Origin of the sequence: Comamonas kerstersii, assembly GCF_008801935.1 — a bacterium.
Lineage (GTDB): Bacteria > Pseudomonadota > Gammaproteobacteria > Burkholderiales > Burkholderiaceae_C > Comamonas > Comamonas kerstersii.
In genome coordinates this window covers 392,216-447,798 of the sequence record NZ_VZOT01000001.1, presented here as the reverse complement: position 1 = coordinate 447,798, position 55,583 = coordinate 392,216, and the positions used below count along the sequence as shown (strand labels likewise).

Annotated in this window: 54 protein-coding genes and 2 tRNA genes (2 of these 56 running past the window's edge); 34 read left to right on the top strand and 22 right to left on the bottom strand. The window is 59.5% G+C overall.

Annotated features, from left to right (window positions below; translation table 11 throughout):
• From F7P80_RS02115 to tatC, 4 genes are all read left to right on the top strand, one after another.
• Positions 1-355: the 3' portion of a histidine triad nucleotide-binding protein gene (locus F7P80_RS02115; RefSeq protein WP_054067358.1), read on the top strand. It extends 23 nt beyond the left edge of the window; only the last 355 of its 378 coding nucleotides appear in the window; its start codon lies beyond the left edge, outside the window; the stop codon is at positions 353-355.
• Positions 356-456: 101 nt separating this feature from the next.
• On the top strand, positions 457-693 hold the full coding sequence (gene tatA, locus F7P80_RS02110) for a Sec-independent protein translocase subunit TatA (RefSeq protein ID WP_151042389.1): 237 nt from the start codon (positions 457-459) through the stop codon (positions 691-693).
• Positions 694-733: 40 nt separating this feature from the next.
• Positions 734-1,237 carry a Sec-independent protein translocase protein TatB gene (gene tatB, locus F7P80_RS02105; protein WP_054067360.1) on the top strand — a complete coding sequence of 168 codons (504 nt, stop codon included), beginning with the start codon at positions 734-736 and terminating at the stop codon, positions 1,235-1,237.
• Positions 1,238-1,337: 100 nt separating this feature from the next.
• Positions 1,338-2,126: a twin-arginine translocase subunit TatC gene (gene tatC / locus F7P80_RS02100; RefSeq protein ID WP_054067361.1), complete on the top strand. Its 789-nt coding sequence runs from the start codon at positions 1,338-1,340 to the stop codon at positions 2,124-2,126.
• 181 nt (positions 2,127-2,307) lie between these two features.
• Here the strand turns inward: tatC and F7P80_RS02095 are convergent, their stop codons facing one another.
• Positions 2,308-3,462 (bottom strand): S1C family serine protease, encoded by a 1,155-nt coding sequence (locus tag F7P80_RS02095; protein WP_151042387.1) that lies wholly within the window; start codon positions 3,460-3,462, stop codon positions 2,308-2,310.
• A 379-nt stretch (positions 3,463-3,841) separates the two neighbouring features.
• On the opposite strand from F7P80_RS02095, the gene F7P80_RS02090 reads away from it, so the two are divergent.
• From F7P80_RS02090 to pdxA, 3 genes are all read left to right on the top strand, one after another.
• Positions 3,842-5,170 (top strand): MFS transporter, encoded by a 1,329-nt coding sequence (locus tag F7P80_RS02090; protein ID WP_054067417.1) that lies wholly within the window; start codon positions 3,842-3,844, stop codon positions 5,168-5,170.
• 99 nt (positions 5,171-5,269) lie between these two features.
• On the top strand, positions 5,270-6,019 hold the full coding sequence (locus F7P80_RS02085; RefSeq protein ID WP_151042385.1) for a Nif3-like dinuclear metal center hexameric protein: 750 nt from the start codon (positions 5,270-5,272) through the stop codon (positions 6,017-6,019).
• 48 nt (positions 6,020-6,067) lie between these two features.
• Positions 6,068-7,123: a 4-hydroxythreonine-4-phosphate dehydrogenase PdxA gene (pdxA, locus tag F7P80_RS02080; protein WP_151042383.1), complete on the top strand. Its 1,056-nt coding sequence runs from the start codon at positions 6,068-6,070 to the stop codon at positions 7,121-7,123.
• 25 nt (positions 7,124-7,148) lie between these two features.
• Here pdxA and mscL read toward each other — a convergent pair whose 3' ends face one another.
• Positions 7,149-7,577 (bottom strand): large conductance mechanosensitive channel protein MscL, encoded by a 429-nt coding sequence (gene mscL, locus F7P80_RS02075; RefSeq protein WP_151042381.1) that lies wholly within the window; start codon positions 7,575-7,577, stop codon positions 7,149-7,151.
• Positions 7,578-7,722: 145 nt separating this feature from the next.
• Between mscL and petA the strand changes: the two genes are divergently transcribed.
• The 7 genes from petA (at position 7,723) to F7P80_RS02040 (ending at position 12,091) form a co-directional block, all read left to right on the top strand.
• Entirely contained in the window at positions 7,723-8,319 is a 597-nt protein-coding gene (gene petA, locus F7P80_RS02070; protein ID WP_054067366.1) for a ubiquinol-cytochrome c reductase iron-sulfur subunit, read from the top strand.
• Between the two features lie 15 nt (positions 8,320-8,334).
• Entirely contained in the window at positions 8,335-9,753 is a 1,419-nt protein-coding gene (locus F7P80_RS02065; RefSeq protein ID WP_151042379.1) for a cytochrome b, read from the top strand.
• Between the two features lie 17 nt (positions 9,754-9,770).
• Positions 9,771-10,529, top strand: coding sequence for a cytochrome c1 (locus F7P80_RS02060; RefSeq protein WP_151042377.1), 759 nt, complete (start codon positions 9,771-9,773; stop codon positions 10,527-10,529).
• A 106-nt stretch (positions 10,530-10,635) separates the two neighbouring features.
• A complete protein-coding gene (locus F7P80_RS02055) occupies positions 10,636-11,247 on the top strand; it encodes a glutathione S-transferase N-terminal domain-containing protein (protein ID WP_054067369.1) in 612 nt (203 codons plus the stop codon).
• A gap of 52 nt (positions 11,248-11,299) precedes the next feature.
• Positions 11,300-11,830, top strand: coding sequence for a ClpXP protease specificity-enhancing factor (locus tag F7P80_RS02050; RefSeq protein ID WP_151042375.1), 531 nt, complete (start codon positions 11,300-11,302; stop codon positions 11,828-11,830).
• Positions 11,831-11,881: 51 nt separating this feature from the next.
• Positions 11,882-11,957: transfer RNA gene (locus F7P80_RS02045), tRNA-Thr, on the top strand.
• A gap of 58 nt (positions 11,958-12,015) precedes the next feature.
• Positions 12,016-12,091, top strand: a tRNA-Thr gene (locus tag F7P80_RS02040).
• 55 nt (positions 12,092-12,146) lie between these two features.
• Here F7P80_RS02040 and F7P80_RS02035 read toward each other — a convergent pair.
• The gene (locus tag F7P80_RS02035; RefSeq protein ID WP_054067370.1) at positions 12,147-12,473 is read right to left on the bottom strand and encodes a DciA family protein; all 327 of its coding nucleotides are present in this window, start codon (positions 12,471-12,473) and stop codon (positions 12,147-12,149) included.
• A gap of 236 nt (positions 12,474-12,709) precedes the next feature.
• Between F7P80_RS02035 and secA the strand changes: the two genes are divergently transcribed.
• The 4 genes from secA (at position 12,710) to F7P80_RS02015 (ending at position 18,483) form a co-directional block, all read left to right on the top strand.
• Positions 12,710-15,433, top strand: coding sequence for a preprotein translocase subunit SecA (gene secA / locus F7P80_RS02030; RefSeq protein WP_054067371.1), 2,724 nt, complete (start codon positions 12,710-12,712; stop codon positions 15,431-15,433).
• A 127-nt stretch (positions 15,434-15,560) separates the two neighbouring features.
• Positions 15,561-16,790, top strand: coding sequence for a bifunctional glutamate N-acetyltransferase/amino-acid acetyltransferase ArgJ (gene argJ / locus F7P80_RS02025; protein ID WP_151042373.1), 1,230 nt, complete (start codon positions 15,561-15,563; stop codon positions 16,788-16,790).
• Between the two features lie 283 nt (positions 16,791-17,073).
• Complete coding sequence (locus tag F7P80_RS02020) at positions 17,074-18,006, top strand: ATP-binding protein (RefSeq protein WP_151042671.1); 933 nt, start codon at positions 17,074-17,076, stop codon at positions 18,004-18,006.
• Between the two features lie 12 nt (positions 18,007-18,018).
• Entirely contained in the window at positions 18,019-18,483 is a 465-nt protein-coding gene (locus F7P80_RS02015) for an NUDIX domain-containing protein (protein ID WP_151042371.1), read from the top strand.
• A gap of 85 nt (positions 18,484-18,568) precedes the next feature.
• On the opposite strand, the gene F7P80_RS02010 is transcribed toward F7P80_RS02015, so the two are convergent.
• From F7P80_RS02010 to F7P80_RS01980, 7 genes are all read right to left on the bottom strand, one after another.
• Positions 18,569-18,772 (bottom strand): DNA gyrase inhibitor YacG, encoded by a 204-nt coding sequence (locus F7P80_RS02010; RefSeq protein WP_054067375.1) that lies wholly within the window; start codon positions 18,770-18,772, stop codon positions 18,569-18,571.
• Between the two features lie 27 nt (positions 18,773-18,799).
• The gene (gene zapD / locus F7P80_RS02005) at positions 18,800-19,555 is read right to left on the bottom strand and encodes a cell division protein ZapD (RefSeq protein ID WP_151042369.1); all 756 of its coding nucleotides are present in this window, start codon (positions 19,553-19,555) and stop codon (positions 18,800-18,802) included.
• An 82-nt stretch (positions 19,556-19,637) separates the two neighbouring features.
• Positions 19,638-20,246: a dephospho-CoA kinase gene (gene coaE, locus F7P80_RS02000; protein WP_058880035.1), complete on the bottom strand. Its 609-nt coding sequence runs from the start codon at positions 20,244-20,246 to the stop codon at positions 19,638-19,640.
• Between the two features lie 2 nt (positions 20,247-20,248).
• Entirely contained in the window at positions 20,249-21,118 is an 870-nt protein-coding gene (locus tag F7P80_RS01995; RefSeq protein WP_151042367.1) for a prepilin peptidase, read from the bottom strand.
• Positions 21,118-22,341: a type II secretion system F family protein gene (locus F7P80_RS01990; protein WP_054067379.1), complete on the bottom strand. Its 1,224-nt coding sequence runs from the start codon at positions 22,339-22,341 to the stop codon at positions 21,118-21,120. The genes F7P80_RS01995 and F7P80_RS01990 overlap by 1 nt, the downstream gene beginning before the upstream one ends.
• An 81-nt stretch (positions 22,342-22,422) precedes the next feature.
• Positions 22,423-24,165: a type IV-A pilus assembly ATPase PilB gene (pilB, locus tag F7P80_RS01985; RefSeq protein ID WP_151042365.1), complete on the bottom strand. Its 1,743-nt coding sequence runs from the start codon at positions 24,163-24,165 to the stop codon at positions 22,423-22,425.
• Positions 24,166-24,314: 149 nt separating this feature from the next.
• A complete protein-coding gene (locus F7P80_RS01980; protein ID WP_054067381.1) occupies positions 24,315-25,244 on the bottom strand; it encodes a polyprenyl synthetase family protein in 930 nt (309 codons plus the stop codon).
• Between the two features lie 211 nt (positions 25,245-25,455).
• On the opposite strand from F7P80_RS01980, the gene rplU reads away from it, so the two are divergent.
• The 4 genes from rplU (at position 25,456) to proB (ending at position 28,497) form a co-directional block, all read left to right on the top strand.
• Positions 25,456-25,767, top strand: a complete 312-nt coding sequence (gene rplU / locus F7P80_RS01975; RefSeq protein WP_054067382.1) for a 50S ribosomal protein L21 — start codon at positions 25,456-25,458, stop codon at positions 25,765-25,767.
• An 18-nt stretch (positions 25,768-25,785) separates the two neighbouring features.
• Positions 25,786-26,046, top strand: coding sequence for a 50S ribosomal protein L27 (rpmA, locus tag F7P80_RS01970; RefSeq protein WP_151042363.1), 261 nt, complete (start codon positions 25,786-25,788; stop codon positions 26,044-26,046).
• Positions 26,047-26,205: 159 nt separating this feature from the next.
• A complete protein-coding gene (cgtA, locus tag F7P80_RS01965) occupies positions 26,206-27,279 on the top strand; it encodes an Obg family GTPase CgtA (RefSeq protein ID WP_151042361.1) in 1,074 nt (357 codons plus the stop codon).
• Between the two features lie 81 nt (positions 27,280-27,360).
• On the top strand, positions 27,361-28,497 hold the full coding sequence (proB, locus tag F7P80_RS01960; RefSeq protein ID WP_054067385.1) for a glutamate 5-kinase: 1,137 nt from the start codon (positions 27,361-27,363) through the stop codon (positions 28,495-28,497).
• Between the two features lie 54 nt (positions 28,498-28,551).
• Here the strand turns inward: proB and F7P80_RS01955 are convergent, their stop codons facing one another.
• Positions 28,552-29,214, bottom strand: a complete 663-nt coding sequence (locus tag F7P80_RS01955) for an RNA pyrophosphohydrolase (protein ID WP_151042359.1) — start codon at positions 29,212-29,214, stop codon at positions 28,552-28,554.
• 94 nt (positions 29,215-29,308) lie between these two features.
• On the opposite strand from F7P80_RS01955, the gene F7P80_RS01950 reads away from it, so the two are divergent.
• Together F7P80_RS01950 and F7P80_RS01945 are read left to right on the top strand one after the other, a co-directional pair.
• On the top strand, positions 29,309-31,051 hold the full coding sequence (locus F7P80_RS01950) for a proline--tRNA ligase (RefSeq protein WP_054067387.1): 1,743 nt from the start codon (positions 29,309-29,311) through the stop codon (positions 31,049-31,051).
• 68 nt (positions 31,052-31,119) lie between these two features.
• Positions 31,120-31,773, top strand: coding sequence for a transglycosylase SLT domain-containing protein (locus tag F7P80_RS01945; RefSeq protein ID WP_151042357.1), 654 nt, complete (start codon positions 31,120-31,122; stop codon positions 31,771-31,773).
• Between the two features lie 137 nt (positions 31,774-31,910).
• Here the strand turns inward: F7P80_RS01945 and paeA are convergent, their stop codons facing one another.
• The 5 genes from paeA to hemA form a co-directional block, all read right to left on the bottom strand.
• Positions 31,911-33,365: a polyamine export protein PaeA gene (gene paeA / locus F7P80_RS01940; protein WP_151042355.1), complete on the bottom strand. Its 1,455-nt coding sequence runs from the start codon at positions 33,363-33,365 to the stop codon at positions 31,911-31,913.
• 203 nt (positions 33,366-33,568) lie between these two features.
• The gene (gene grxD, locus F7P80_RS01935; RefSeq protein WP_054067389.1) at positions 33,569-33,892 is read right to left on the bottom strand and encodes a Grx4 family monothiol glutaredoxin; all 324 of its coding nucleotides are present in this window, start codon (positions 33,890-33,892) and stop codon (positions 33,569-33,571) included.
• A gap of 57 nt (positions 33,893-33,949) precedes the next feature.
• Entirely contained in the window at positions 33,950-34,804 is an 855-nt protein-coding gene (prmC, locus tag F7P80_RS01930) for a peptide chain release factor N(5)-glutamine methyltransferase (protein ID WP_151042353.1), read from the bottom strand.
• Positions 34,805-34,865: 61 nt separating this feature from the next.
• Positions 34,866-35,948 (bottom strand): peptide chain release factor 1, encoded by a 1,083-nt coding sequence (gene prfA, locus F7P80_RS01925; protein WP_054067391.1) that lies wholly within the window; start codon positions 35,946-35,948, stop codon positions 34,866-34,868.
• A gap of 103 nt (positions 35,949-36,051) precedes the next feature.
• On the bottom strand, positions 36,052-37,347 hold the full coding sequence (gene hemA, locus F7P80_RS01920) for a glutamyl-tRNA reductase (RefSeq protein ID WP_151042351.1): 1,296 nt from the start codon (positions 37,345-37,347) through the stop codon (positions 36,052-36,054).
• Between the two features lie 71 nt (positions 37,348-37,418).
• On the opposite strand from hemA, the gene F7P80_RS01915 reads away from it, so the two are divergent.
• Complete coding sequence (locus F7P80_RS01915) at positions 37,419-37,703, top strand: hypothetical protein (RefSeq protein WP_054067393.1); 285 nt, start codon at positions 37,419-37,421, stop codon at positions 37,701-37,703.
• 21 nt (positions 37,704-37,724) lie between these two features.
• Here F7P80_RS01915 and F7P80_RS01910 read toward each other — a convergent pair whose 3' ends face one another.
• Complete coding sequence (locus F7P80_RS01910; protein ID WP_151042349.1) at positions 37,725-38,633, bottom strand: LysR substrate-binding domain-containing protein; 909 nt, start codon at positions 38,631-38,633, stop codon at positions 37,725-37,727.
• A 119-nt stretch (positions 38,634-38,752) separates the two neighbouring features.
• On the opposite strand from F7P80_RS01910, the gene F7P80_RS01905 reads away from it, so the two are divergent.
• Both F7P80_RS01905 and F7P80_RS01900 read left to right on the top strand, forming a co-directional pair.
• A complete protein-coding gene (locus F7P80_RS01905) occupies positions 38,753-39,736 on the top strand; it encodes a tripartite tricarboxylate transporter substrate binding protein BugE (protein ID WP_054067395.1) in 984 nt (327 codons plus the stop codon).
• A complete protein-coding gene (locus tag F7P80_RS01900) occupies positions 39,736-40,638 on the top strand; it encodes an N-formylglutamate amidohydrolase (protein WP_151042347.1) in 903 nt (300 codons plus the stop codon). Before F7P80_RS01905 ends, F7P80_RS01900 begins: the two co-directional genes overlap by 1 nt.
• Before the next feature lie 141 nt (positions 40,639-40,779).
• Here the strand turns inward: F7P80_RS01900 and ugpQ are convergent, their stop codons facing one another.
• The 5 genes from ugpQ to ugpB all read right to left on the bottom strand — a co-directional run bounded on the left by ugpQ (position 40,780) and on the right by ugpB (position 46,083).
• A complete protein-coding gene (ugpQ, locus tag F7P80_RS01895) occupies positions 40,780-41,556 on the bottom strand; it encodes a glycerophosphodiester phosphodiesterase (RefSeq protein WP_151042345.1) in 777 nt (258 codons plus the stop codon).
• Between the two features lie 185 nt (positions 41,557-41,741).
• Entirely contained in the window at positions 41,742-42,749 is a 1,008-nt protein-coding gene (locus F7P80_RS01890; protein ID WP_151042343.1) for a sn-glycerol-3-phosphate import ATP-binding protein UgpC, read from the bottom strand.
• A 59-nt stretch (positions 42,750-42,808) separates the two neighbouring features.
• Complete coding sequence (ugpE, locus tag F7P80_RS01885; protein WP_054067399.1) at positions 42,809-43,657, bottom strand: sn-glycerol-3-phosphate ABC transporter permease UgpE; 849 nt, start codon at positions 43,655-43,657, stop codon at positions 42,809-42,811.
• A 2-nt stretch (positions 43,658-43,659) separates the two neighbouring features.
• Entirely contained in the window at positions 43,660-44,541 is an 882-nt protein-coding gene (gene ugpA / locus F7P80_RS01880; protein ID WP_054067400.1) for a sn-glycerol-3-phosphate ABC transporter permease UgpA, read from the bottom strand.
• A gap of 222 nt (positions 44,542-44,763) precedes the next feature.
• A complete protein-coding gene (ugpB, locus tag F7P80_RS01875; RefSeq protein WP_054067401.1) occupies positions 44,764-46,083 on the bottom strand; it encodes a sn-glycerol-3-phosphate ABC transporter substrate-binding protein UgpB in 1,320 nt (439 codons plus the stop codon).
• Positions 46,084-46,487: 404 nt separating this feature from the next.
• On the opposite strand from ugpB, the gene F7P80_RS01870 reads away from it, so the two are divergent.
• The 7 genes from F7P80_RS01870 to ubiB all read left to right on the top strand — a co-directional run.
• Entirely contained in the window at positions 46,488-50,387 is a 3,900-nt protein-coding gene (locus F7P80_RS01870; RefSeq protein ID WP_151042341.1) for a DUF3683 domain-containing protein, read from the top strand.
• On the top strand, positions 50,387-50,830 hold the full coding sequence (locus F7P80_RS01865) for an HIT family protein (RefSeq protein ID WP_151042339.1): 444 nt from the start codon (positions 50,387-50,389) through the stop codon (positions 50,828-50,830). The genes F7P80_RS01870 and F7P80_RS01865 overlap by 1 nt, the downstream gene beginning before the upstream one ends.
• A 107-nt stretch (positions 50,831-50,937) precedes the next feature.
• A complete protein-coding gene (locus F7P80_RS01860) occupies positions 50,938-51,384 on the top strand; it encodes a gamma-butyrobetaine hydroxylase family protein (protein ID WP_054067404.1) in 447 nt (148 codons plus the stop codon).
• 253 nt (positions 51,385-51,637) lie between these two features.
• Complete coding sequence (ubiE, locus tag F7P80_RS01855; RefSeq protein WP_054067405.1) at positions 51,638-52,369, top strand: bifunctional demethylmenaquinone methyltransferase/2-methoxy-6-polyprenyl-1,4-benzoquinol methylase UbiE; 732 nt, start codon at positions 51,638-51,640, stop codon at positions 52,367-52,369.
• Between the two features lie 83 nt (positions 52,370-52,452).
• Positions 52,453-53,442, top strand: coding sequence for a Tim44 domain-containing protein (locus F7P80_RS01850; protein WP_058880042.1), 990 nt, complete (start codon positions 52,453-52,455; stop codon positions 53,440-53,442).
• Positions 53,443-53,475: 33 nt separating this feature from the next.
• Positions 53,476-54,027 carry a ubiquinone biosynthesis accessory factor UbiJ gene (locus tag F7P80_RS01845; protein ID WP_054067407.1) on the top strand — a complete coding sequence of 184 codons (552 nt, stop codon included), beginning with the start codon at positions 53,476-53,478 and terminating at the stop codon, positions 54,025-54,027.
• Positions 54,024-55,583 carry the 5' portion of a ubiquinone biosynthesis regulatory protein kinase UbiB gene (ubiB, locus tag F7P80_RS01840; protein ID WP_054067408.1) on the top strand. Its footprint extends 6 nt past the window's final position, so 1,560 of the gene's 1,566 nt are visible here — the first part of the coding sequence; its start codon is at positions 54,024-54,026; its stop codon lies off the right edge, out of view. The genes F7P80_RS01845 and ubiB overlap by 4 nt, the downstream gene beginning before the upstream one ends.

Below are 55,583 nucleotides of genomic sequence, written 5' to 3'. Positions count from 1 at the left end.
GCACGACCCCAACTGCATTTTCTGCAAGATCATTGCGGGCCAGATTCCCAGCCGCAAGCTGTATGAGGACGAAGACGTCTTCGCCTTTCACGACATCAACCCCGCAGCGCCCGTGCACTTCATGATCGTGCCCAAGAAGCACATTGCTTCCATGGCCCATGTGACCGAGGCCGATCAGGCACTGCTGGGCAAGATCATGCTGCTTGCGCCCAAGCTGGCCATGCAGCAGGGCTGCAACCCTTATCCTGCCGGAGGCTTTCGCATCATGGTCAATACTGGTGAGGAAGGTGGGCAGGAAGTGCACCACCTGCACGTGCACGTCATGGGCGGCCCCCGCCCCTGGAAGCGCGGCTGACAATGGATGGGGACGTGAAAGGCTGTGCAAGTTAAGGCCATCTGAGGCGCTATGGCGCGGCGTCACGTCTAAAATGACTCGTATTCGTTAGGAGAAATCTCATGGGATCGTTTTCTGTTTGGCACTGGCTGATTGTTCTGCTCATCGTGGTGCTGGTGTTCGGCACCAAGAAGCTCAAGAACCTGGGTAGCGACCTGGGTGGCGCCGTCAAGGGTTTCAAGGACGGCATGAAGGACGGCAGCACGGCTGAAGCCGCTGCGGAAAAGACCGCAGTGACCGATCAGAGCAAGGCTGACGACAAGACCACGATCGACGTTGACGCCAAGCAAAAGAGCTGATGTATCAGCATGGCAGCAAGCACCTGCATAGGGCGTTGGCATGATTGATATCGGTATCTCCAAGCTGGCACTGATCGGCGCTGTGGCCCTGGTGGTCATTGGTCCCGAGAAGCTGCCGCGCGTGGCCCGCACGGTCGGCACGCTGCTGGGCAAGGCCCAGCGCTATGTGGCGGACGTGAAGGCGGAAGTCAATCGCTCCATGGAGCTCGACGAGCTCAAGAAGATGAAGGAGTCGATGGAGTCCGCTGCCCGTGATGTGGAGCAGTCGGTGCAAAGCACCACGAGCAGTCTGGAAAAGGACTGGCGTGATGCCACCGATTTCGAGTCGGCATACAGCAGCAGCGATTCCAGCACTTCAGCCAGCGACTACAGCAGCTACGAAAGCAGTAGCCGCAGCGCAGTGACGCCGGCCTACAAGCATCCGGGCAAGAACTTCCGCCTCAAGCGCACGGCCGTGCCACGCTGGTACAAGGCGCGCTCCGGGCTGCGCACCCATGTGCAGTCAGGTGCTGCGCGAGTGGCGCGCTTCAGACCGAAGCGCTGAGGCTGATCTCCCACAGCACGGCGCCTGCAGCGAGCGGCCCGTGCTGGTGCTTTTCTCTTGATCTGCAGGGCCTGATGATGGCCCGGTTCTTTTTTCGACCATGTCCAACAAATCCACCCAAGACGACGAGCTGGCCGGCACCGAGCAGCCCTTTGTGCAGCACCTGATGGAGCTGCGCGACCGCCTGCTGTACTGCATCTACGGCATTGCGCTGGCGGTGGCTGTGCTGGCCATCTGGCCTGGCCCCAATGGCTTGATCGACTTTATTGCCCAGCCCATCAAGGCACACATGCCGCCTGATGCCAAGCTGATTGCGGTGGGCGTGTTCTCGCCCTTCTTCGTGCCGCTGAAGGTGCTGATGATGGTGGGCATGCTGGCCGTGCTGCCATGGATCATGTACCAGCTGTGGGCTTTTGTGGCACCTGGTCTGTACAGCCATGAAAAGCGCTTTGCACTGCCGCTGATCACCTTTGGCAGCCTGCTGGCCTATGTGGGCATTGCCTTTGTGCAGTTCTTTGTGCTGGACAAGATGTTCGGCTTCATCCAGGGCTTTACGCCCGAGAGCGTGGCTGCGACGCCTGATATTGCCTCTTATGTGGAAGCGATTTTGTCGCTGTACCTGGCGTTTGGCCTGGCCTTCCAGGTGCCCATCGTGGTGATGCTGCTGGTGCGCTTTGGCATTGTGGAAATTGACAAGCTCAAGAGCTTCCGTGGCTACTTCATCGTGCTGGCCTTTGTGATTGCCGCCGTGGTGACGCCGCCCGATGTGATTTCGCAGCTGGCGCTGGCCGTGCCCATGTGCCTGCTGTATGAGGTGGGCATCATCGGGGCAGGCTGGTTTGCCAAGGTTGCCCGCAAGCCAGAGGATGAGGAAGCCGATCAGGCCTGATGCGCACATCCTGGCCAGAACCAAAAAATCCCGCAGCCCTTTAAAAGGCAGCGGGATTTTTTTGTTGGTGGGTGATGGCTTTGAAAAAGAGAGCGGCTAGCGCTTGTCAATCAAGGTTTTCAATATGTTTTGTATTTGAAATCATTGATTTGCAAGCGCTGATAGCTCTCTTTTTTGATGCTTAACGGAGCTGGCGCATGCGTCGGGGGGCAGGGCGCTCGCTGGGCACGATGTTCAGCGTCATGCTCTGGCCGTTGCGCAAAATCTCAAAGTCCGCACGCTGGCCGGGCTGCAGAGAGGCAACCGCCGTCATCATCTCAGCCACATTGCGCACGCGCTGCTCATCCACCTGCACGATCACATCGCCCGGCAGCATGCCAGCACGTGCCGCAGGGCCACCCTGCAGTACGCCCGTGATGATGACGCCGGCATTTGCACCGGCTACGCCAAAGGTTTCGGCCAGTTCGGGCGAAAGCTCATTGGGCTCCACGCCAATCCAGCCGCGCGTGACCTTGCCATCCTTGACCAGGCCGTCCATGACGATCTTGGCTGTGGACACGGGAATGGCAAAGCCAATGCCCATGCTGCCGCCAGAGCGCGAGTAGATGGCGGTGTTGATGCCCAGCAGATTGCCTTCCACATCCACCAGCGCGCCGCCGGAGTTGCCGGGGTTGATGGCGGCATCGGTCTGGATGAAGTTTTCAAAGGTGTTGATGCCCAGCTCGCTGCGGCCCAGCGCACTGATGATGCCGCTGGTCACCGTCTGCCCCACGCCAAAGGGGTTGCCAATGGCCAGCACGGTGTCGCCCACCACGGCATGGTCGGAGTTGCCCAGCACGATGACGGGCAGCTTGTCCAGTTCGATCTTGAGCACGGCCAGGTCGGTTTCTGGGTCGGTGCCCACGATGCGTGCTTCTGCAATGCGGCTGTCGGCCAGGGTGACGGTGATCTGATCCGCGCCTTCGACCACGTGGTTGTTGGTCAGGATATAGCCGTCCGGGCTCACGATCACGCCGCTACCCAGTCCGGTCTGCTGCTGGGTGCCGATCTGGTCACCAAAGAAGAAATGGAACCAGGGGTCGTTCAGGTGCGGGCTGCGCACCTCCTTGCTGGTGTTGATGCTGACCACGGCAGGCATGGCCTTCTGGGCGGCAGCCGCCAGGCTGCCGGGGACAAACTCTGTACGGGGTTCAGACGGCGCTTCCAGCAAGGCAATGCCGGCACGGCTCATGGTGGAGCCATGGCGCAGCCAGGCTGGCTGCAGCGTGGCAACAATGAAATAGGCCGCCAGCAGCACGGTGACGGCCTGTGAAAACAACAGCCAGTAACGCTTCATAGAAATGAGAAAAAGAGGGGGGACAAAGGGGGAGGCAAGCAAAGGCTGACAGCGTAAGCCGAAATGTATTTCCTGTCAGAAATGCAGGCAGTCTGTGTCTTGGCAAGACATCGTAAAAAGAGATGGATAAAGAGTTTCTGGAGATGGCTCGTCGTTAAAAACGATGTTTGCCAGGAAGGGTATTGGTGCAAACCCTAGAATGCTTGCATTGACTGCGCCACACGGTGTTCGTTCTTGGGCTGGCACACCCGCCAGATTCGAGAAAAACAAAGGCTTCATCACCGTGAAGTCCTGAAGAACAGTCCAGTCTGCCCTGAAGCACTTATCCGTTGCCGCGGCTCTCGCGCTGTCTGACCTTTTGAACTGGAAAGACAACCCCATGAGTAAGCATCCCAACGCCCAAGCCCATCAAGTGGCTGGCGGCGCCCACCATCGTCCCTTGAACCGTGACGATTACAAGACCTTGAGCCTGTCCGCACTGGGCGGCACGCTGGAGTTCTACGACTTCGTCGTTTTCGTTTTCTTTGCCAACGTCATTGGCGCGCTGTTTTTCCCGGCTGACATGCCGGAATGGATGCGCCAGCTGCAGACGCTGGGCATTTTCGCGGCTGGCTATCTGGCACGCCCCCTGGGCGGCATCATCATTGCGCACTATGGCGACAAGATTGGCCGCAAGAAGATGTTCTCGCTGTCCATCTTTCTGATGGCGGTGCCCACACTGGTCATTGGCCTGCTGCCTACCTATGAAACCATTGGCCTGGCCGCGCCCTTGCTGCTGCTGCTGATGCGCGTGCTGCAAGGCGCTGCGATTGGCGGTGAAATGCCTGGTGCCTGGGTGTTCGTTGCCGAGCACTCGCCTGCCAAGCACTATGGCCTGGCCATTGGTACGCTGACTTCCGGCATTACTGGCGGCATTTTCCTGGGCTCCATCTTTGGTGTGTGGCTCAACAGCACCTACAGCCAGGCAGAAATCCATGACTGGGCATGGCGCATTCCTTTTATTCTGGGTGGTGTGTTTGGCCTGGTGTCGGTGTATCTGCGCCGCTTCCTGCATGAAACGCCTCTGTTCCAGGATATGCAAAAGCGCAAGGCTGCGGATGCAGAACTGCCCTTGAAAACCATCTTGCGTGACCACAAGGAAGCCAGCTGGCTGGTGGCGCTGATGACCTGGGTGCTCTCGACAGGCGTGGTGGTGGTGGTGCTGATGGCGCCTGCCTACCTGCAGAAGGTGTTCCATATCGCTCCCGCCGAAGCCATGATGGCCAACGCAGTGGCGACCGTGACTCTGACCATTGGCTGCATCTTCTGGGGCTGGCTGTCTGACAAGATCGGCACCAAGCTGACCATGCTGTTCGGCTGGGGTGGCATGACGGTGACCGCCTATATCTTCTATCTGAACCTGCCTGGTGAATCGACCCTGGTGCTGCGCTATGCGCTGGTGGGCTTCTTTGTGGGTTCCATCTCGCTGCTGCCTGTAGTGGGTGTGCGTGCCTTCCCTGTGGCGGTGCGCTTTACCGGCCTGTCTTTCGCCTACAACATGGCCTACGCCGTCTTCGGTGGCCTGACCCCCTTGCTGGTGGCCAGCTGGCAGCAGGTGGACATCATGGCCCCTGCCCACTACGTGGCAGCCATGGGTATCCTGGGTGCTGCCATCGGCCTGTTCTGGCCTATCGCTTCCAAGGGCTGGCAGCCCAAGGTCAAGGCCTGATAGCGCCTTCGCTTGCGATGCAGATCAGGGCAGCTTCGGCTGCCCTTTTTTATGGCCTGCTGCACTCGTGCTTCCTGAACGCTTGGCACAATCGACGCCATGATCCAGCGACAAGACCTTCTCTCCCATTTCGATGCCTTGCTCCAGCCCGAGCGCTTCAAGGACTACGGCCCCAACGGCCTGCAGGTCGAAGGCAAGGCCGAGATTCGCCATATCGTCAGCGGCGTGACGGCCAGCCGTGCCCTGATTGAAGCCGCCATTGCCGACAAGGCCGATGCCATCTTTGTGCACCACGGCCTGTTCTGGAAAGGCATGGATGGCCGCATCACGGGCTGGATGAAGGAACGCATCCGTCTGCTGCTGGCGCATGACATCAATCTGTTCGCCTACCACCTGCCGCTCGATGCCCACCCCGAGCTGGGCAACAACGCGCAGCTGGGCGCCAAGCTCGGCGTACAGTGGGGCAGCACCTTTGGCGAGCAGGCGCTGGGCATGGTGGGTGATGCCAGTTTTGCCAGTCCTGCTGCCCTGGCAGACCATGTGCAGCAGGTGCTGGGCCGTGCCGTGACCTGCGTCAGCGGTGCGCAGGACAAGCCCATACGCCGTCTGGCCTGGTGCACGGGTGGCGCGCAGGGCTTCTTTGAAAGCGCGCTGGCCGCAGGGGCTGATGCCTATATCACGGGTGAAATCTCCGAGCCCCAGGCCCATCTGGCACGTGAGACCGGCACCACCTTTATTGCCGCGGGCCACCATGCCACCGAGCGCTATGGCGCGCCTGCCGTGGCTGCCCATGTGGCGCAGCAACTGGGGCTGAGCCACCGGTTTATCGAGATCGATAATCCAGCATAAATTTCATAGCTTTCAGCGCTTGCTGCATCAGCGTTATAGGTCAATTTCATGCATAAAAACAAAGCCATTGCCATCACGCAAGGAGATTCTGCGGGCATTGGCCCGGAAATCATTGCCAAGGTGTTTCGTGAACAGCCTGCGCTGCTGCATGGCTGTTTTGTCGTGGGGGATGTGGCCACCATGCGCCGTGGTGCGCAGGCCATTGCCGTGGCTGGCGAAACCTCGCTGCCTGTGGCTGTGATTGCCAGCCCGGATGAGGCATGGCAGGTGCCGCCGCGCTGCATCCCCGTGCTGGAGCTGCCGGACATGCCGCCTCCTGCACCCTGGGGGCAGATCACGGACAGCGCAGGTGCCGCCGCCGCAGCCTGCGTGCAATGGGCGGCGCGTGCCGCCCTGCGTGGTGAGATTGCCGCTCTGGTGACCGCGCCGCTGCACAAGGAAGCACTGCATGCCGGTGGTGTGACCTACCCTGGCCATACCGAACTGCTGCAGGCAGAAGCTGCGCAGCATGCAGGCGTCGCCATGAGCGAGATGCCGGTGCGCATGATGCTGGCCAATGATGAGCTGTGCACCGTGCTGGTGAGCATCCATGTCTCGCTGCGCAAGGCGCTGGAAGCCGTGACCTTGGACAACATCCTGCAGACCCTGCAGATCACCCATGCCGCACTGCAGCGCATGCTGGGCCGTGCGCCACGCATTGGTGTGGCGGGGCTCAACCCCCATGCGGGTGAGGGCGGCCTGTTTGGCTCGGAAGAGATAGACATCATTGCGCCTGCCATCGCTGCTGCCCGCGCGCAGGGCATTGATGCACAGGGGCCGTTTGCGCCCGACACCGTATTCATGCGGGCCCGCAATGTGCCCGGTCACCCCGGCGAGTTTGATGTGGTGTTGGCCATGTACCACGACCAGGGCTTGATACCCATCAAATATCTGGGCGTGGAAAGTGGCGTAAATGTGACACTTGGCCTGCCTCTGGTGCGCACCAGCCCGGACCACGGCACGGCCTTTGACATCGCGGGGCAGGGCGTGGCCGATGCTTCCAGTCTGCTGGAGGCTGTGCGCATGGCACAAAAGCTCTCAGCCAGAGCGAGGGTGCAGGCTTAAGTTTCCTAGCGCGAAGCATGCGCCTTCAGCGGCGCAGCTGATCGCGGATTTCGCGCAGCAGCAGGACTTCTTCAGGCGTCACTTCAGGTGCGGGAGCAGGGGGCGGTGTCTCGCGCTTGAGGCGGTTGATCTGCTTGATCATCACAAAAATGATGAAAGCCAGAATCACAAAATTCACAGCTACGGTGATGAAGTTGCCATAGGCCAGCACAGGCACCCCCGCTTCCTGCAGGGCAGACAGCGTGCGCGGCGTTCCTTCGGGAACACTGCCCAGCACGATGAACAGGTTGGAGAAGTCCAGCTTGCCGAACACCAGCCCTACCAGCGGCATGATCAGGTCCTTCACCACGGAATCGACGATCTTCCCGAAGGCCCCGCCGATGATCACGCCGACGGCCAGATCGATCACGTTGCCCTTGACGGCAAACTCACGAAACTCCTGCAGCATAGACATGCGAATCTCCTGTTTGATTGAGATAAGTCATATTGCATGATTTAACGCAAGAAGGGGGGAGGATAGGTGCTTGGATTCCAATTTTTCGACAAGCTACAATTTCTCGATTGACCTTATACCTAGCGATGTTTTATCGAGGATCCCCATGAGCGATACACCTGTCGACTCCAGCAAGCGGACGTGGATCATCACGTCTGCCTGCGCTGGCGCAGTAGGCGGCGCAGCGGTTGCAGTGCCTTTTGTGAGTACTTTCCAGCCTTCTGAAAAGGCCAAGGCCGCAGGGGCTGCAGTGGAAGTGGATATCTCCGCGCTGGCTCCAGGCGAAAAGCTGACCGTGGAATGGCGTGGCAAGCCTGTGTGGATCTTGAAGCGCACACCGGAACAGCTCGCGGAGCTGCCCGAGCTGGACAGCCAGCTGGCAGACCCCGAATCGCTGCGTAACCAGGATCAGCTCACGCCTCCTTACGCACGCAATACATGGCGTTCCATCAAGCCCGAGGTGTTTGTTGCAGTGGGGATTTGCACGCACCTGGGATGCTCGCCTGTGGATAAGTTCGCTACCGGCGCCCAGCCTTCGCTGCCTGCAGACTGGAAGGGCGGCTTCCTGTGCCCATGCCACGGCTCTACTTTTGACATGGCTGGCCGTGTCTTCAAGAACAAGCCAGCACCCGACAACCTGGAAGTGCCTCCTTATAAGTTCCTGTCAGAGAACACACTTCTGATTGGCGACGACAAGGCTTGATGGAGTTAGAACGACATGGCCCACGAATTCAAAGAGATCGACCCGAACGCCGCGACCGGTGCGAAGGTCAAGAACTGGTTTGAAAATCGTTTTCCTTCGGCATTTGCAGGCTACAAGATGCATATGTCGGAGTACTACGCTCCAAAGAACTTCAACTTCTGGTACATCTTTGGTTCGCTGGCACTGCTGGTGCTGGTGATCCAGATCGTGACCGGGATCTTCCTGGTCATGCACTACAAGCCTGACGCTGAAAAAGCCTTTGCGTCTGTGGAATACATCATGCGTGATGTGCCATGGGGCTGGCTGATTCGCTATATGCACTCCACCGGTGCATCGGCCTTCTTTGTGGTGGTCTATCTGCACATGTTCCGTGGTCTGCTCTATGGCTCCTACCGCAAGCCACGCGAGCTGGTCTGGATCTTCGGCTGCGCCATCTTCCTGGCGCTGATGGCTGAAGCCTTCATGGGCTACCTGCTGCCATGGGGCCAGATGTCTTACTGGGGCGCGCAGGTGATCGTGAACCTGTTTGCTGCAGTACCCGTGATCGGCCCTGACCTGGCGATCTTGATTCGTGGTGACTATGTGGTCGGTGATGCAACGCTGAACCGCTTTTTCAGCTTCCACGTGATTGCCGTGCCGCTGGTGTTGCTGGGTCTGGTGGTGGCGCACTTACTGGCGCTGCACGATGTGGGCTCGAACAACCCTGACGGTATCGAGATCAAGGCTCCCAATGCACCCAAGGATGCCAATGGCAATCCGCTGGACGGCGTGCCTTTCCATCCCTACTACACCGTGCACGACATCTTTGGCGTGGCTGTGTTCCTGTTCCTGTTCTCGGCGGTGGTGTTCTTCGCGCCAGAGTTCGGTGGGTACTTCCTGGAGTACAACAACTTCATCCCCGCTGACCCGCTGAAGACGCCTGCGCACATCGCTCCCGTGTGGTATTTCACGCCGTTTTACTCCATGCTGCGTGCGATTACTGCCGAGATGATGTATGTGCTGGTGGGCTGCGTGGTGCTGGCTGCGCTGCTGGCTCTCTTCAAGTCCAAGATGGCAGGCCTGTTCAAGCTGGTGGCGGTTGTGGCTGCGGCCGTCGCTGTGGTGCTGATGCTGAGCATCGATGCCAAGTTCTGGGGTGTGGTTGTGATGGGCGGCGCCGTGGTGATTCTGTTTGCGCTGCCATGGCTGGACTGCAGCCCTGTGAAGTCCATTCGCTACCGTCCCTCATGGCACAAGTATGTGTATGCCGTGTTCGTGATCAACTTCGTGATCCTGGCGTATCTGGGTGTGCAGCCGCCATCCCCCATGGGTGAGCGCGTTTCGCAGGTGGGCACCTTGTTCTACTTCGGCTTCTTCCTGCTGATGCCCTGGTGGAGCCAGCTGGGTACACCCAAGCCTGTTCCTGATCGCGTGACTTTCAAGCCACACCACTGAGCTAGGAGATAAGAACAATGAAAAAGCTGTTTCTCACGCTGATTGCCGCGCTTGGCATTGTGGGTGGTGCACATGCCGCAGGCGGTGGCCTGGTGCCACTGGACAAGGCTCCAGTGGATGTGACGAACCAGGCATCGCTGCAAAACGGTGCCAAGCTGTTCGTGAACTACTGCCTGGGGTGTCACTCGGCAGCTTTCATGCGCTACAACCGCTTGAAGGACATTGGACTGAGTGATCAGGAAATCAAGGACAACCTGCTGTTCACCACAGAAAAAGTGGGTGACACCATGGTGGCTGCGATTGATCCCAAGCAGGCAGCAGCCTGGTTTGGTGCCAACCCACCTGATCTGACGGTGATTGCGCGCTCTCGTGCCAGCCACGATGGCTCGGGTGCAGATTACATCTACACCTTCCTGCGTACCTTCTATCTGGACTCCACCAAGCCCACGGGCTGGAACAACCTGGTCTTCCCTTCGGTGGGCATGCCCCATGTGCTGTGGGAGCTGCAGGGTGCACGCAGCGCCATCTTTGAAGATGTGGTGGTAGATGGTCAAAACACCCAGGTATTCAAGGGCTGGGAAACCGTTACTCCGGGAACAATGACCCCACAAGAGTACGATCAGGCTGTAGGGGACTTGGTGAACTTCCTACAATGGATGGGTGAACCAGCCCAAAATACCCGCATCCGCGTGGGTATCGGTGTCCTGATCTTCTTGGGTATCTTTATCTTGATCACCTGGAGACTGAACGCCGCGTTCTGGAAAGACGTTAAATAATTAGACAGTCTGTGCTGCCTCGTACCCTGGGTGTGAGGCAGTTCGGTCGTAGCAGAGTGGGCGCTTTCAGGCGTCCCACTCTTTTTGATTTTTAGGAGCTTCCGCCATGATGGTGCTTTATTCGGGAACGACTTGCCCTTATTCCCACCGTTGCCGCTTTGTGCTGTTCGAGAAGGGAATGGACTTCGAGATTCGCGATGTGGACTTGTACAACAAGCCCGAAGAGATCGCGGCGATGAACCCCTACGGTCAAGTTCCCATCCTGGTTGAACGTGACCTGATTCTGTATGAATCGAACATCATCAATGAGTACATTGATGAGCGCTTCCCCCATCCCCAGCTGATGCCTGGTGACCCTGTGGATCGTGCGCGTGTGCGTCTGTTCCTGCTGAACTTTGAAAAAGAACTGTTCGTGCACGTGAACACGCTGGAGCAGCGCAATGTCAAGGGCAACGAAAAGGAAGTGGAAAAGGCACGTCAGCACATCCGTGACCGTCTGACCCAGCTGGCTCCTGTGTTCCTGAAGAACAAGTACATGCTGGGCGAAGGCTTCTCCATGCTCGACGTGGCGATTGCTCCCCTGCTGTGGCGTCTGGACTACTACGGCATTGAGCTGAGCAAGAACGCTGCGCCCTTGCTCAAGTACGCCGAGCGCATCTTCTCGCGCCCTGCCTACATTGAAGCCCTGACACCTTCCGAGAAGGTGATGCGCAAGTAATTCTTGTGCTTTTGTGTTTCCCCCTGCGTTTGCTGTTTGCTGGAATTTGTTCATGACCGAGTCTTCTGCCTCCTCTACACGGCCATACCTCATTCGTGCCATTCATGAGTGGTGTACGGATAACGGCTTTACGCCTTATCTGGCTGTCAAAGTGGATCGCTCGGTGCAAGTGCCGCGTGAATACGTCAATGGCGGGGAAATCGTGCTCAACGTCAGCTATGACGCTACGGGCAGTCTGCAGCTGGGCAATGAATATATTGAATTCAAGGCCCGTTTTGGTGGCAGACCCCATGACATCATGGTGCCCGTTGAGCGCGTGCAGGCCATTTATGCGCGTGAGACCGGGCAAGGCATGTCTTTCCCCGTGATTGACGATTTGCTGGCAGAGCTGGCAGATGACGCGGCGGCTCTTGCCGCTGCTGAAGCAGAGGATGAGGCTGCACCAGAGCAGGAGCCTGCAGCGAGCACACCCGTGGTGCAGCTGGTCAGCGCCAGCAGCAAGCCTTCGGATGGCGACGAGCCTCCTTCGCCACCAGCGCCTGCTGCGGGTGGCAAACGCCCCGCACTCAAACGTGTGAAATAAAGTCCTGAATTTTTCTGCAAGCGCAAAACTTGTATTAGAATTTCAGCTTTCGCCGGTTTAGCTCAGTTGGTAGAGCACCCGCCTTGTAAGCGGTAGGTCGTCAGTTCGAATCCGACAACCGGCACCAATTCAGGATGCTTTGCGGCATCCTTATCCCGGTAGCAATTCACGCTGCGCTGTGGATAGCCGGTTTAGCTCAGTTGGTAGAGCACCCGCCTTGTAAGCGGTAGGTCGTCAGTTCGAATCCGACAACCGGCACCATTTCTTCAGTTATGTAAAGACCCATCAGGGTCTTTTTTTTCGTCTGTACCCAGGCTCACATGGGGCTTTGCCAGGGTGACGCATTCAAGATCTTGATCTGAATGCGGTTCACGTTCCAGCCCTTGTTGCGCAGATGCGCCTCCAGCCCCGGCAGCAGGTGGCGCAACTTGCTGGCCGCAGCGCTGTTTTTCACGATCAGGCACCAGACGTCACCTTCCAGCGGGCCGGGTTGCACGTGCGGCCGCAGGCCCGGAGGCAGCAGTGGGGCAATGCACTTCAGGCGCGCATTGGCGTCTTGTGCCTGCTTTACCAATGACGACAGCATGGGTGAGGTGTGTGCGGCTTGTTCCAGAGAAATAGCGATATGGCGGCGCGAATGCATGGCAGATCAGGTGTCAGGATTTGTGCATTATCAGCACATCATGCTGTGCGTGCACGGGCTGTCTGCAGGAGACTGGAGCTAAAGCGCAAGCGGCAGTTAGAATCAATTTTTGGCTTTCAGTGCATGAGGCTCTTGTTTTGTCGCTGAATGAGCCCATCTGCATGACAACTCTACATTAGGGATTTGGCCGCTGCCGGTGCTGCTGTTTGCAGCGCTGCTCAGTGGCTTCCGTTCGCATGGTCAACTTTCTCACCAAACTTTTCGGCAGCCGCAATGACCGGCTTCTCAAGCAGTACCGCAAGACGGTGGCTCGTATCAATGCGATGGAGCCAGAGCTGGAAAAGCTCGATGACCAGGCTTTGCGGGCCAAAACCCAAGAATTCAAAGACCGTCTGGCCAAGGGTGAAGCGCTGGATGATCTCTTGCCCGAAGCCTTTGCTGTAGTGCGTGAGGCCTCCAAGCGTGTCATGAAGATGCGCCACTTTGATGTGCAGCTGCTCGGTGGTATGGCGCTGCACCACGGCAAGATTGCCGAAATGCGCACTGGTGAAGGCAAGACGCTGACCTCGACCCTGCCCGTCTACCTGAACGCACTGACTGGCAATGGCGTGCATGTGGTGACGGTGAACGACTACCTGGCCAGCCGCGACGCGGAAACCATGCGTCCGCTCTATAACTTCCTGGGCCTGTCCGTGGGGGTGAACCTGCCCCAGGCGCCACGCGAAGACAAGCAGCTGGCCTATCTGGCTGACATTACCTACGGCACGAATAACGAATACGGCTTCGACTACCTGCGTGACAACATGGTCTATGACAAGGCCGATCGTGTGCAGCGTGGTCTGAACTTTGCCATCGTCGACGAGGTGGACTCCATCCTGATCGACGAAGCGCGTACGCCTCTGATCATCTCTGGTCCTGCCGAAGACAACACGGCCATGTACCAGGTCATCAACAAGCTGGCTCCGCAACTGGTGCGTCAGGAAGGCGAGGCAGACCCCCGCACGGGCGAAGGTGTGACCAAGCCCGGTGACTTCACCGTGGACGAAAAGAGCCACCAGGTGTTCCTGACCGAAGAAGGTCACGAAAAGGCAGAGCGCATTTTGATGGAAGCGGGCCTGCTGCCAGAAGGCGCTTCGCTGTACGACCCTTCGAACATTGCGCTGGTGCACCACCTGTACGCTGCACTGCGCGCCCACCATATCTATCACCGTGACCAGCACTATGTGGTGCAAAACGGTGAAGTCACCATCGTGGACGAGTTCACCGGCCGTCTGATGAGTGGCCGCCGCTGGAGCGATGGTCTGCACCAGGCCGTGGAAGCCAAGGAAGGTGTGGCCATTCAGGCCGAGAACCAGACCATGGCCTCGATCACCTTCCAGAACTACTTCCGCCTCTACAGCAAGCTGGCGGGTATGACGGGTACGGCTGACACCGAAGCTTACGAATTCCAGAGCATCTATGGCCTGGAAACCGTGGTGATTCCTCCGAACAAGCCCAGCAAGCGTGTGGACCAGCTGGACCGCGTCTACAAGACCACGCAGGAAAAGTACAACGCCGCCATCGAAGACATTCGCGAATGCTACGAGCGCGGCCAGCCTGTGCTGGTGGGTACGACCTCGATCGAGAACTCGGAAATCATTGACCAGCTGCTCACGGCTGCCAAGCTGCCCCACCAGGTGCTGAACGCCAAGCAGCACGCCAAGGAAGCTGACATCATCGCCCAGGCCGGTCGCAAGGGCATGATCACCATCGCCACCAATATGGCTGGCCGTGGTACCGACATTGTGCTGGGTGGCAACATCAGCAAGCAGGAAGCGGAAATCGCCGCCAACCCTGAGCTGGACGATGCCACCAAGCAGGCCAAGATTGCCGAGCTGCGTGCGCAGTGGCACAAGGACCACGAAGAGGTCAAGGCGCTGGGCGGCCTGCGCATCATCGCTACCGAGCGCCATGAATCGCGCCGTATCGACAACCAGTTGCGTGGTCGTTCGGGCCGCCAGGGTGACCCCGGCTCTTCGCGCTTCTATCTGAGTCTGGATGACCAGCTGATGCGCATCTTCGCGGGTGACCGCGTGCGTGCCATCATGGACCGCCTGAAGATGCCTGAGGGTGAAGCCATCGAAGCAGGTATCGTGACCCGCTCCATCGAGTCTGCACAGCGCAAGGTGGAAGCACGCAACTTCGACATGCGCAAGCAGCTGCTCGAATACGACGACGTGGCCAATGACCAGCGCAAGGTGATCTACCAGCAGCGCAACGACATTCTGGACACCGAAGACCTGACCGACATGATCAACGCCATGCGCGAAGATTGTGTGGCAGACATGGTGCGCATGTATGTGCCTGCCGAGTCCATGGAAGAGCAGTGGAACCTGCCTGCGCTGGAAAAAGCGCTGGCAGAGTGGCAGGTGCACATCGACCTGCAAGGCATGGTCAAGGATTCGGAAAGCATCACCGACGAAGAGATCCTGGAAGCCTGCGTGAAGGCTGCCAACGATGTCTATCAGGGCAAGCTGGATCTGGTCGGCAAGGACCAGTTCATGAACTTCCAGCGCGCCGTGCTGCTGCAAAGCTTTGACACCAACTGGCGCGACCACCTAGCAGCGCTGGACTATCTGCGCCAGGGTATCCACCTGCGCGGCTTTGCACAGAAGCAGCCCAAGCAGGAATACAAGCGCGAGGCGTTTGAGCTGTTCCGCCAGCTGATCGACCAGGTCAAGAATGAAGTGACCCGCGTGCTGCTGACCGTGCGCATCCAGCAGCCTGAGCAGCTGGAGCAGGTGGCACAAAATATTGAAGAGCATGCGGAAAGCGCCCAGCAGGGTATGCAGTACGCCAGCGCCGATGGTGACAAGACCGACCGTTTTGAGCTGCCAGCCGGCGTGCGTGTGGGCCGCAACGATCCATGCCCCTGCGGTAGCGGCCAGAAGTTCAAGAATTGCCACGGCAAACTGGCTTGATGGACTTCTGCAGGCGTTGATGCCTACATCCACAAACAACACGGGCTGCATGCCCGTGTTTTTCATTGTGCGCAGCGGTTTGTCTCCATAATCAGGGACTAACTGTTTTTCTGTAGGAAGCCCTGCAATGCCTGTGAATTTGCCCGTTCCCGTCGCCGCTGACCTGTTCCCCGTCGCTGGTGTTCGTATTGGTGTGACCGAAGCCGGTGTGCGCAAAGCCAACCGCAAAGACCTGACCGTGTTTTTGCTGGATGAAGGCGCCAGCGTCGCAGGCGTGTTCACGCAGAACCGTTACTGTGCAGCACCTGTGCAAGTCTGCCGTGAGCATCTGGCCGCAGGCCAGGGCATCCGCGCCATGGTGATCAACACCGGCAATGCCAATGCAGGCACGGGCGCAGCTGGTCTGGCCAATGCCCGCAAGACCTGCGCTGCGCTGGCCAAGGAGCTGGGCGTGAGCGAGCAGCAGGTGCTGCCTTTCTCCACCGGCGTGATCATGGAAGAGCTGCCTGTGGACCGCATTGTGGCCGGTCTGCCTGCCGCCATTGCGGCCGCCAAGGCCGACAACTGGGCCGTAGCTGCCGAAGGCATCATGACCACCGACACCCAGCCCAAGGCTTACAGCCGCAGCGTGCAAGTGGGTGGCAAGACGGTGCACATCACCGGCATCAGCAAGGGTGCAGGCATGATTCGCCCGAATATGGCGACCATGCTGGGCTATCTGGCCACCGATGCAGCCATCGCGCCCGAGTTGCTGCAGGGCCTGGTCAAGGAACTGGCTAATGGCTCCTTCAACCGCGTGACCATTGATGGCGACACCTCCACCAACGACTCCTTTGTGCTGATTGCTACGCACAAGGCGGGCAATGAGGTCATCACCAACTGGGACGGCGCCGAAGCCCAGGCACTGAAGGCCGCGCTGCAGGACGTGGCGCGTCTGCTGGCTCAGGCCATCGTGCGCGATGGTGAAGGCGCTACCAAGTTCATCACCGTCAAGGTGGAGGGCGGCAAGACCGAAGAGGAATGCCGTCTGGTGGCTTACTCCATTGCCCACTCGCCCCTGGTCAAGACCGCCTTCTTTGCCTCTGACCCCAACCTGGGCCGCATCCTGGCTGCCGTGGGCTATGCTGGCATTGCGGACCTGGACCAGACCAAGATTGATCTGTACCTGGACGATGTGCACGTGGTGGTCGATGGCGGCCGCAATCCTTCCTACAGGGAAGAAGATGGCCAGCGCGTGATGAAGCAGCAGGAAATCACCGTGCGTGTGCTGCTGGGCCGTGGTGATGCGTCGCAGAACGTGTGGACCTGCGACCTGAGCCATGACTATGTTTCCATCAACGCCGACTACCGCTCTTGATAGGTGGCTGTGGCGCTGCAAAACGCCCTGCAGGCTTTGTTGCAAGCTCTTGCCGTGGCGCTGCCACTGTCTGCGAGCTTGCGTCGCGCCTGCACCGCCCTGCGGGCTGGGCGCTCTGCAGCGCTGGAGATGCTGTGAGGGGCCTGATGGCTCCTTTCTTTTTTAAGAGCAGCTTGCGCTGGATTTATAAGCGTTTCAAATAGAAAACTATCTGAAACCAAGCATTGATCGGCGCAAGCAGCTATCAAAATTAAAAAATGGAGACCCTACCGTGCAAGATGTGATGAACCCTCTGGAGCGCCTGGTCGAACGTGCCGAGCGGCTCATGCAACGCATTGAATCTGTGCTGCCGCAGCCGCTGCAGGCGCCCGCTGACTGGAATGCCGCCATTGCCTGGCGCTACCGCAAGCGCGCCAACGGCTGCGGGGTGCTGGAGCCTGTGCGCCATGTGGGCGCCATGCAGCTGTCGGACCTGCAGAACATTGATGCGCAGAAAGAAAAAATCGCGCGCAATACCGAGCAGTTTGTGCAGGGCCGCACGGCCAACAATGTGCTGCTCACGGGGGCGCGGGGCACGGGCAAGTCATCGCTGATTCGCGCCTGTCTGCATGCTTATGCCCCGCAGGGGCTGCGCCTGATTGAGGTGGACAAGGCCGATCTGACCGATCTGCCCGATATCGTGGACGTGGTCGCTGGTCGTGCTGAGAAATTCATCATCTATTGCGACGACCTGAGCTTTGAGGAAGGCGAGCCCGGTTACAAGGCCATGAAGTCCATCCTGGATGGTTCTGTGTCTGCTGCCACGCCCAATGTGCTGGTCTATGCGACCAGCAACCGCCGCCATCTGCTGCCCGAGTACATGAGCGACAACCTGCAGACCACCAAGGGCAAGGATGGTGAGATCCACCCCGGCGAAGTCGTCGAAGAGAAAATCTCGCTGTCTGAGCGCTTTGGCCTGTGGGTGAGCTTCTACCCCTTCAGCCAGGACGAATACCTGCGCGTGGTGGCGCAGTGGCTGCACTCCATGGGCTTGGACGAGGCTGCCATCAAAGCGGCGGAGCCTGAAGCGCTGGTCTGGGCCTTGGAGCGCGGCTCACGCAGCGGCCGTGTGGCCCAGCAGTTTGCGCGTGACTATGCCGGTCGCAGTGAGCGCCCCGCAGCACCGCGTCAGCGCATTGCCGATGTCGAAGGCCTGACTGACGGCGCTGAAATTTAAGAAAGCAGATTTTTGACAGTGACTACCCCTGCAGAACGTAAACATACCGAAGTCGCCGTGGGCGTGCTGATTCGCGAAAGCGATGGCGCGCTGCTGATCACCAGCCGCCCTGAGGGCAAGCCCCGCGCGGGCTGGTGGGAGTTTCCCGGCGGCAAGCTCGAAGCTGGCGAAACCGTGGAGCAGGCGCTGCGCCGCGAGTTGCAGGAAGAGCTAGGCATCACCATTACCAACTGCCTGCCTTGGAAGGTGACGGAGCACGCATACAGCCACGCCCTGGTGCGCTTGCACTGGTGCAAGATCACGCAGTGGGAGGGTGAGTTCGCCATGCTCGAAGGCCAGCAGATGGCCTGGCAGCAATTGCCGCTGCAGGTACGTCCGGTGCTGGAAGGCTCGCTGCCGGTGCTGCAGTGGCTCAGCGAAGAGCGCGGCCTGCCGTTTGATGCCAGTGTGTATGCGGTGGAAGAACTGCAGAAATAAGAGCTGCTAGCGCTGAAAAACAAAGGTATTCAGATAGAAAACTATTTGAATCCCTTATTTGTTGGGCGCTGAAAGCTATGGTTTTTTAATCTTCCTTGCGCGGGTCGCCGTATTCATTGTCCTGTGGTGGCTGGGCTGGCACACGAAACGCTTCGGCAGCCCAGGCGCCCAGATCAATGTTCTTGCAGCGCTGACTGCAGAAAGGACGCCACGCATTGCTGGGCGCAAACAGGCTAGGGCCGCCGCAGGTCGGGCATTGCACGGTGGGGTGGATGGTCGAATCGCTCATGCGTATAAGTCTGGCATGTGGCGGCGCTCAGGCGCACAGCGTGAGCTCAAAAACCGCATTTTCACTGGTCGCTTGCAGGGCACCCTGTTCATTGGCGCGCAGCAGGCGCACAGACACCATCAGCCGGTTGGCGCTGATTTCAGGAATCAGGCCGGACTCCGTGGAGATGCGCAGGCGCAGCAGCTGGTAGGCTTTGCCAGCCTGCAGTGACTGCTGGAATTGCCCGTTGGTGGCAGCCACTTTCTGGGGCGAGCCAGTTTCGCGCAGCAGGCGCAGCAGCAGCGCCAGTGCATCGGCCAGCGGTCTGAGGCATTGGGTCCACTGCTGCAGATCGGCATGGCGCTGTTCAGCAGGGCAGTTTTGCCAGCGGTGGTAGGCCGGCAGGTCAAAGCTGCTGGTGCCGCCAGGGATGCTGATACGGCTGCGAATGCTCATCAGCCAGTCAATCTCGGTCAGGGGCTGGCCGGTCTTGCCGGTCTGGGTGTGCAGCGCGCTGTAGCACTGGTTCAACTGCTGGATGATGTGGTCCAGCATGTCCTGCGCAATGGCTGGGTTGTCACGCAGGTTTTCGAACATGCTTTTGTTGCGATCAAGATCGCGCAGCAGGTCGGACTTGAGGTCAGCACGGGAGGCCACGTCCATGATTTCGAACATGGTGGCCAGTGCGAAATGGTGATCAATGGACGATTCGCGCGAGACGAGTTCAAACAAACGCCGGAAGAGTTGTTCCAGACGCAAGTAGGTGCGTAGCCGTTCGTTGAAAGGGTACTCGTAAAGGATCACGCTGGCAGTATCCCGGTAGGCGCAGGCAAAAAAGGTACGGGGTCACATGCGTGCCCGCCATAAAAAGGCGACACGGTTGTCATCATAGCGGCAACCATGCCGAAATTGATAGCACTTCTGTGCGCAATGCTGCTAAATCTATGCCGTCGTTGTAGATCACATAGTCAGCGGCTGCCATGCGTTGCTGACGACGGGCTTGCGCCGCGAGGATTTTTTCCACTGCAGTGCGCTCCAGCCCGTTGCGGGCCATGACGCGCTGGATCTGGGTTTCGGGCTCGCAATCGACGACCAGCACCGCATCCAGCTGCTGGCGCCAGCGGCCAGATTCCACCAGCAAAGGCACATCAAACACCAGCAGGCGCGCGCCGCGTTGCTGGGCCTGTAGCGCCTGCTGCTCGGTCAGCTGGGCAATCAAGGGGTGGGTGATGGCTTCCAGCCGCTGGCGGGCCGTGGCGTCCTGAAACACCAGCTGGCGCATGTAGGCACGGTCCAGTGCACCGTCTGCACCAATGGCCTGGGGTCCAAAGGCCTCAGCAATCGGGGCGATGGCGGCCCCATGGGGCGCGGTAATGCTGCGCGCGATGGCATCCGCATCCATGATCGCAGCACCCGCGCTGGCCAGGATCTGGGCCACGGTGCTTTTGCCGCTGCCAATGCCTCCCGTCAGGCCCAGCCGGTAAGCGCGCTGCATATTCAGATCCCCAGGCCTTGCAGCAAGGTGCGCATGATGCGGTCATGGCCCCAGAACAGCACGGCAAAGCCACCGCCAGCCAGAAATGGGCCAAAGGGGATGTAGCCACCTTCGCGCAGGCTGCTGCGCAGCTTCATGGCAATGCCGACGATGGCGCCAATCACCGAGGCCAGCAAAATCAGCGGCACCAGCGCCTGCCAGCCGAACCACGCCCCCAGTCCTGCAAACAGCTTGAAGTCGCCATAGCCCATGCCTTCCTTGCCAGTGAGCAGCTTGAAGCCCCAGTACACCAGCCACAGTGACAGATAGCCCGCCACAGCCCCCCACAGGGCTTCTGACAGCGCAATACTGTTCCACTGCAGGGCTGTAACGATGAGGCCGCTCCACACCAGCGGCAGGGTGATGTCGTCCGGCAGATAGGTGGTGTCCCAGTCAATCAGTGCCAGCGTCAGCAGGGCGGCACTGAAGCCGCACCAGGCCAGGCCTGTGGGTGTGAAGCCCCAGCGGTGGATGCACCAGGCAAACAGGGCTGCGGTGGCGAGCTCTACCAGTGGATAGCGAATGCTGATGCGGCGACTGCAGCCGCGGCATTTGCCGCGCAGTGCCAGCCAGCTGAGCACGGGAATGTTCTCGTACCAGACAATGGCATGGCCACAGTGCGGGCAGCGTGAGCGCGGCCTGCACAGCGTGAGTGCAGGGGCTGCTGGCGTGTATGCCTTGCCAGCCTTGGAGGCAGCATGCTGGGCGCATTCAGCGTCCCACTGCTGCTCCAGCATCTGTGGAAGTCTATGGATGACGACGTTCAAAAAACTGCCAATCAGCAGACCGAGCAAAGCTGCGAGGGCGATATCCCCCAGTGCAAAAACGTCCATCAAACCACTTGTCCCAATTTGAAGATAGGCAGGTACATGGCCACCACGATGCTGCCGATGATGCCACCCAGAAACACGATGATGATGGGCTCCATCAGGCTGGAAAGCCCGGCCACCATCTCATCGACCTCTTGTTCGTAGAAGTCGGCAGCCTTGCCCAGCATGTGGTCAATGGCACCCGACTCCTCGCCAATGGCGCACATCTGCAGCACCATGGATGGAAAGACATTGGCATTGGCCATGGCCACGTTCAGGCTGGAGCCGGTGGCTACTTCATGCTGGATGCGGTCGGTGGCCTCCTTGTAGACGCTGTTGCCGGAAGCGCCGCCCACAGAGTCCAGTGCCTCCACCAGGGGCACGCCTGCGGCAAACATGGTCGAGAGCGTACGCGTCCAGCGCGCCACGCAGGATTTGTCGATCAGCACGCCAAAGATGGGCATTTTCAGCAGCAGGCGGTCCATGACGCGCTGCATCTTGGGGCTGCGCTTCCAGGCCTGCATGAAAAAGTAAAAACCTCCACCGAGCACGCCAAAGATCAGCCACCAGTAGTCCACAAAGAACTCGCTGATGGACATCACCAGCAGGGTGGGGGCGGGCAGATCGGCACCAAAGGAGGTAAAGACTTCCTTGAAGGCAGGGATCACAAAGATCATGATCACCGTCACCACAATAAAGGCCACCAGCACGACCGAGGTGGGGTACATCAGGGCTGATTTGATCTTGCCCTTGATGGCCTCGGTCTTTTCCATATAGGTGGCCAGGCGATCCATCAGGGTTTCCAGAATACCTGCGGCTTCACCCGCTTCGACCAGGTTGCAGTACAGCGCATCGAAGTACATGGGGTGCTTGCGAAACGCCACACTCAGTGAAGTGCCGGTCTCTACATCCTGACGGATGTCGTTGAGCAGCTTGGTCACGCTGGGGTTGGGGTTGCCGCGGCCCACGATGTCGAAGGCCTGCAGCAAGGGCACGCCCGCCTTCATCATGGTAGCCATCTGGCGCGTGAAGACGGCAATGTCCTTGGGCTTGATCTTCTTGCCAGCCCGCAGGGCGCGCTTTTTCAGCTTGGTCATGAAGATACCCTGGCGGCGCAGCGACGCCTGGACCTGTGCTTCTCCTGTGGCTCGCATTTCGCCGCGCAGCTCTTTGCCCTGCCGGTCTTTGCCTACCCATTCAAAGATGAATTCCTTGGCTGGCGCTCGGCCAATTGTTGCGTTTGCCATCACGCTACTCCCTCTGCTCTCAGTGCTGTTGTAGATGCTGGAACCGGCCGCTTATGTCTGCAGCCGTATTCACGCGGACACTTATAGGTTGGTAACTGCCAGAACTTCTTCCAGCGAGGTAACGCCTTGCCGGACCTTGTCCAAACCTGATTCACGCAAGGATTTGACGCCTTCGTGCTTGGCCTGGTTGGCAATGTCCAGTGCGGAGCCATCACGCAGGATGATTTGCTGTATTTCTTCGCTGATGGGCATGACCTGGTAGATGCCGACGCGGCCCTTGTAGCCATTGTTGCAGGCGCTGCAGCCTACGGCCTTGTACGGCACCCAGGAGCCGTCGAGCTGGCTTTCTTCAAAGCCTGCGGCCAGCAGCGCTTCCGTCGGGACATCGTGCGGCTGCTTGCATTGGGGGCACAGGCGACGTGCCAGACGCTGGGCCGTAATCAGGATGACGCTGGAGGCGATGTTGAACGGTGCTACCCCCATGTTGCGCAGACGCGTCAGCGTGGTGGGGGCATCGTTGGTGTGCAGGGTCGAGAGCACCATGTGGCCGGTCTGTGCGGCCTTGATGGCGATGTCTGCAGTTTCCAGGTCACGGATTTCACCGACCATGATCACGTCCGGGTCCTGACGCAAAAACGCCTTGAGCGCAGCAGCAAAGGTCAGGCCCGCCTTGTCATTGACGTTGACCTGGTTGACCCCCGGCATGTTGATTTCGGAAGGGTCTTCAGCGGTCGAGATGTTGACGCCTGGCTGATTGAGGATGTTCAGGCAGGTGTAGAGCGACACCGTCTTGCCCGAGCCGGTGGGGCCGGTCACCAGAATCATGCCGTAGGGACGATGGATGGCATCGAGCAGGCGTGCTTTTTCTTCGGGCTCATAGCCCAGGGCATCAATGCCCATCTTGGCGCTGTTGGGGTCCAAGATACGGATGACGATTTTTTCGCCAAACAGCGTGGGCAGGGTGGACACACGGAAGTCAATCACCCGTTCAGGGCCGATCTTGAGCTTCATGCGGCCATCCTGTGGCACGCGTTTTTCCGAAATGTCCAGACGTGAAATCACCTTGATGCGCGAGGCCAGCTTGTCCTTGATGGTGATAGGTGGCGAGGCAATTTCACGCAGCTCACCGTCCACACGAAAGCGCACGCGGTAGTTGTGCTCATACGGCTCAAAGTGCAGGTCCGATGCGCGCATGTTGACGGCATCGATCAGCATCTTGTGCAGGAATTTGACAACGGGAGCATCTTCTACGTCCGAAGCGCTGCTGTCCTTGTCCTCCTGCTGGGGAGCTTCCTTGGTATCGTCGAACTGGAATTCGTCGTCTGCAATATAAGTGTCCAGCGCTTCCGTGACGCTTTTGTGTGCGCTCTCAATGAGTCTGACCAGTTTGTCGTGCTCGGCAATGATCCAGTCAATGCCCATCTGAGAGGCAAATTTGATTTTTTCCGTGGCTTCCTTGTCGGTGGGGGCCGCCGTGGCCACGATCAGGCGGTTGCCTCGCTTGCACAGCGGCAGCACATGGTGGCTGGTGCACAGCTTGGGGTCGAGCAGATCCTTGGGCAGCAGCAGCGGGTCAATGGCGTTCAGATCCAGCAGTGGCGTGCTGAAGATCAGCGAGATCTGGTGGGCTAGTTCTGCGGCAGAGAAATGGCCGCTGCTGACCAGCTGCGCTACAAAGCTGCTTTTGCTGGCAGTGGCCTTGAGGGCGACTTCACGAGCAGTAGCTTCTGATAGCTGCCCAGCACTGACTAAAGCACGGGCCAGGCCCGGAAGCTGCATGGTGCCAGTCGGTGCAAGTGATGGGGCGTTGGTAACAGCAGTCATGAACCCAGTTCGGAAAATGTTGTGTCGTTCGCATCATCCTCTATCACCGGGGTAGCTGTACAGGTGCAAAAAGCCTGTTGTTGCAGGCTTTTGCGGTTCATTTGATGTGTGTGAGGGTCGCGTTCTGTGGTTCTGCGACCCTCAGTGGCTCAAGTGCGGCGAAGCAGGAGCTGCGATGCGAGTTGTTCCATCGCCTGAGTATAGGCATTTTGCGGAAGCTGACCCAGGGCGGCGATGGCACGCATGGCCTCATCGTGTGCGGCCTGGCGTGTTGCATCCAGTGCACCTGTGGTTTTGACAATATGCAAGATGGCCTGCAGCTGATCGGTGGAGCCTTGCTCGATGGCATGGCGAATCAGCTGTGCATCGTCTGCACTGGCGCGCTGCATGGCAATGATCAGGGGCAGTGTGCATTTGCCTTCGCGCAGGTCGTCGCCCAAGTTCTTGCCCATTTCCTGTGCATCACCGTCGTAGTCCAGTACGTCGTCAATGATCTGGAAGGCTGTGCCCAGCGCCTGACCGAAGGTGGCGCAGGCGGCTTCTACTTCCGCAGAAGCATCGGCCAGAATGGCTGCAATCTGTGTGCTGGCTTCAAACAGCTTGGCGGTCTTGGAGCGGATGACGTGCAGATACCCCGTCATGTCCAGCGAGGCGTCATGCGTGTTGATCAGCTGCTGTACTTCGCCTTCGGCAATCACGTTGGTGGCATCCGACAGCACCTGCAGGATGCGCATATTGCCGGCTTCCACCATCATCTGGAACGAGCGGGTGTGCAGAAAGTCGCCCACCAGCACGCTGGCAGGATTGCCAAACGACTCATTGGCTGTGGGGCGGCCTCGGCGCATGGTGGACTCGTCCACCACATCATCGTGCAGCAGGGTGGCCGTATGAATCAGCTCCACCACGGCGGCCAGTGAATACTTGCGCTGATCGGCATTGCCCAGGGCATTGCTCACCATCAGAAGCAGCGCAGGGCGCAGCCGTTTGCCGCCTGCTGCAATGATGTACTGCGAAATCTGGCCGATCAGAGGCACGCTGGTGGTCAAGCGCTGTGCGATGACGCGGTCAACCACCTGCATGTCATCGGCAATCAGAGCGAGTGGATTGGGGGTAAGGTTTGTTGTAGTCAAGGTAGTCGCCACCAAGAGAGTCGCTGGATTATAGGAAGAGCTTAGCCTTATCCATCAGGGAATATTCAGGAGGCTTAGACGCCGACAGGTGTTTACGCGTACAATAGTCGGCTTCCGTGGAAATTCGTCTACGGAGACTCAAGAATCGAAAGAGGTTTACATGTACGCGGTCATAAAAACCGGTGGCAAGCAGTATCGCGTTGCCGCTGGCGAAAAAATCAAGGTAGAACAGATTGCTGCGGACGTAGGCCAGGAAATCGTGATCGACCAAGTTTTGGCAGTCGGCAACGGCGCTGAACTGAAGGTTGGCACACCCCTGGTGTCCGGCGCTACTGTGAAGGCAACTGTGGTTGCTCACGGCAAGCACGACAAGGTGCGCATCTTCAAGCTGCGTCGTCGTAAGCACTACGCCAAGCACCAAGGCCATCGCCAGCAGTTCACTGAGCTGCAAATCGTGGCGATCGCCGCTTAATTCCTAAGGAGCTAAGTCATGGCACAGAAAAAAGGCGGCGGCTCTACGCGCAACGGACGTGATTCCAAGCCAAAAATGCTTGGTGTTAAGGCCTTCGGTGGCGAACTGATCAGCGCAGGCTCGATCATCGTGCGTCAGCGTGGTACCAAGTTCCACCCCGGTGCGAACGTCGGTATGGGCAAGGATCACACTTTGTTCGCTCTGGTGGACGGCCATGTGTCTTTCGAGACCAAGGGCGCTCTGTCTAAGCACACTGTCAAAATCACGCCTGCTGCTTAAAGCTCGCGTTATCTGACATCACAAAGCCCCGATGTTTCGGGGCTTTGTTGTTTGCGCAGGAGCGAATGCCCCTGCGTGGCAGGCCAGCGATATGCTTGGCTTATGCTTTTGACTGGCACTCAGGGTGCCAGTCTTTGTAATGAATCACGGGAAAGCCTCATGAAGTTCGTCGATGAAGCCTATATTGAAATTGCCGCGGGCGATGGTGGTAATGGTGCAGCCACGTTCCGACACGAAAAATACAAGGAGTTCGGCGGACCTGATGGCGGGGATGGTGGCCGTGGTGGCCATGTCTACGCTGTGGCCGACCCCAACCTGAATACCTTGATTGACTACCGTTATTCCCGCCGCCACGAAGCGCAGCGCGGCGAAAACGGTATGGGCAATGACATGTTTGGTGCCGCAGGCAAGGACATTACCTTGCGTTTTCCTGTAGGCACCATCATTGCCGATCAGGAAACCGGAGAGGTGCTGCACGAGCTGCTCACACCCGGTGAAAAAATCGTGCTGGCCCGCGGTGGTGACGGCGGTTTTGGCAACCTGCGCTTCAAGAGTGCGGTCAACCGTGCACCTCGCCAGAAAACACCGGGCAAGCCTGGTGAGCGCTTCAGCCTGAAGCTGGAGCTGAAGGTGCTGGCCGATGTGGGCCTGCTGGGCATGCCCAATGCGGGCAAGTCGACGTTCATTTCGTCGGTGTCCAATGCACGCCCCAAGATTGCAGACTACCCCTTCACCACGCTGCACCCCAATCTGGGCGTGGTGCGCGTCGGCCCCGAGCAAAGTTTTGTGATTGCCGACATTCCCGGACTGATCGAAGGCGCTTCGGACGGTGCGGGCCTGGGTCACCAGTTCCTGCGCCACCTGGCTCGTACCCGCCTGCTGCTGCACATTGTGGATCTGGCACCGTTTGACGACGGCGTGGACCCTGTGGAGCAGGCCAAGGCCATCGTGGCAGAGCTGAAGAAGTACGACGAAGCGCTCTACAACAAGCCCCGCTGGCTGGTGCTCAACAAGCTGGACATGATTCCCGCCGAAGAGCGTGCCGCCAAGGTCAAGGACTTTGTGAAGCGCTACAAGTGGAAAGGGCCGGTCTACGAGATCTCTGCGCTGGCACGCGAAGGCACGGAACGTCTGGTGCAGGACATCTTCAAGCATGTGCACGTGCAGCAGCAGATCGAACAACCTCAGGAAGCAGAGTACGATCCACGTTTCGCTGGCGATGCGCCAGAGTGAAACAGCACGTCATAGTGCTCTTGGATTAATAGCTGCTAGCGCTTGATGCACAAGCTCTAGCGCCTAAAAAAGCTCATAAGAATGTCTTCCCGTGTTCTGCAAGATGCGCGTCGCATCGTTGTCAAAGTAGGTTCCAGTCTGGTCACGAATGAGGGCCGGGGGCTGGATGAAGCAGCGATTGAGGAATGGTCTCGCCAGCTGGCGGCCCTGGTGCATGGAGATGACGGTGTTCGCCGCGAGGTGATCATGGTCTCCAGTGGCGCTGTGGCTGAAGGCATGAAGCGTCTGGGCTGGGCAACGCGTCCCAAGGAAATTCACGAGCTGCAGGCCGCCGCCGCCGTGGGGCAGATGGGGCTGGTGCAGATGTATGAAACCAAGCTGCGTGACTTCAAGGTGGGCAGTGCCCAGGTGCTGCTGACCCATGCGGACCTGGCAGACCGGGAGCGTTATCTGAATGCGCGATCGACCTTGCTGACGCTGCTCAGGCATGGTGTGGTTCCGGTGATCAACGAAAACGACACCGTGGTCAACGACGAAATCAAGTTTGGTGACAACGACACCCTGGGTGCGCTGGTGGCCAATCTGGTGGATGCCGATGCCTATGTGATCCTGACCGACCAGAAGGGCCTGTACACCGCAGACCCGCGCCGCAACCCTGACGCCCAATTTGTGCACGAAGCGCAGGCTGGCAATCCGGAGCTCGAAGCCATGGCCGGTGGCGCAGGCTCCAGCATTGGCAAGGGCGGCATGCTGACCAAGATTCTGGCAGCCAAGCGTGCCGCAGGCTCGGGCACTTCGACCGTGATTGCCTGGGGCCGTGAGCCCGATGTGCTGCTGCGCCTGACACGTGGTGAAGCCATTGGCACGCTGCTGGTTGCACCCACACACAAGAACCAGGCGCGCAAGCAGTGGATGATGGACCACCTGCAGCTGCACGGCTCCGTCATCATTGATGCAGGTGCGGTGCGCAAGCTGCAAAGCGAAGGCAAGAGCCTGCTGCCCGTGGGCATGGTTGCGGTGGACGGTGAATTCTCGCGTGGCGATGTGATTGCCGTGCGCGATGCACACGGCAAGGAAGTGGCGCGTGGCCTGGCCAACTACTCCAGTGCCGAAGCACGGCTGCTGTGCAAGCATGCTTCGTCGGAAGTGGAGCAGCTGCTGGGCTACCGTGGCGAGCCCGAGATGGTGCACCGCGACAATATGGTGGTGCTGCACTGATTGAGCACGGCCCAAGAAAAAACCGCTGCACGGAGAGACCGTACAGCGGTTTTTTTATCCCCGGAAGTGGGTGTTCTGAGGATCTGGATCGAAGCTGGCGCCGGGCGGCAATTCCATGTGGCTATTGTTCAAAAGCCCTGGGTTGCGCAGTGCGGGAGCGGGGCGGCTGGTGGGAACACCGGGTTCAGGCAGTCCCTCACGAGGTCGCATGCCGCTGCGCAAAAAGCGGTTGCGCTGCTGTTCGGCGCGGGGCACGTAGCGTGCCAGTTCTGTGAGTGCCATTTCATACACGCCGCGCTTGAATTCCACCACCACGTCCAGTGGTACCCAGTAGTCGTTCCAGCGCCAGGCATCAAACTCTGGGTGGTCGGTAGCGCGCAGGTTCAGATCCCAATCCTGGCCGAGCAACTGGAGTAGAAACCAGATCTGCTTTTGGCCTTTGTAGTGACCTCGCGCATCGCGGCGTATGAAACGATCAGGCACCTCATAGCGCAACCAGTCCCTTGTACGGGCGACCACGCGAACGTGGTTGGGCTTTAACCCCACTTCCTCGTGCAGTTCTCGGTACATGGCCTGCTCGGGTGTCTCGCCCCGGTCAATACCGCCCTGTGGAAACTGCCAGCTGTGGGTGCGTATGCGTTTGCCCCAGAACACTTGGTTCTTCTGGTTGAGCAAGATGATGCCTACGTTCGGGCGAAATCCGTCCCGGTCAAGCATAATCGAACCCCAATTTTCTAGATTGCGTTCATTATGCACGGCAGTCTGGGATCGGCAAGGTTGCCGCATTGATATCCCGTTCAGTATCTCCCTCATGAAAGCCTCCCAATTTCTTATCTCCACCCTGAAAGAAGCTCCGGCGGACGCCGAAGTGGTCAGCCACAAGCTCATGATGCGGGCTGGCATGATCAAAAAGCTGGGTGCTGGCATTTACAACTACATGCCCATGGGCCTGCGCGTGATCCGCAAGGTCGAAGCCATCGTGCGCGAAGAAATGAACCGTGCAGGTGCCATGGAGACCACCATGCCCGTGGTGCAGCCTGCCGAGCTGTGGCAGGAAACGGGCCGCTTTGACAAGATGGGCCCCGAGCTGCTGCGCATCAAGGACCGCCACGGCCGCGACTTTGTGATCCAGCCCACTTCCGAAGAAGTGGTGACGGACATCGCCCGCCAGGAGTTCAAGAGCTACAAGCAGCTGCCCAAGAACCTGTATCAGATCCAGACCAAGTTCCGCGACGAGCGCCGTCCCCGCTTTGGTCTGATGCGTGGCCGCGAGTTCATCATGAAGGACGCCTACTCCTTCGACAAGGACCGCGACAGTGCCCAGATCAGCTACCAGACCATGCGCGCGGCCTACCAGCGCATTTTTGACCGCTTTGGTCTGCAGTACCGTGCTGTGCGTGCCGATTCCGGCGCGATTGGTGGCGACCTGAGCGAAGAGTTTCAGGTGATTGCTTCTACGGGTGAAGACGCCATCGTCTACTGCCCCAACAGCGACTACGCCGCCAATATTGAAAAGGCAGAGTGCCTGCCTCCCGAAGGCCCACGTCCTGCGGCTTCCAAGCCCATGGAAAAGGTGGCTACACCCGGCAACAGCACCTGCGAAGCCGTGGCCGAGCAGCTTGGCCTGCCCCTGCAGCAGACCGTGAAGTCCTTGGTACTGGCTACGGACGAGCTCAACGAAGAAGGCGAAATCGTCAAGACCCAGGTCTGGCTGCTGCTGCTGCGCGGCGACCATGAAATGAATGAAATCAAGGTCGGCAAGATTGAAGGTCTGGCCAACTTCCGTTTTGCGTCCGTGGCGGAAATCGTGGACCACTTCGGTTGCGAGCCAGGTTACCTGGGCCCCGTCAACCTGAAGAAGCCCGTGAAGCTGGTCGTAGACCGTGAAGTGGCGGTGATGGCGGACTTTGTCTGCGGTGCCAACGAGGTGGACTTCCACCTGGCCGGTGTGAACTTTGGCCGTGATCTGCCCGAGCCAGAAGTGGTGGCGGATCTGCGCAATGTGGTCGCAGGCGACAAGTCCCCAGACGGCAAGGGTGAGCTGGCGATTGAGCGCGGCATTGAAATTGGCCACGTGTTCTATCTGGGCACCAAGTACTCCAAGGCCATGAATGCCACCTTCCTGGGTGACAACGGCAAGCCCCAGTTCTTTGAAATGGGTTGTTACGGCATTGGTATCACCCGTCTGCCTGCTGCGGCCGTGGAACAGAACCACGACGAGCGCGGCATGATCTGGCCTGACGCCATCGCGCCTTTCACCGTGGTGATCTGCCCCATCGGCATGGGCCGCAGCGAAGCTGTGAAGGCCGAAGCTGAAAAGCTCTACAGCGAGTTGCTGGCTTTGGGCGTGGACGTGATGCTGGACGACCGCGACGAGCGTCCCGGTGCCATGCTGGCCGACTGGGAACTGATCGGCGTGCCCCACCGCGTGGTGCTGGGTGACCGTGGTCTGAAGGACGGCGTGGTGGAATACCAGCACCGCCGCGATACCGAAGCGACCAAGGTGGCTACCGGCGAAGTGCTGGCCCATCTGAAGGCCAAGCTGGGCCTGTAAGCCTTGTGCTCTGTGCTCGGGCCTGCCATTGCGGTGGCCTGAGCATGCTTCACTGAGAGAGGTGCTCCATGCGGAATCTGCTGTCCCCATCCTGCACTGTGTCGCGACGCCAGTGGCTGCGTCTGGCCGCTTCGTGCGCGGTGGGCAGCAGCGCTGCCAGCGTCTGGGCTGGCTCTCAGCTGGAAGAGCCGCTGGCTGACTCGGTGCGCAGTGCCCTGAGCGCTGCCGTGCATGACCCCAGTCCACCGGAGCCGGTCTTTGCCAGCACCGAGGCGCGCATGGACTATCTGCGCTGGCTGGTGGCCATCAGCGACCGTCTGCGCAGCCGCATGCCTGATCTGGAAGTGCGCAAGGAGTTTCTGCAGACTGCCTGGTACGAAGCCAAGCGTGCGGGGCTGGATGTCTCGCTGGTGCTGGGCGTGATCCAGGTGGAAAGCAGTTTCCGCCGATACGCCGTGTCCCCGGTCGGTGCCATTGGCTATATGCAGGTCATGCCTTTCTGGGTGCGGCTGATTGGCGATGGCAACACCCATGTGCTGTTCCAGACCCAGGTGAATCTGCGCTTTGGCTGCGTCATCCTGCGGCACTATCTGGACATGGAGCGTGGTGATCTGTTCATGGCGCTGGGCCGCTACAACGGCAGTCGCGGCAAGAGCGCCTATCCGGACCTGGTGCTGCGTGCCCAGAAGCAGTGGCTGTATGAGCCAGAGAGAAGCAGCTGAATGTTTAGCTATTAAAAGTTAAGCGCCTAGCGCGCAAAAAATAAGGACTTCAAAGGTAAATGCCTTTGAAGTCCTTTGTTTGTGAGCGCTGGCAGCTATTGTTTTTAAGCTGCCAGTTGCCCAGCTGTGTTGCGCCTTCAGGGCACTATAGGTGTTTGTGGGCTGGTTGCGCCTGGCTTGGCAGCAGGTGCGGTCTCTGCCTGTGCGCTGTCGTCCGCAGGTGCCACAGGTGCGGCCGTGGCTGCCACTGCGGCAACGGCAGACAGGGCTGCGGCAGGTGCTACGAGTTCCGTGCCATTAGGCTCTTCGCGCTGGCGTGAGACCAGCACCTGGTCGATGCGGTAGCTGTCCACGTCCATGACTTCGAAGCGGTAGCCGCCCCAGTCCACGCTGTCCGTGCGGCGTGGCACGCGACGCAGCATCACCATCAGGAAGCCTGCGAGGGTTTCGTATTCCTCTTCATGGGGCAGCTCTTCGAGGTCAAGCACGCGCATCACATCATCAATCGGCGTGATGCCGTCGATCAGCCAGGAGTGCTCGTCACGCTGAATGATCTGCTCTTCATCGTCCGGCGAGACCAGGTCGCCCATCACCGTGCTCATCACGTCGTTCAGCGTCACCACGCCCACGACCAGGCTGTATTCGTTGAGGATGACGGCAAAGTCTTCATGGGCCTGCTGGAACTGGTCCAGCACCTCAGCCAGCGTCAGCTTGTCGGGCACGATCAGCACCTTGCGGATCAGGCTGTCGTCCAGCAGCGAGATGGGCTGGTTGTTGAGCACGCGCTGGAACAAATCCTTGGCGTCCACATAGCCGATGACGTGGTCGATATCGCCTTCGCAGACGGGGTAGGTGGAGAAGGGCTCTTCGGCAATGCGTGCGCGAATCACATGGTCAGGGTCATCGCGCAGAAAGTAGGCCACGCTGTCGCGCGTAGTCATGGCCGAGGCCACGGTGCGAGTGTCCAGCTCAAAGATGTTGGCAATGGCCTGCTGTTCACGCTCGGCCAGCACACCGGCGCGGGCGCCGTCTTCGGTCATGGCCAGGATGTCGTCCGAGGTGATCTGCTCGTTGCGCTTGTCGGGCAGGCCTGTCATGCGGATGACGGCATCGGTGATGCGGCTGTAGAACCACACCACGGGGCGAAAGATGGTCATGCACAGCAGCATGGGGCGCAGCACCACCAGCAGCAGGCGTTCAGGCTCGACCATGCTCAGGCGGCGGGGCAGCAGGTCAGCAAACAGGATGAACAGCGAGGTGATGAGAAAGAACGAGGTCACCGAGCCCAGGTTTTGCGCCATGCTGGGGCCGATCCAGTCGTCCAGCAAATCGGTGAGCGGGGCGCTGAACGTGCTTTCACCGACGATACCGCCCAGAATCGCAATCGCGTTCTGACCGACTTGCACCACGGTGAAGTAATCACCGGGCTGCTCCTGCAGTTGGATGGCTTTTTCCGCGCGAGGGTCGCCTTCGTCGGCCATCTGACGCAGACGCAGACGACGGGATGCGGCCAGAGAAATCTCGGCCACGGCAATAAAGGCGCTGGCAGCAATCAACAACGCAATGATGAGCAGGCTTTGGGTGAGAGTCATAAGTCAGGGGAGTGGCTGGTGACGGCCGAATGTCACTGGGTTGCATGCCTCCTTCGCATGCCGGCGTTGAACATTGCTTCGTACCGCTGCCCTGCGGTCGAGAACGAAAAAACCGCCCACAGGGGCGGTTTCAGATAAAGCTGGGGCCATGCCAGTCGCACTGGTCATTGGGCTTGGCATGGTCCCGGCGGTGCGCATGTGCTTTAGGCTTCGCCGTTGATCACTTGCTGCAGCTCGCCCGATTCGTACATCTCCATCATGATGTCCGAGCCGCCGATGAATTCACCGCGGATGTACAGCTGAGGAATGGTGGGCCAGTTGCTGTAGTCCTTGATGCCCTGACGGATTTCCTGGTCTTCCAGTACGTTCACCGTGGCGATGGCCTTGGGGTCTACGCCGCAGGCCTTGAGAATCTGCACCGCACGGCCGGAAAAGCCGCACATGGGAAAGCTGGCGCTGCCCTTCATGAACAGCAGGATGTCGTTGTTTTTGACCAGTTGGTCAATGCGTTGTTGTACGTCGCTCATGGGTTCTCCTTGCAGGGGAGCTGGCCAGTTTTTGTGCCAGCAGTGCCTGACATTATTTCACTGTATTGGGGCGCTGGCTGTCAGCGGGATTTGGCCACCGGTGCAGCGTTCAATGCCTGCCAGGTCTTGGCGGCTGTGCACTTCGGTAAAACCAGCTTCACGCAGCAGCTGCTGTACGACCTGTGCCTGGTCCCAGCCATGCTCCAGCAGCAGCCAGCCACCGGCCTTCAGATGCGCAGGAGCCTGGGCAATGATTGTGCGGATGTCATCCAGGCCATCTTCGCCGCTGGTCAGTGCGTGGCGGGGCTCGTGGCGCAGCGCTGGCATGTGGGCATCATCTTCGCGGATATAGGGCGGGTTGCTGGCAATCACATCAAACACGCCTTCGACCTGCTCCAGCCAGGAAGACTGCACAAAGTGCACAGGCAGCTGCAGGCGCTGGGCGTTGGCCCGTGCCACGTCCAGCGCATCCTGGCTGAAGTCCACGGCAGTGACGGTGGCATCCTTGCGCTGGCTTTGCACCGCCAGGGCGATGGCGCCGCTGCCGGTGCCCAGGTCAATCACCGCAGGTGCAAGCTTTTTTTCAATCACATCCAGCACCCATTCCACCAGCGTCTCTGTGTCGGGGCGCGGATCGAGCACGCGGGCATCCACTTGCAGCGGCAGACCGAAAAATTCTTTGCAGCCTGTCAGGTAGGCCACGGGCACACCATCCAGGCGCTGGGCGCACAGCGCTGCAAACTGTGCCTGCTGCGCAGGCGTGAGGGCATCATCGTCATGCGTGAGCAGCCAGGCGCGACCGGCACCGGGCTGGCCGATGGCGTGCAGCAGCAGTATCTGCGCATCAATGCGCTCCAGGCCCAGTTGGTGGGCGTGGAGCAGGGCTTGGCGCAGTGTCAGAGAAGTATTCACTTTGTATAGCTGTTAGCGCAGGTGGGATAAGCCTTGAAGGCCAATTTGGCTGTGAAAGGCTTCAGCTGTTGACTTCCAGTTCTGCCAGCAACTCGGCCTCACGTGCCTGTTTGAGGGCCTCGATCACATCGCCCAGGTCACCTTCCATGATATTGAGCAGCTTGTACAGCGTCAGATTGATACGGTGGTCCGTCAGGCGGCCCTGCGGGAAGTTGTAGGTGCGGATGCGGTCGCTGCGGTCACCCGAACCAATCAGACCCTTGCGCAGCGCGGCTTCCTTGGCTTCGCGTTCCTTGCGCTCCTTTTCCTGGATACGGGCCTGCAGCACCTGCAGTGCCTTGGCTTTGTTGCTGTGCTGGCTGCGACCGTCCTGGCACTCGGCCACGATGCCGGTGGGAATGTGGACCACGCGCACGGCGGAGTCGGTCTTGTTGATGTGCTGGCCACCGGCACCGCTGGCGCGGAAGGTGTCGATGCGCAGATCGGCAGGGTTGAGGGTGATGGCCTGCTGTGCATCGGGCTCGGGCATCACGGCCACCGTGCAGGCACTGGTGTGGATGCGGCCCTGGGTTTCGGTGGCAGGTACGCGCTGCACGCGGTGGCCGCCGGATTCAAAGCGCAGCAGGCCGTAGACGTTGTCGCCCTCGATGCGCAGCACCACTTCCTTGTAGCCGCCCAGCTCGCTTTCGTTGGCGCTCATGATCTCCACCTTCCAGCCCATGTTGGCGGCGTAGCGGGTGTACATGCGGGCCAGATCGCCGGCGAACAGGGCGGACTCATCACCGCCCGTACCGGCGCGGATTTCCACATAGGCGGGGCGCTGGTCGTCCGGGTCCTTGGGCAGCAGCAGGCGCTGCAGCTCGTCTTCGAGCCTGATCAGTTCGGCTTCACCGGCGGTGATTTCTTCCTGCGCCATGTCAGCCATGTCGGGGTCATCCAGCATCTCACGGGCCGTGGCGATATCGGCTTCGACCTGCTGGTAGCGCCTGTAGCGGCCTGCGACGGCGGTGACATCGGCATGTTCACGCGAGATGCGGTTGTACTGCTGCATGTCGCCCATGATGTCTTCGCGCGAGAGCAGAAAGTCCAGTTCTTCAAGGCGCTGGGCATAGCGCTCCAGCTGGGTGCGCAGGAATGGTTTCATGGTCAGTCTGAGAGGGGGAGGTGCTACACAAAAGGTAGCTGGAAGCGCCTGTGTGGCAGGCACTGTCAGGTGATTTGGCGCTAAGCCGGAGCAGACAGGGGCGCTAACGCTCGCCGGCCTTGCCGGAGCGCAGGAACAGTCTGGAGACAGTGTCCACCGTCTGGGCGCGCTCGTCGGGCGAGCCCTTGTGCAGGGCAGCCAATGTGCCGTGCAGCATTTTCTGGGTCAGGCCGCGCGACAGGGCGTCGAGCACGGCGTCAATGTCTTCACCCTTGGCCAGCAGCTTCTTGGCTCGGGCAATTTCCAGCGCCCGCCATTCGTCGGTCTGGGCGTTGAGCTGCTGGATCAGAGGCACCACGCCGCCCTGGGCGCGCTGCTGCATCCATTGCACAAAGTTGCGCACACCGGCGTCGATGATGACCTCGGCCTGTGCCACGGTGGCCTGGCGCTGGGCCTGGGCTGTGCGCACTACGCTGGCCAGATCGTCCACGGTGTACAGATACACGTCGCGCAGGTTCTTCACCTGGGGTTCGATGTCGCGGGGCACAGCAAGGTCCACCATGAACATGGGGCGGTGCTTGCGTTTCTTCAGCGCGCTTTCAATCGCACCCAGGCCAATGATGGGCAGGGTGGATGCTGTGCAGCTGATGATGGCGTCGTATTCGTGCAGGTGGTTGGGAATCTCGGCCAGCGGCATGACGCTGGCGCCAAAGCGCTCGGCCAGCTTTTCGCCGCGCTCCATGGTGCGGTTGGCAATCGTGATCTGGGCGGGGCGCTTGGCGGCAAAGTGGGTGGTGGCCAGCTCAATCATTTCGCCAGCGCCCACGAACAGAATGCGGATCTGGCTCAGGTCTTCAAACAGCTGACCGGCCAGGCGCACGGCGGCGGCGGCCATGGAAATCGAGTGTTCGCCAATTTCGGTGGAGGAGCGCACTTCCTTGGCCACTGCAAAGCTGCGCTGAAACAGCTGGCTCAGCGTAGAGCCCAGCGCACCAGCTTCTTCTGCGGCACGCACGGCGTTTTTCATCTGGCCCAGAATCTGGGTTTCGCCCAGTACCATGGAGTCCAGACCCGAGGCCACGCGGAAGGCGTGGCGGGCTACGGAGCCATCTTCGAGCAGGTAGGAGTGCGAGCGCAGCACATTGGGGCTGACGCCACCGGACTGGGCCAGCCATTGCAGGGTGTGATCCAGCGCTGGCGCGCCTGCAGCGCAGTAGATTTCAGTGCGGTTGCAGGTGGAGAGGATGGCGGTTTCCACCTCAGGATGCTGCGTTGCACTGGTCAATGCACTGCGCAGCCCATGCAGCGTGGGTGCGATTTGGTCGATCGCAAATGCAAAACGGCCCCGTAGATCCAACGGTGCCGTGTTGTGGTTGATGCCTAAAGCCCAGACTGCCATAGGGCGTGATTATAAAATTTGCTGCTGTTTTGCGCTGCCTATGTGTTCAAAGCCTTGATCTGTGTCATTTCATGTCTGCCCTTGACTTTCTTATTCATCTGTTGAGCTTTGTTGCACCCGCGGTGTTTGTCGCGGCAGTGCTGGCTGCCGGAGCCCGTCTGGTATGGCGCAAAAAAGAACACTTGCTGCCATGGTATTGGATGGCAGGCATCAATGCCTTGCTGGGCATTGTGGTGCTGGCCATGGGGCTGGTGCTCAGCGGGCAGGACGGGCGCATGATGACCTACGCTGCCCTGGTGCTGGCGCTGGGCAGTTGCCAGTGGCTGATGTCGGGCGGCTGGCGCAAGGGGCGCTGAGTCACGCCGCTTCTGTATGGTTTACTGCTCCACGGCATAGCGCTGGTTGTCTGTGGCTGCCTGTGCCAGCAGCCACTGGCGAAAATCTTCCATGGCATGCGAAGCGGGGCGTCCCGCAGGCTGGCACAGAAAGTAGCCACGCTCCAGCTGAAACGGCCGATGTATGGGAATGGCGATGCGCCCGGCCAGCAGATCATCTTCTATCAGGCAGCGTTGCAGCACGGCCACGCCCATGCCTGCAATCACTGCCTGCACCAGCATGCCGACCTGCTCAAAGTCCGCCACAGGGGCAGGGTAGGGGCCGTCACAGCCCATTTTTTCAAACCAGCGTGACCAGTTATCCGGGTAATTGGTGTGGGCCAGCAGCGGGCGGCGCAGTAAATCCTGGGGGCGGCAGATGCTCAGCGCATCCTGCAGCAGGCAGATTGGCACCAGATCGCGGCCTATGAGGTAGTCAGCCTCTACGGTGTCAGGAAAGGGCATGCTGCCAATGCGAATCCAGGCGTCAATGTCAGGCGCGGTCAGCGGATCATCGCGCCGATAGGGAGCGAAGGACAGCACGGTATCCGGATGGCGTGCATTGAAGTCCGGCAGGCGCGGAATCAGCCAGTGGCTGAACAGCGTGGGTGGCATGGACAGGCGCACGCGGCGGCCTTCGCGTTTGCGGCGCATGGCCTGGGTGGTGGATTCGATGGTGAAGATGGCCGGTGCAATCGCATCCAGATACTGGCGGCCTGCCGTGGTCAGCACATTGCGCTTGCCCTGGCGCTCGAACACGGCAAAGCCCAGATGCTCTTCCAGGCGCGCAATCGCACGGCTGATGGCGCCCTGTGTGACCTGCAGCGATTCGGCTGCCTGCGTGTAGCTGCCCAGGCGCGCGGCCTGCGCAAAGGCATGGAGTTCGGAAATCGAAGGGGACTGCAGTCTCATGCCTGAATTATTACCTTTGGTAATGCATGCTTGTTTTTTTGTCTCTTTTTTCTTTTTTACAAGCAGAAAAGAATGTGTGCATTCTTCTCATACCTGTTCCCCAACCTAGGAGAAACCCCATGAATCTGCGCCGCACTCTGCTGAAGACTGTTGCCGCTGCTGCCACCATGGCTGCCATTGCACCTGCTGTCTGGGCCGCTGATAACTATCCCAGCCGCCCCATCAAGCTGATCGTGCCTTTTGGGGCAGGTGGCTCTACCGACATCGTCGCCCGCCTGCTGGCTGACAAGATGGGCCCCATCCTGGGTCAGGCGGTGGTGATTGAAAACAAGGGCGGTGCGGGTGGCTCCATTGGCGCTGCGGAAATTGCCAAATCGGCCCCTGATGGCTACACCATCGGCATGGCGACCGTATCTACCCACGGCTCCAACCCTGCCATCATGAGCAAGCTGCCTTATGACGCGCGCAAGGACTTTGCGCCCATCACCAATGTGATGGCTGTGCCCAGCGTGTTTGTGGTGCACCCCAGCGTGCCTGCCAACACCATGCAGGAATTCATTGCGCTGGCCAAGAAAGAACCCGGCAAGTACAGCTTTGCCTCCCCCGGCACGGGTTCGCTGGGCCACGCCAATATCGAGAACTTCATGAACCTGGCTGGCATTGAGCTGCTGCATGTGCCTTACAAGGGCGCTGGCCAGGCCCTGAATGATGCGCTGGGTGGCCAGGTCAATGCCATGACCGATAACCTGTCTTCTTCGCTGACCAACATCAAGGCTGGCAAGCTGCGTCCCTTGGCGGTGCTGGGTCTCAAGCGTGCAGAGGTATTGCCTGATGTGCCCACCTACACCGAACTGGGCTTCCCCGAGATGGGTGATGGCGGCTGGTTTGGTCTGGTCGCGCCTGCTGGCACACCCAAGCCCATCATTGACAAGCTCAACGCTGCTGCGCACCAAGTGATGCAGGACCCCGACTTCCAGAAGAAGCAAAAGGAAATCGCGGGTGAGGGCATGGGCAACTCCCCCGAAGAGTTTGCCAAGCAAATTGATGCGGCTATTGAGCGCTACACCGCTGTGGCCAAGCGTGCCAACATCAGAATTGACTGATGCAAGACTTGCCTGAATTTTTGAAGCCCCGCCCGGATGCGCCTGTACTGTTGCATCCGCCGCAGGGTGAAGTACTGCCGCTGGTGTGTGACTCTCCGCACAGCGGCACGGCCTACCCGGCTGACTTTGGCAGCTGCGTGCCCTTGCAACTGCTGCGCCGTGGTGAAGACTCGCTGGTGCAGCAGCTGTGGGAAACCTTTCCCGAGCACGGTGCGACGCTGATTGAGGCCACTTTTCCTCGCACCTACATTGACCCCAACCGCGAGGAAGGCGACATCAACCCCGCCATGCTGGATGGGGTATGGCCCGAGCCTTTGACACCCAGCGTGAAGACGCAGCAGGGGCTGGGGCTGATCTGGGAAAAGATCAGCCAGGCGGGCAAGGCAACCCCCATGTACGACCGCAAGCTCAGTGTGGTGGAGGTGCAGCAGCGCATTGAGCGCTACTGGCGTCCCTACCATGCGGCGCTGGCACAGGCTATCCGCTGGAGTGTGGACCGCTTTGGTGGTGTGTGGCACATCAATCTGCACTCCATGCCCAGCGATGTCTTTGTGCGTCTGGGCCAGCCCGAGCGCCAGCTGGCGGACTTTGTGCTGGGGGACCGTGATGGCACCACCTGTGACCCGGCCTTTATCCGCCTGATTGGCGAGACGCTGCAAAGCCAGGGCTATAGCGTGGCCTACAACGACCCGTACAAGGGCGTGGCGCTGATTGGCCGCATTGGGCAGCCCGAGTACCAGCGCCATAGCCTGCAGATTGAGATCAACCGCCGTATCTATCTGGATGAAGACACGCGTGAGCCCAGTGCCAACTTTGCGCAGGTGCAGCAGCATCTGCAGGAAGTAATGCGTGTGGTGGCGCAGCATGTGCGTGAGCAGATGCAGTATCTGCCCCGTAGCTGATCACCAGACAGACGGGCATGAAAAAAGACCTCTCCAGTCGGAGAGGTCTTTGTTTTTATAGCGGCTTGCGCTTGTCAAACAATCATTTCAGATGGTTTTGATTCTGAAATTGGCTTTTTGCAAGCGCTGGCAGCTATTGTTTTAGATGTGTGCACCGCTTTGTGCAGGGCTGAAAAGGTCCACACGGTCGGTGATGATGGCGTCGGTGCCCAGATCGATCAGGCGCTGTGCCGCCCATTCGTCGTTTACCGTGTAGCTGCTGCAGCGCAGGCCTGCACCATGCACCTTGGCCACCAGCTCGGGTGTCCACAGCGCGTGGTTGAGCACCATGACCTGGCAGCCCAGATCCAGGGCGATCTGCAGGTCGGCATCGCCCGAGCTATCGGCCAACTTGTCCACCAGCAGGCCGCGGGGGATATGGGGCGCGACTTCCTTGGCACCCTGGAGTGCATCAGGCTTGAACGAGGTGAACAGCGGCTGCACTTCTGTCTGTGGCCAGATCTTGTTCATCAGCGCACCGCAGGCGTGGCCGGTTTCCAGTTCCTGGCCGGGCGTGGGCTTGATTTCCACGTTCAGGAAGTAGTGGTTGGCCAGACACCAGCGGCTCAGCGCTTCCAGCGTAGGCAGGGCTTCACCAGCAAAAGCACGTGAGTGCCAGCTGCCTGCGTCCAGCTGGGCGATCTCACCCATGGTCAGGTCGCTGCCTGTGCCCTGTGCATTGGTCGTGCGGTTGAGCGTGGCGTCGTGCATCAGGAACAGCACGCCGTCCTTGGAGAGCTTGGCGTCGCACTCGAACATGCGGTAGCCGTAGTGTGCGCCCAGGCGGAAGGCGCTCATGGTGTTCTCTGGTGCCAGCTTGCCAGCACCGCGGTGGGCCACCCAGCGGGGGTAGGGCCAGGGTTTCAAAGCAGTAGTCATTGTGATCAATGATGCAGTCATGAAAAAAGCGCCGCCAGCAAAGCTGGGGCGCTTGGGATTTCTATGCGCTAAGGAGGGGTCTACGGTGCAGCGAAGCGGTCCAGACGAGGCGCTCAGCCGCAGACAGTAGCAGCGCTACGGCAAGGCTGAGCAACGAAGTATGCAGCAGCGTAGACACATCCAACTTACACGCGCTTGCCGGTTTCAGCGTCAAACCAGTGCAGACGATCCTGACGGGCCCAGATCTGCGCAGTCTCGCCGGGCTTGGGATAAGGCTTACCTTCTTCCACGCGCACGGTCACGCTTTCGTCGCCCACCTTGCCGTACAGCAGGCGCTCGGCACCCAGCAGTTCCACGGTTTCCACACGGAATGCCACGCCACCGGTTTCGACCAGGTCGATGTGCTCGGGGCGGATGCCCAGAATCAGACCGGGCTTGCCACTGGGGGAGTTCTTGAGCAGGTTCATGGGGGGCGAGCCGATGAAGCTGGCCACAAAGGTCGAAGCAGGGGTGTGGTAGACCTCTTCGGGAGTACCGAATTGCTCCACATGGCCGCCGTTCATCACCACCATGCGCTGTGCCAGCGTCATGGCTTCCACCTGGTCGTGGGTCACGAAGATGGAGGTAATGCCCAGCTCTGCGTGGAGCTTCTGAATTTCCAGACGGGTCTGGCCACGCAGCTTGGCATCCAGGTTGGACAGGGGTTCGTCAAACAGGAACACCTGGGGCTGGCGCACGATGGCACGGCCCATGGCCACGCGCTGGCGCTGACCACCAGACAGCTGGCGCGGAGTGCGCTCGAGCAGATGGCTCAGTTCCAGAATCTTGGCGGCCTTGTCCACACGGCGCTTGATTTCGTCTTCAGGGACCTTGGCGAGCTTCAGGCCATAGGCCATGTTCTCGTAGTTGGTCATGTGGGGGTAGAGTGCGTAGTTCTGGAACACCATGGCGATGTTGCGCTTGGCAGGTTCCAGATCGTTGACGCGCTTGTCGCCGATCAGCAGGTCGCCGCCGGTGATTTCTTCCAGGCCAGCAATCATGCGCAGCAGCGTGGACTTGCCGCAGCCCGAGGGGCCCACGAGCACCACGAATTCGCCGTCTTTGATTTCGACGTTGATGCCGTGAATCACGGGGACAGCGGTCTTGCCTGTGCCGTAGCGCTTAACGATGTTCTTTAAGGAGATGGATGCCATAACAGTATCTCGTTCGTATCTAGTAATTGGTCAAAAGCGGGAGGATGTGGCCGTGGGGATTACTTCTCGGTATCCACCAAGCCTTTGACGAACCACTTTTGCATCAGGATCACCACTGCCGTGGGAGGCAGCATAGCCAAAATGGCAGTTGCCATCACAATGTTCCAGTCCACCGCTGCTTCACCACCGGCCAGCATGCGCTTGATGCCGATCACCACGGGGTACATGTCTTCCGAAGTGGTCATGAGCAGGGGCCACAGGTACTGGTTCCAGCCGTAGATGAACTGGATCACGAACAGCGCCGCGATCGAGGTCTTGGACAGGGGCACCAGAATGTCCTTGAAGAAGCGCATGGGGCCAGCACCGTCAATGCGGGCGGCTTCCACCAGCTCATCCGGCACCGTCAGGAAGAACTGGCGGAACAGGAAGGTGGCGGTCGCCGAAGCGATCAGGGGCAGGGTCAGACCCGCATAGCTGTTGAGCAGGCCCAGATCCGCCACCACCTTGTAGGTAGGCAGGATACGCACTTCCACGGGCAGCATCAGCGTCAGGAAGATGGCCCAGAAGCACAGCATCTTGAAGGGGAAGCGGAAGTACACGATGGCAAACGCTGACAGCAGCGAGATCGCGATCTTGCCCACGGTGATGACAATGGCCACCACAAAGCTCACCCACATCATGTGCACGACGTTGGTGTTGGAGCCCAGTTTGCCGGAGCCAAAGAGCGCTGCCTTGTAGTTCTCCCACATTTCAGCGCCAGGCAGCAGCGGCATGGGCGACTGCACCACGGCATCGGCCGTGTGCGTGGAAGCAATCAGCGCCAGATACAGCGGGAAGGCCACGATGGCCACGCCGATGATCAGTACGGCGTGGGACAGGATATTGAGCCAGGGATTACGGTCAACCATGATCAGTACTGCACTTTCTTCTCGACGTAGCGGAACTGGATCACAGTGAGCACCACCACGATAAACATCAGGATCACGGACTGGGCGGCGGAGCTGCCAAGGTCCAGGCCTCTGAAGCCGTCCTGGTACACCTTGTAGACCAGAATCGAGGTCGACTGGCCGGGGCCACCCTGGGTCGCCGCATCGATGATGCCGAAGGTGTCAAAGAAGGCGTAGACGATGTTGATCACCAGCAGGAAGAAGGTCGTGGGCGACAGCAGCGGCAGCTGGATGTTCCAGAAGCGGCGCCATGGGCCAGCACCGTCAATCGAAGCAGCTTCGATCAGGGCCTTGGGAATCGACTGCAGGCCCGCCAGGAAGAACAGGAAGTTGTAGGAGATCTGCTTCCACACCGATGCAATCACCACCAGCGCCATGGCCTGGTTGTCATTCATCAGGTAGTTCCAGTCGTAGCCCAGCTTGCCCAGGTAGTAGGTCGCCACGCCAATCGAAGGCGAGAAGATGAACACCCACAGCACACCTGCGATCACGGGTGCCACCGCGTAGGGCACGATCAGCAGCGTCTTGTACACCATGGCAAAGCGCACGATGCGGTCTGCAAAAATGGCCAGCACCAGAGAAATTGCAATCCCGGCACCTGCGACCAGCACGGAGAACACGGCAGTGCGCTGGAAGGAGGTCAGATAGCTCGGGTCATCCAGCAGGTTGCGGAAGTTGTCCAGTCCGACCCATTCGGTCGACAGGCCGAACGCATCTTCCATTTGGAAAGACTGGAGCACGGCTTGGCCGGCAGGCCAGAAAAAGAAGATGCCGATGATGAGCAGCTGGGGCGCAATCAGCACCCAAGGTAGCCATCCGGAGCGGAAAAGTACGCGTTTTTCCATGATGGATCACAAAATAAAAAACCACCGGGGTGAGTGACCTCGGGGGCGGAGTGAAAGTCATCGCATGGTGTTTTGCGACAAATCGCGTCAAAACGAAAAGAGGCGAAACACTATGTCTCAGCGAATGTGCGCGTATTGTGCCTAGCAGACAGGGGCTGCGCCAAGTGCGCAGCCCCTGTACCGTGTAACTCAGAAGGGTATTAGCCCTTCTGCTGAAGCGGATTACTTGCCCGCGTTAGCGCGTTCGAAGCGAGCCAGCAGCTCGTTACCACGCTTGACGATGCTGTCCAGAGCTTCCTGCGAAGTTTTCTTGCCTGCCCATACCTGTTCGAGTTCTTCATCCTCGATGGTACGGATCTGCACATAGTTGCCCAGGCGGATACCGCGCGAGTTGTCGGTCACCTTGCGGACCATCTGGTTCACAGCGACGTCGGTGCCGGGGTTCTTCTTGTAGAAGCCGGAGTCTTCCGTCATCTTGAAGGCTTCCATGGTCACAGGCAGGTAGCCGGTGCGCTGGTGCGAAGCGGCCTGGATTTCAGGCTGAGACAGGAATTCGAAGAACTTGGCCACGCCCTTGTACTCTTCGGGCTTCTTGCCAGACATCACCCACAGCGAAGCGCCGCCGATCACGGTGTTCTGAGGAGCGCCGGACACGTCATCGTAGTAGGGCAGAGGTGCCAGGCCGTAGGCAAACTTGGCGTTCTTGGACACGTCACCGTAGAAGCCGGACGATGTCTGGATCATGGCGCATTCGCCAGCCACAAAGGAAGCCTGTGCGGTAGAGCCACGGCCCTTGTACACAAACTCGCCGTTCTTGGCTGCCTGGGCCAGGTTGTCGATGTGCTTGACGTGCAGGGGCGAGTTGATCTTCAGGCGTGCCTTGTGGCCGTCCTGGCCCAGACCATTCTGGTGGGTGGCGAACTCTACGTTATGCCAGGCAGAGAAAGACTCCAGCTGGGTCCAGCCCTGCCAGCCCAGTGTCATGGGGCAGCTGTGGCCGGATTCCTTGAGCTTCTTGGCTGCAGCAAACACTTCAGGCCATGTCTTGGGAGCCTTTTCGGGGTCCAGACCTGCCTTCTTGAAGGCGTCCTTGTTGTAGTAGAAGACGGTGGTGGAGCTGTTGAAGGGGAAGCTCAGCATCTGGCCGTTGGGGGCGGTGTAGTAACCAGCCACGGCAGGGATGTAGGCGCTGGGATCGAACTTGGCGCCAGCGTCAGACATGACCTTGCCCACAGGCACGGTCGCACCCTTGGAGGCCATCATGGTGGCGGTGCCCACTTCAAACACCTGCAGGATGTGGGGAGCGTTGCCAGAGCGGAAGGCAGCGATGGCGGCGGTCATGGACTCGTCGTAGGCACCCTTGAAGGTGGGGACGATCTTGTATTCGCTTTGGCTTTCGTTGAACTGTTTGGCCAGATCATTGACCCACTCGTTGTTCACGGCGGTCATGGAATGCCACCACTGAATTTCAGTAGCAGCGTTGGCAGCACCGGCAGTGGTTGCAGCCAGTGCTGCAGCCAGGGCGATTCGCTTGAATTGCATGGAAAGACTCCTCTACGTGTAGAACGGGTGTTTGCATCCTATAGATGGATGTGTCAGTTTTATGACATGAATGACGTCTGCCTCGGGAAAACGAGTGCAGATGGCCGCCAGCCACGGCATGTTTTGCGCATGCGATATGGACCTTGGACAGTCCATTCATTCTAGAAGGAACGAAAAAAAACGAATCAATGGCGATGGGATTCTTTTTCTTTTTTGTTATTTGTTGCGCGAAATTGTGGATTCTGCGTAGTGGCGAAAAGAGAACAAAACCATAGCAAAACGATTTTGCGCATTGCGATGTCAGGTCTCTCTGGATGCTCCGTCTGCGCGCCAGAGGGGCTGGCATAAAATCATCATCCCCATGACTTACGGTGCGCCCTCCGCGCCCAACCCGGTCTATATCCATGAATGCACCGATTGAGCAGGCAATGCTTGAAGCCAAGGTTGCCGAACCTGCCCGACTCCGAGAGATCCCGTACAACTACACATCGTTTTCCGACAGGGAAATCGTGATCCGTTTGCTGGGCTCATCCGCTTGGGATGTGCTCAACCAGTTGCGTCAGGAGCGCCAGACCGGCCGCTCTGCCCGCATGCTCTACGAAGTGCTGGGCGATATGTGGGTGGTGCAGCGCAATCCCTACCTGCAGGATGACCTGCTGCACAACCCCGACCGCCGCAAGCTGCTGGTCGAAGCCTTGCAGCACCGCATGGCGGAAGTGCAAAAGCGCCGCATTCCCCAGGAAGACCCGCACCGCGACCAGCTGGTCGGCCAGCTGATTGAAGCCGCCAACCGCGCCGTGCGTGAGTTTGACCGCATGTTCGAGGAAGCGGCCGAGCTGCGCCAGCGTGTGCGCAAGACGCTGGGCAAGCTCACCCACAAGGACAACATCAAGTTCGACGGCCTCTCGCGCGTCAGCCATGTGACGGACGCGACCGACTGGCGCGTGGAATACCCCTTCGTCGTACTGACCCCTGATACCGAAGCCGAGATGGCCGGCCTGGTCAAGGGTTGTATCGAGCTGGGTCTGACCATCATCCCCCGTGGGGGTGGCACAGGCTACACCGGCGGTGCCATTCCGCTGACCTGGCGCTCGGTAGTCATCAATACCGAAAAGCTGCAGGCCATTACCGAAGTGGAAATGGTGCAGCTACCCGGCGTGGACAAGGCCGTGCCTACGGTCTGGACCGAGGCTGGCGTGGTCACGCAGCGCGTGGCCGAGGCTGCAGAGCGCGCAGGCTTTGTGTTTGCCGTGGACCCCACCTCGATCGAGGCATCCTGCATTGGCGGCAATATCGCCATGAATGCCGGCGGCAAGAAGGCCGTGCTGTGGGGTACCGCTCTGGACAACCTGGCCAGCTGGCGCATGGTGACACCTGATGCCGAATGGCTGGAGGTGGTGCGCGTGGGCCACAACCTCGGCAAGATTCACGACGCTGAGATGGCCAGCTTTGAGCTGAAGTATTTCGATGCTTCGGGCAAGCAGTTGCTGCGCACGGAACGTCTGGACATTCCCGGCCACAAGTTCCGCAAGGAAGGCCTGGGCAAGGACGTGACCGACAAGTTCCTGTCCGGTCTGCCCGGTGTGCAGAAAGAAGGCACAGACGGCCTCATCACCAGCGCACGCTGGGTGGTGCACCGCATGCCTGAGCACACCCGCACCGTGTGCATGGAGTTCTTTGGCAACGCCAAGGATGCTGTGCCTTCGATCGTGGAAATCAAGGACTACATGTTCGAGGAGCAAAAGCGCAGCGGCGTGCTGCTGGCGGGCCTCGAGCATCTGGATGACCGCTATCTGAAAGCCGTGGGTTACGCCACCAAGTCCAAGAAGGGCAATGGCGGCCTGCCCAAGATGGTGCTGATTGGCGACATCGTGGGCGATAACGCCGACGAAGTGGCGCGCGTGACCAGCGAAGTGGTGCGTATTGCCAATTCGCGCAACGGCGAAGGCTTTGTGGCCATCAGCGCAGAAGCTCGCAAGAAGTTCTGGCTGGACCGCAAGCGCACGGCAGCGATCTCGCGCCACACCAATGCCTTCAAGATCAATGAAGACGTGGTGATTCCGCTGCCCCGCATGTGGGAGTACACGGATGGCATCGAGCGCATCAACATCGAGCTGAGCCTGCGCAACAAGCTCAAGCTGTGCGATGCCCTGCTGGAATTCTTTGAGAAGAACAATCTGCCGCTGGGCAAGCAGGATGGCGCGGCTGAAATTCCTTCGGCCGAGCTGCTGGAAGACCGCGTGCACCAGGCCATGGACCTGGTCCGTGATGTGCGTGCCCAGTGGGCGGGCTGGCTGGCCGATGTGGCCACCCTGTTCCCGCAGCTGCAGGACCACAGCCTGCGCGCCAGCTGGAAGACGCAGATTCGCCAGCCGCTGGCGCAGATCTTCAGCGGTGAGGCCTTCAAGCCCATCCTGGCGGAAGTGGTGAATATCCACCAACGCGTGCTCAAGGGCCGCGTGTGGGTGGCGCTGCACATGCACGCCGGTGACGGCAATGTGCACACCAACATCCCCGTCAACTCCGACGACTACGAGATGCTGCAGACGGCCCACGAAACCGTGGCGCGCATCATGGAACTGGCGCGCAGTCTGGATGGTGTGATCTCGGGTGAGCACGGCATTGGCATTACCAAGCTGGAATTCCTGAGCGACGAAGAGCTGCAGCCCTTTGCGGACTACAAAAAGCGCGTGGACCCCCACGGCCGCTTCAACCGCGGCAAGCTGATTCGTGAAAAGAATGGTCTGGTGCCAGCCGAGTCGCCCCGCGAAGCGCTGATGTATGCCGACCTGACCAATGCCTACACGCCATCGTTTGGCCTGATGGGCTATGAATCGCTGATCATGCAGCAGTCGGACATTGGCGAGATTGCCAACTCCGTCAAGGACTGCCTGCGCTGCGGCAAGTGCAAGCCCGTGTGCAACACGCACGTGCCCGGCGCGAACATGCTGTATTCGCCCCGTAACAAGATTCTGGCCACCTCGCTGCTGGTTGAGGCCTTCCTGTACGAAGAGCAGACACGCCGTGGTGTGTCCATCAAGCACTGGCAGGAGTTTGAAGACGTGGCCGACCACTGCACCGTCTGCCACAAGTGCTTCACGCCTTGCCCGGTCAAGATCGACTTTGGCGATGTGACCATGAACATGCGCAACCTGCTGCGCAAGATGGGCAAGAAGAGCTTCAACCCCGGCAACAAGATGGCCATGGCCATGCTCAACGCCACGAACCCCGACACCATCAACCTGCTGCGCAAGGGCATGGTGGGCGTGGGCTTCAAGGCACAGCGCCTGGCGTCGGACCTGCTGCACGCCGTGGCCAAGCCCCAGATGAAGCGTCCTCCTGCCACCGTGGGCAAGCCTCCGATCAAGGAGCAGGTGATTCACTTCGTGAACAAAAAGCTGCCCGGTGGTCTGCCCAGCAAGACGGCGCGTGCACTGCTGGATATCGAGAACAAGGACTACGTGCCCATCATCCGCAACCCGCAGTCCACCCATGCGGATACGGAAGCGGTGTTCTACTTCCCCGGCTGCGGCTCTGAGCGCCTGTACAGCCAGGTGGGTCTGGCTACGCAGGCCATGCTGTGGCATGCGGGTGTACAGACAGTGCTGCCTCCGGGTTATCTGTGCTGCGGCTACCCCCAGCGCGGCTCGGGCCAGTACGACGTGGCGGACAAGATGATCACGGACAACCGTGTGCTCTTCCACCGCGTAGCCACGACGCTGAACTACCTGGACATCAAGACCGTGGTCGTGAGCTGCGGTACCTGCTATGACCAGCTGCAGGGTTACCACTTCGACAAGATCTTCCCGGGTTGCCGCATCATCGACATCCATGAGTTCCTGCTGGAAAAGGGCATCACCTTGCCAGAAGGTCAGGGAGGCTATCTGTACCACGACCCCTGTCACAGCCCCATGAAGCTGCAGGACCCCATGAAGACCGTCAAGGCCCTGGTGGGCGATCAGGTGCTCAAGAGCGACCGCTGCTGCGGTGAGTCCGGCACATTGGGCGTGACACGTCCTGACATCTCCACGCAGATCCGCTTCCGCAAGGAAGGCGAACTGCGCAAGGGTGAAGCCGAATTGCGCGCCAAGGGCGCCGTGGGCGAAAAGGACAACGTCAAGATCCTGACCAGCTGCCCCAGCTGCCTGCAAGGCCTGAGCCGCTACGGCAATGACCTGCAAAACGGCCTGCTGGAGGCCGACTACATCGTGGTCGAGATGGCCAAGCAGATCCTGGGTGAAAACTGGCTGCCCGAATACGTGCAGCGCGCCAATCAGGGCGGCATTGAGCGGGTGTTGCTGTAATGGCTCTGGACCACAACGCAGATTGCGTGCTGTGCCGCGAGGCGGGTGGACTGTCCGTCTGGCAGGGCCAGCAGCTGCGTGTGATCCGCGCGCAGGAGGCGGGCTTTCCTGCCTTTTATCGCGTGATCTGGAATGCGCATGTGGCGGAACTGTCGGACCTGTCTGAACTCGATCGCAACACCTGTATGGCGGTGGTGGCTGAGGTGGAGCGCGTCATCCGCACGCAGCTGCAGCCGACCAAGATCAATCTGGCGGCGCTGGGCAATATGGTGCCGCACCTGCACTGGCACGTGATTGCCCGTTATGACTGGGACAGCCATTTCCCGGCCTCCGTCTGGGCAAACCCCTTGCGTGAACGCGATTTGCAACGCGAAGCACAATTAGAGCAAGCGCTTGTCGCCACGGACGCTGCCATTGCCCAGGCTCTGGTACGCTGGTCTTAAAAATATGAGCTGCTTGCGTTGATCTTTCCTGGGTTTCAGAGTGTTTTTTATCTGAAATCAAGGAAATACCAGCGCTGGCAGCTATTGTTTTCTAGGTAATCCCCACTATGGCAGATATGCCCATCCCCCAGTCGCTGACGGTGCACGAGGCTTCTCGTGTGCTGGAAATCGGCTACTCCGACGGACAGACCTTTCGCATCCCCTTTGAGCTGATGCGCGTGTACTCGCCCTCTGCTGAAGTGCAGGGCCATGGCCCGGGCCAGGAAGTGCTGCAGACCGGCAAACGCGATGTGACCATCGTCAACATCGAGCAGGTTGGTAACTACGCCATCAAGCCCTTCTTCAGCGATGGCCACGAAAGCGGCCTCTACACCTGGAACTACCTGTACGAACTGGGCAGCAAGCAGGATGCGCTGTGGAACGACTATTTCGCACGCCTGCAGGCAGCCGGCGTAGACCGTGACACGCCCATGCCCGAAAAGGCTGGCGGCAGCTGCGGCACAGGCAGCAGCGGCGGTGGTTGCGGCAGTGGCTCCTGCGGCTGCGGCAGCTAAGCACTGCCCACACAGCGCAGCGCTTGGTTGCGCTGCGTGAGGTCTTGGCTATCTGCACTGATGTATTGCTGTCACAGCTGAAATCCCAGTGTTGGGGCATGGCAGTGCTGGGTGCTATATTTAACGTAGCTTGCAAAGCATATTCGAGGCTGCTTTGCCTGCTAAAAAATTTTGATTGCAGAGTCGGTATGCCCTGCGTTCCTGCGGGGTTGTCGCTGGTGACAGCGCTGCGCTCTGTTTACATTTGAAGCTTATGAGCAGCACACACTTTGGATTCCAGACGGTCGACGAAAGCGAAAAAGCCAAACGCGTACGCGGTGTGTTTGATTCCGTGGCCTCCAAGTACGATGTCATGAACGACCTGATGTCGGCCGGTCTGCACCGCGCCTGGAAGGCTTACACCGTCATGGTGGCCAACCTCAAGGAAGGCGACCAGGTGCTGGATATCGCCGGCGGCACGGGTGACCTGTCCATGGCCTTTTCCAAGAAGGTCGGCACCAGCGGCACCGTGGTGCACACCGACATCAACGAGGCCATGCTGCGCGTGGGCCGTGATCGTCTGATCAACAAAGGCATTGTGCTGCCCACACTGGTGTGCGATGCCGAAAAGCTGCCCTTCCCCGACAACCACTTCAATCTGGTGAGTGTGGCTTTCGGTCTGCGCAATATGACACACAAGGATGTGGCACTCAAGGAAATGAACCGTGTGCTCAAGCCCGGTGGCAAGCTGCTGGTGCTGGAGTTTTCCAAGGTAGCCAAGCCGCTGGAAAAGGCTTACGACTGGTACTCCTTCAACATCCTGCCCAAAATGGGTTCGATGGTGGCGGGGGACCCTGACAGCTACCGCTATCTGGCCGAATCCATTCGCATGCACCCTGGCCAGGAAGCGCTCAAGGCCATGATGCAGGAAGCAGGCTTTGGCCACGTGGACTATCACAACATGTCAGCCGGCATTGTGGCGCTGCATGTAGGTATCAAGTGCTAAGCAGTTGAGGTGTGACGCATGCAAACAGTGTTTGTGGGATTTGGCTAGGTCAAGATTGTTGTAATTGAGTTGGAGATCAAGCGATGAAAAAGGTGTGGGTTTTGACATTGGCGGCGGCTTTGGTCGTCATGCATCCTCTGGCAGAAGCTAGGCGTATGGGCAGTGGCAGCTCCATAGGCAAACAGTCCAGCAATGTGACGCAGCGCCAGGCAACACCACCTGCAGCGCCTGCCCGTCCTGCTCAACAGCAAAATGCGCAGCAAAACAATGCTGCAGCCAAACCCGCTGCTCCTGCAGCTGCGCCTGCCAAGAAGCCTTGGGGCGCCATGCTCGGCGGCCTGGCGGCGGGTCTGGGCCTGGCTTGGCTGGCCAATGCACTGGGCTTTGGTGAAGCCTTTGCCAACATGCTGATGTTTGGCCTGCTGGCCTTGGTCATCATGGTGGTGGTCGGCATGATCATGCGTGCCCGCAGCCAGAAAAAGCCTGCTGCCGCAGCAGCTTCGCCCTTCGCCTTCCAGGGTGCAGGTGCAGAGGCCTCCACAGACCGCGTGGTAACTCCTCCTCAGTACAAGCCTGAGAAAGTCGGTAACGACGCATCGGCACGTCCCTGGGAGCAAATCCCTGGCGCTGCCAGCGGTTCCATGATTGGCGCTTCGCTGGGCACAGATACTGCGTCGCACTGGGATGTGCCCGCAGACTTTGACGCCAATGGCTTTGTGGAGGCTGCCAAGCGCAACTTCATCACCCTGCAGGCAGCATGGGACAAGGGCGATGTGAATACCCTGCGCGCCATGATGACGGACGAAATGCTGGCTGAAATTCGCCAGCAGCTGGAAGCGCGTGAGGCGGAAAGCCAGGGCCAGCCTAACCAGACCGATGTGGTCATGATTGATGGCAAGCTGCTGGGTATCGAAGACCTGGGCAATGCCTACATGGCCAGTGTGGAATTCTCTGGCCTCATCCGCGAGGAGCCCTCTGCAGGCCCCAATCCCTTCCGTGAAGTGTGGAACATGACCAAGCCCAAGGACAATTCCACCGGGTGGCTGGTAGCGGGTTTACAGGCTTTAGGTTAATAAACGCTCGACTTCAGGAATAATCAGGGGACTATGGCATCACAGTCCCCTTTTTCATTTCTGAACGGTTTGGTTGAACGTGCAGCGCAGGCTGTACAGCCACCAGGCTGGTTTGTCCACGAAACCCAACAGCGTATCGTCCTGTTTCTCAACCATGTGTTGATGCAGGAGCGTGAAGCCATGGAGCGGCTGGTGCGTCAGAAGGGGCGTGTGGCACGCGTGCAGTGGCGCAACTTCGACATGGCGCTGGTCATCACTCCTGCTGGTCTGCTGAATCTGGCGGCAGAAGGTGCACAGCCCGACCTGCAGCTGGAAATCATGGACAGCAATCCGCTGGCCCTGGCACAGCTGGCGCTGCGTGGCGACAAGCCCTCGCTGCGCATCGAGGGTGATGTGCAGCTGGCCGCAGACATCAACTGGCTGGTCGACAACGTGGAGTGGGATGTGGAAGAAGACCTGGCCCGCATCGTCGGTGACGTGCCAGCCCACACCATTGCCAGCATGGGCCGTACGGTGGCCGGTGCTGTGCGTCAGTTCGTCGGCGGTCGTAAACCTGCCAGCGACACAGATCGTCTGCAGCCATGAGCCGCTTCTTTCGAGGCTTCACCATTGTCTGGGTGGTGCTGCGCTACGGGCTGGATGAACTGGTGCTCTCCAGCTTCAAGCACCCTACGCTGAACGCCTTGCGCCGCGTGCTGACCATTGGTCGCAAGCTCGATGCACCGCGTGGTCAGCGCCTGCGCGAAGCGCTGGAGCAGCTGGGCCCCATCTTCGTCAAGTTTGGCCAGGTGCTGTCTACGCGCAGCGACTTGCTGCCGCCGGATGTGGCCGCAGAGCTGGCGCGGCTGCAGGACCGTGTGCCGCCGTTTGACACCCAGATTGCCATTGACACCATTGAGCGCAACTTCCGCCGCCCGGTCGATGAAGTCTTTGTGCATTTTGACCGCACGCCCGTAGCCAGTGCATCGATTGCGCAGGTGCACTTTGCCGTGATCCGTGACCGCGAGGGTAACGAGCGGGAAGTGGCCGTGAAGGTGCTGCGCCCCGGCATGAAGAACGTGATCGACAAGGATCTGGCCCTCATGCACATGATGGCGGGCTGGGTAGAAAAGCTCTCGCACGATGGCAAGCGCCTCAAGCCCCGCCAGGTGGTGGCAGAGTTTGACAACTACCTGCACGATGAGCTGGACCTGATCCGCGAAGCCTCGAACGCAGCGCAGCTGCGCCGCAACATGGAAGGGCTGGACCTGGTGCTGATCCCGGAGATCTTCTGGGACTACTGCCATGCCGAAGTCATGGTCATGGAGCGCATGAAGGGCGTGCCCATCAGCCAGGTCGAGCGTCTGCGCGAAGCAGGGGTGGACATTCCGCAGCTGGCCCGCGATGGTGTGACGTTGTTCTTCACCCAGGTCTTCCGTGACGGCTTTTTCCACGCCGACATGCACCCGGGCAACATCATGGTGAGCCTGGAGCCAGAGAGCTTTGGCCGCTATATCTCGCTGGACTTTGGCATCGTTGGCACGCTGACGGAATTTGACAAGGAATATCTGGCGCAGAACTTCCTGGCGTTTTTCCGCCGCGACTACAAGCGCGTGGCAGCCCTGCACATTGAAAGTGGCTGGGTACCCTCTACCACGCGTGTGGAAGAGCTGGAGGCCGCCATTCGTGCCGTCTGTGAGCCTTACTTTGACCGCCCGCTGGCCGAGATTTCGCTGGGCATGGTGCTGATGCGCCTGTTCCAGACCTCACGCCGCTTTCAGGTGGAAATTCAGCCGCAGCTGGTGCTGCTGCAAAAGACCCTGCTCAACATCGAAGGTCTGGGCCGTCAGCTCGACCCCAATCTGGACCTGTGGAGCACGGCCAAGCCGTTTCTGGAAAAGTGGATGCTCGAGCAGATGGGGCCGCAGCGCTTCTGGCATGAGCTGCGCGAAGAAGCGCCGCGCTATGCCAAGCTCATTCCTGAACTGCCACGTCTGGTGCATCAGTTTCTGCAGCAGAAAAACACTTCGGACCAGCAGGTGGTACAAGAGCTGCTGCGTGAGCAGCGGCGCACCAATCGTCTGCTGCAAGGGCTGGTCTATGGTGGGCTGGGTTTTGTATTCGGCATGCTGGCGATGCAAATCCTTGCTCACATAAGGTTT

Coding starts and splice junctions, on each gene's coding strand:
- coaE (WP_058880035.1), bottom strand. CDS start 20,246: ATGCAGCGCGCTTACCGGCTGGGCCTGACGGGAGGCATTGGCAGCGGC.
- F7P80_RS02095 (WP_151042387.1), bottom strand. CDS start 3,462: ATGAAGCGTTACTGGCTGTTGTTTTCACAGGCCGTCACCGTGCTGCTG.
- paeA (WP_151042355.1), bottom strand. CDS start 33,365: ATGACTCTCACCCAAAGCCTGCTCATCATTGCGTTGTTGATTGCTGCC.
- F7P80_RS02055 (WP_054067369.1), top strand. CDS start 10,636: ATGATGGTGCTTTATTCGGGAACGACTTGCCCTTATTCCCACCGTTGC.
- hemA (WP_151042351.1), bottom strand. CDS start 37,347: ATGGCAGTCTGGGCTTTAGGCATCAACCACAACACGGCACCGTTGGAT.
- F7P80_RS01910 (WP_151042349.1), bottom strand. CDS start 38,633: ATGAGACTGCAGTCCCCTTCGATTTCCGAACTCCATGCCTTTGCGCAG.
- F7P80_RS01850 (WP_058880042.1), top strand. CDS start 52,453: ATGAAAAAGGTGTGGGTTTTGACATTGGCGGCGGCTTTGGTCGTCATG.
- F7P80_RS01905 (WP_054067395.1), top strand. CDS start 38,753: ATGAATCTGCGCCGCACTCTGCTGAAGACTGTTGCCGCTGCTGCCACC.
- F7P80_RS01955 (WP_151042359.1), bottom strand. CDS start 29,214: ATGCTTGACCGGGACGGATTTCGCCCGAACGTAGGCATCATCTTGCTC.
- F7P80_RS02065 (WP_151042379.1), top strand. CDS start 8,335: ATGGCCCACGAATTCAAAGAGATCGACCCGAACGCCGCGACCGGTGCG.
- proB (WP_054067385.1), top strand. CDS start 27,361: ATGTCTTCCCGTGTTCTGCAAGATGCGCGTCGCATCGTTGTCAAAGTA.
- grxD (WP_054067389.1), bottom strand. CDS start 33,892: ATGAGCGACGTACAACAACGCATTGACCAACTGGTCAAAAACAACGAC.
- F7P80_RS01950 (WP_054067387.1), top strand. CDS start 29,309: ATGAAAGCCTCCCAATTTCTTATCTCCACCCTGAAAGAAGCTCCGGCG.
- tatB (WP_054067360.1), top strand. CDS start 734: ATGATTGATATCGGTATCTCCAAGCTGGCACTGATCGGCGCTGTGGCC.
- F7P80_RS01845 (WP_054067407.1), top strand. CDS start 53,476: ATGGCATCACAGTCCCCTTTTTCATTTCTGAACGGTTTGGTTGAACGT.
- F7P80_RS02085 (WP_151042385.1), top strand. CDS start 5,270: ATGATCCAGCGACAAGACCTTCTCTCCCATTTCGATGCCTTGCTCCAG.
- F7P80_RS02050 (WP_151042375.1), top strand. CDS start 11,300: ATGACCGAGTCTTCTGCCTCCTCTACACGGCCATACCTCATTCGTGCC.
- petA (WP_054067366.1), top strand. CDS start 7,723: ATGAGCGATACACCTGTCGACTCCAGCAAGCGGACGTGGATCATCACG.
- pilB (WP_151042365.1), bottom strand. CDS start 24,165: ATGACTGCTGTTACCAACGCCCCATCACTTGCACCGACTGGCACCATG.
- F7P80_RS02035 (WP_054067370.1), bottom strand. CDS start 12,473: ATGCATTCGCGCCGCCATATCGCTATTTCTCTGGAACAAGCCGCACAC.
- F7P80_RS01915 (WP_054067393.1), top strand. CDS start 37,419: ATGTCTGCCCTTGACTTTCTTATTCATCTGTTGAGCTTTGTTGCACCC.
- F7P80_RS01890 (WP_151042343.1), bottom strand. CDS start 42,749: ATGGCATCCATCTCCTTAAAGAACATCGTTAAGCGCTACGGCACAGGC.
- F7P80_RS01980 (WP_054067381.1), bottom strand. CDS start 25,244: ATGCAGGTGGTTGACCGCGTCATCGCACAGCGCTTGACCACCAGCGTG.
- rpmA (WP_151042363.1), top strand. CDS start 25,786: ATGGCACAGAAAAAAGGCGGCGGCTCTACGCGCAACGGACGTGATTCC.
- rplU (WP_054067382.1), top strand. CDS start 25,456: ATGTACGCGGTCATAAAAACCGGTGGCAAGCAGTATCGCGTTGCCGCT.
- F7P80_RS02090 (WP_054067417.1), top strand. CDS start 3,842: ATGAGTAAGCATCCCAACGCCCAAGCCCATCAAGTGGCTGGCGGCGCC.
- F7P80_RS02010 (WP_054067375.1), bottom strand. CDS start 18,772: ATGAGCGATTCGACCATCCACCCCACCGTGCAATGCCCGACCTGCGGC.
- secA (WP_054067371.1), top strand. CDS start 12,710: ATGGTCAACTTTCTCACCAAACTTTTCGGCAGCCGCAATGACCGGCTT.
- F7P80_RS01865 (WP_151042339.1), top strand. CDS start 50,387: ATGGCTCTGGACCACAACGCAGATTGCGTGCTGTGCCGCGAGGCGGGT.
- tatA (WP_151042389.1), top strand. CDS start 457: ATGGGATCGTTTTCTGTTTGGCACTGGCTGATTGTTCTGCTCATCGTG.
- prfA (WP_054067391.1), bottom strand. CDS start 35,948: ATGAAACCATTCCTGCGCACCCAGCTGGAGCGCTATGCCCAGCGCCTT.
- ugpQ (WP_151042345.1), bottom strand. CDS start 41,556: ATGACTACTGCTTTGAAACCCTGGCCCTACCCCCGCTGGGTGGCCCAC.
- F7P80_RS01990 (WP_054067379.1), bottom strand. CDS start 22,341: ATGGCAAACGCAACAATTGGCCGAGCGCCAGCCAAGGAATTCATCTTT.
- ugpE (WP_054067399.1), bottom strand. CDS start 43,657: ATGGTTGACCGTAATCCCTGGCTCAATATCCTGTCCCACGCCGTACTG.
- ugpB (WP_054067401.1), bottom strand. CDS start 46,083: ATGCAATTCAAGCGAATCGCCCTGGCTGCAGCACTGGCTGCAACCACT.
- F7P80_RS01945 (WP_151042357.1), top strand. CDS start 31,120: ATGCGGAATCTGCTGTCCCCATCCTGCACTGTGTCGCGACGCCAGTGG.
- pdxA (WP_151042383.1), top strand. CDS start 6,068: ATGCATAAAAACAAAGCCATTGCCATCACGCAAGGAGATTCTGCGGGC.
- F7P80_RS01860 (WP_054067404.1), top strand. CDS start 50,938: ATGGCAGATATGCCCATCCCCCAGTCGCTGACGGTGCACGAGGCTTCT.
- F7P80_RS02020 (WP_151042671.1), top strand. CDS start 17,074: ATGAACCCTCTGGAGCGCCTGGTCGAACGTGCCGAGCGGCTCATGCAA.
- argJ (WP_151042373.1), top strand. CDS start 15,561: ATGCCTGTGAATTTGCCCGTTCCCGTCGCCGCTGACCTGTTCCCCGTC.
- ugpA (WP_054067400.1), bottom strand. CDS start 44,541: ATGGAAAAACGCGTACTTTTCCGCTCCGGATGGCTACCTTGGGTGCTG.
- tatC (WP_054067361.1), top strand. CDS start 1,338: ATGTCCAACAAATCCACCCAAGACGACGAGCTGGCCGGCACCGAGCAG.
- ubiE (WP_054067405.1), top strand. CDS start 51,638: ATGAGCAGCACACACTTTGGATTCCAGACGGTCGACGAAAGCGAAAAA.
- cgtA (WP_151042361.1), top strand. CDS start 26,206: ATGAAGTTCGTCGATGAAGCCTATATTGAAATTGCCGCGGGCGATGGT.
- mscL (WP_151042381.1), bottom strand. CDS start 7,577: ATGTCTATGCTGCAGGAGTTTCGTGAGTTTGCCGTCAAGGGCAACGTG.
- F7P80_RS02060 (WP_151042377.1), top strand. CDS start 9,771: ATGAAAAAGCTGTTTCTCACGCTGATTGCCGCGCTTGGCATTGTGGGT.
- F7P80_RS01900 (WP_151042347.1), top strand. CDS start 39,736: ATGCAAGACTTGCCTGAATTTTTGAAGCCCCGCCCGGATGCGCCTGTA.
- F7P80_RS01995 (WP_151042367.1), bottom strand. CDS start 21,118: ATGGACGTTTTTGCACTGGGGGATATCGCCCTCGCAGCTTTGCTCGGT.
- F7P80_RS01870 (WP_151042341.1), top strand. CDS start 46,488: ATGAATGCACCGATTGAGCAGGCAATGCTTGAAGCCAAGGTTGCCGAA.